Origin of the sequence: Enterococcus sp. C65, from assembly GCF_040887165.1 — a bacterium.
Classification (GTDB): domain Bacteria; phylum Bacillota; class Bacilli; order Lactobacillales; family Enterococcaceae; genus Enterococcus_B; species Enterococcus_B hirae.
This window is the reverse complement of record NZ_JBFOFG010000009.1, coordinates 1-57,184: the sequence shown is the minus strand read 5'-3', so window position 1 is coordinate 57,184 and position 57,184 is coordinate 1. Positions and strand designations below refer to the sequence as shown.

At 34.3% G+C, this 57,184-nt stretch carries 63 protein-coding genes, 1 other RNA gene and 6 pseudogenes (1 of these 70 cut by a window edge); 16 read left to right on the top strand and 54 right to left on the bottom strand.

From position 1 onward, the window contains the following. The 20 genes and pseudogenes from AB3I12_RS10870 to AB3I12_RS10775 all read right to left on the bottom strand — a co-directional run. Positions 1–162 (bottom strand): annotated as a pseudogene (locus AB3I12_RS10870) (phage baseplate upper protein) (its annotated part extends 741 nt beyond the left edge of the window); the annotation flags it as partial. Positions 163–174: 12 nt separating this feature from the next. Further along, entirely contained in the window at positions 175–2,886 is a 2,712-nt protein-coding gene (locus AB3I12_RS10865; RefSeq protein ID WP_063627279.1) for a phage tail spike protein, read from the bottom strand. Further along, positions 2,883–3,623, bottom strand: coding sequence for a tail protein (locus tag AB3I12_RS10860; RefSeq protein ID WP_034867692.1), 741 nt, complete (start codon positions 3,621–3,623; stop codon positions 2,883–2,885). Before AB3I12_RS10860 ends, AB3I12_RS10865 begins: the two co-directional genes overlap by 4 nt. Further along, positions 3,613–6,402: a tape measure protein gene (locus AB3I12_RS10855; RefSeq protein WP_063627714.1), complete on the bottom strand. Its 2,790-nt coding sequence runs from the start codon at positions 6,400–6,402 to the stop codon at positions 3,613–3,615. Before AB3I12_RS10855 ends, AB3I12_RS10860 begins: the two co-directional genes overlap by 11 nt. A gap of 241 nt (positions 6,403–6,643) precedes the next feature. Next, positions 6,644–6,985, bottom strand: coding sequence for a hypothetical protein (locus AB3I12_RS10850; RefSeq protein ID WP_063627280.1), 342 nt, complete (start codon positions 6,983–6,985; stop codon positions 6,644–6,646). Further along, a complete protein-coding gene (locus AB3I12_RS10845; RefSeq protein ID WP_063627281.1) occupies positions 6,985–7,602 on the bottom strand; it encodes a major tail protein in 618 nt (205 codons plus the stop codon). Before AB3I12_RS10845 ends, AB3I12_RS10850 begins: the two co-directional genes overlap by 1 nt. Next, on the bottom strand, positions 7,603–7,980 hold the full coding sequence (locus AB3I12_RS10840; RefSeq protein WP_010752291.1) for a DUF6838 family protein: 378 nt from the start codon (positions 7,978–7,980) through the stop codon (positions 7,603–7,605). It abuts the gene before it with no gap. Position 7,981: 1 nt separating this feature from the next. Next, a complete protein-coding gene (locus tag AB3I12_RS10835; RefSeq protein ID WP_034698433.1) occupies positions 7,982–8,377 on the bottom strand; it encodes an HK97 gp10 family phage protein in 396 nt (131 codons plus the stop codon). Beyond that, positions 8,370–8,741 carry a hypothetical protein gene (locus tag AB3I12_RS10830; RefSeq protein ID WP_063627282.1) on the bottom strand — a complete coding sequence of 124 codons (372 nt, stop codon included), beginning with the start codon at positions 8,739–8,741 and terminating at the stop codon, positions 8,370–8,372. Before AB3I12_RS10830 ends, AB3I12_RS10835 begins: the two co-directional genes overlap by 8 nt. Beyond that, complete coding sequence (locus AB3I12_RS10825; protein WP_002304501.1) at positions 8,741–9,082, bottom strand: hypothetical protein; 342 nt, start codon at positions 9,080–9,082, stop codon at positions 8,741–8,743. Before AB3I12_RS10825 ends, AB3I12_RS10830 begins: the two co-directional genes overlap by 1 nt. Positions 9,083–9,093: 11 nt before the next feature. Beyond that, complete coding sequence (locus AB3I12_RS10820) at positions 9,094–9,309, bottom strand: hypothetical protein (protein WP_002311614.1); 216 nt, start codon at positions 9,307–9,309, stop codon at positions 9,094–9,096. Between the two features lie 22 nt (positions 9,310–9,331). Further along, on the bottom strand, positions 9,332–10,222 hold the full coding sequence (locus tag AB3I12_RS10815) for a DUF5309 family protein (protein WP_063627283.1): 891 nt from the start codon (positions 10,220–10,222) through the stop codon (positions 9,332–9,334). A gap of 14 nt (positions 10,223–10,236) precedes the next feature. Further along, positions 10,237–10,851 carry a DUF4355 domain-containing protein gene (locus AB3I12_RS10810; RefSeq protein WP_063627284.1) on the bottom strand — a complete coding sequence of 205 codons (615 nt, stop codon included), beginning with the start codon at positions 10,849–10,851 and terminating at the stop codon, positions 10,237–10,239. A gap of 132 nt (positions 10,852–10,983) precedes the next feature. Further along, positions 10,984–11,301: a hypothetical protein gene (locus AB3I12_RS10805; RefSeq protein WP_063627285.1), complete on the bottom strand. Its 318-nt coding sequence runs from the start codon at positions 11,299–11,301 to the stop codon at positions 10,984–10,986. 1 nt (position 11,302) lies between these two features. Continuing rightward, the gene (locus AB3I12_RS10800) at positions 11,303–12,355 is read right to left on the bottom strand and encodes a minor capsid protein (RefSeq protein ID WP_231105504.1); all 1,053 of its coding nucleotides are present in this window, start codon (positions 12,353–12,355) and stop codon (positions 11,303–11,305) included. Further along, a complete protein-coding gene (locus AB3I12_RS10795) occupies positions 12,273–13,802 on the bottom strand; it encodes a phage portal protein (RefSeq protein WP_368015658.1) in 1,530 nt (509 codons plus the stop codon). The genes AB3I12_RS10800 and AB3I12_RS10795 overlap by 83 nt, the downstream gene beginning before the upstream one ends. A gap of 11 nt (positions 13,803–13,813) precedes the next feature. Then, positions 13,814–15,229: a DEAD/DEAH box helicase family protein gene (locus tag AB3I12_RS10790; protein ID WP_368015657.1), complete on the bottom strand. Its 1,416-nt coding sequence runs from the start codon at positions 15,227–15,229 to the stop codon at positions 13,814–13,816. After that, positions 15,222–16,055, bottom strand: a complete 834-nt coding sequence (gene terS, locus AB3I12_RS10785; protein ID WP_063627286.1) for a phage terminase small subunit — start codon at positions 16,053–16,055, stop codon at positions 15,222–15,224. The genes AB3I12_RS10790 and terS overlap by 8 nt, the downstream gene beginning before the upstream one ends. Positions 16,056–16,169: 114 nt before the next feature. Beyond that, positions 16,170–16,412 (bottom strand): hypothetical protein, encoded by a 243-nt coding sequence (locus AB3I12_RS10780; RefSeq protein WP_063627287.1) that lies wholly within the window; start codon positions 16,410–16,412, stop codon positions 16,170–16,172. A gap of 242 nt (positions 16,413–16,654) precedes the next feature. Beyond that, on the bottom strand, positions 16,655–16,888 hold the full coding sequence (locus tag AB3I12_RS10775; protein ID WP_155727573.1) for a hypothetical protein: 234 nt from the start codon (positions 16,886–16,888) through the stop codon (positions 16,655–16,657). Between the two features lie 422 nt (positions 16,889–17,310). Between AB3I12_RS10775 and AB3I12_RS10770 the strand changes: the two genes are divergently transcribed. Beyond that, the gene (locus tag AB3I12_RS10770) at positions 17,311–17,805 is read left to right on the top strand and encodes a hypothetical protein (protein ID WP_063627289.1); all 495 of its coding nucleotides are present in this window, start codon (positions 17,311–17,313) and stop codon (positions 17,803–17,805) included. A 300-nt stretch (positions 17,806–18,105) separates the two neighbouring features. Here the strand turns inward: AB3I12_RS10770 and AB3I12_RS10765 are convergent, their stop codons facing one another. Next, positions 18,106–18,573, bottom strand: coding sequence for an ArpU family phage packaging/lysis transcriptional regulator (locus AB3I12_RS10765; RefSeq protein WP_063627290.1), 468 nt, complete (start codon positions 18,571–18,573; stop codon positions 18,106–18,108). Between the two features lie 269 nt (positions 18,574–18,842). Here AB3I12_RS10765 and AB3I12_RS10760 point away from each other — a divergent pair, with 269 nt between their 5' ends. Then, the gene (locus AB3I12_RS10760) at positions 18,843–19,532 is read left to right on the top strand and encodes a hypothetical protein (RefSeq protein ID WP_063627291.1); all 690 of its coding nucleotides are present in this window, start codon (positions 18,843–18,845) and stop codon (positions 19,530–19,532) included. 99 nt (positions 19,533–19,631) lie between these two features. On the opposite strand, the gene AB3I12_RS10755 is transcribed toward AB3I12_RS10760, so the two are convergent. Beyond that, positions 19,632–20,114 (bottom strand): DUF1642 domain-containing protein, encoded by a 483-nt coding sequence (locus AB3I12_RS10755; protein WP_231105507.1) that lies wholly within the window; start codon positions 20,112–20,114, stop codon positions 19,632–19,634. 182 nt (positions 20,115–20,296) lie between these two features. Here AB3I12_RS10755 and AB3I12_RS10750 point away from each other — a divergent pair, with 182 nt between their 5' ends. Continuing rightward, positions 20,297–20,512 carry a DUF3955 domain-containing protein gene (locus tag AB3I12_RS10750; RefSeq protein ID WP_063627293.1) on the top strand — a complete coding sequence of 72 codons (216 nt, stop codon included), beginning with the start codon at positions 20,297–20,299 and terminating at the stop codon, positions 20,510–20,512. Between the two features lie 37 nt (positions 20,513–20,549). On the opposite strand, the pseudogene AB3I12_RS10745 reads toward AB3I12_RS10750, so the two are convergent. The 11 genes and pseudogenes from AB3I12_RS10745 to AB3I12_RS10695 all read right to left on the bottom strand — a co-directional run. Next, positions 20,550–20,750: pseudogene (locus AB3I12_RS10745) on the bottom strand (hypothetical protein); the annotation flags it as partial. Positions 20,751–20,842: 92 nt separating this feature from the next. Next, a complete protein-coding gene (locus AB3I12_RS10740) occupies positions 20,843–21,130 on the bottom strand; it encodes a hypothetical protein (RefSeq protein WP_053813067.1) in 288 nt (95 codons plus the stop codon). Positions 21,131–21,147: 17 nt separating this feature from the next. Continuing rightward, entirely contained in the window at positions 21,148–21,342 is a 195-nt protein-coding gene (locus AB3I12_RS10735) for a hypothetical protein (protein WP_053766647.1), read from the bottom strand. After that, a complete protein-coding gene (locus tag AB3I12_RS10730) occupies positions 21,343–21,672 on the bottom strand; it encodes a hypothetical protein (protein WP_063627294.1) in 330 nt (109 codons plus the stop codon). Between the two features lie 15 nt (positions 21,673–21,687). Continuing rightward, positions 21,688–22,599 (bottom strand): Lin1244/Lin1753 domain-containing protein, encoded by a 912-nt coding sequence (locus AB3I12_RS10725; protein ID WP_081248825.1) that lies wholly within the window; start codon positions 22,597–22,599, stop codon positions 21,688–21,690. A 39-nt stretch (positions 22,600–22,638) separates the two neighbouring features. Next, a complete protein-coding gene (locus AB3I12_RS10720) occupies positions 22,639–23,514 on the bottom strand; it encodes a recombinase RecT (protein WP_063627296.1) in 876 nt (291 codons plus the stop codon). A 1-nt stretch (position 23,515) separates the two neighbouring features. After that, positions 23,516–24,463, bottom strand: coding sequence for a YqaJ viral recombinase family protein (locus tag AB3I12_RS10715; RefSeq protein ID WP_196763499.1), 948 nt, complete (start codon positions 24,461–24,463; stop codon positions 23,516–23,518). A gap of 65 nt (positions 24,464–24,528) precedes the next feature. Beyond that, complete coding sequence (locus AB3I12_RS10710) at positions 24,529–24,774, bottom strand: hypothetical protein (protein WP_063627299.1); 246 nt, start codon at positions 24,772–24,774, stop codon at positions 24,529–24,531. A 40-nt stretch (positions 24,775–24,814) separates the two neighbouring features. Then, positions 24,815–25,000 carry a hypothetical protein gene (locus tag AB3I12_RS10705; RefSeq protein ID WP_010718398.1) on the bottom strand — a complete coding sequence of 62 codons (186 nt, stop codon included), beginning with the start codon at positions 24,998–25,000 and terminating at the stop codon, positions 24,815–24,817. A gap of 16 nt (positions 25,001–25,016) precedes the next feature. Further along, entirely contained in the window at positions 25,017–25,247 is a 231-nt protein-coding gene (locus AB3I12_RS10700) for a DNA-binding protein (protein ID WP_010718399.1), read from the bottom strand. Continuing rightward, complete coding sequence (locus AB3I12_RS10695) at positions 25,244–25,798, bottom strand: hypothetical protein (protein ID WP_063627301.1); 555 nt, start codon at positions 25,796–25,798, stop codon at positions 25,244–25,246. Before AB3I12_RS10695 ends, AB3I12_RS10700 begins: the two co-directional genes overlap by 4 nt. Positions 25,799–26,085: 287 nt before the next feature. On the opposite strand from AB3I12_RS10695, the gene AB3I12_RS10690 reads away from it, so the two are divergent. Continuing rightward, positions 26,086–26,913: a TIGR02391 family protein gene (locus tag AB3I12_RS10690; protein ID WP_063627304.1), complete on the top strand. Its 828-nt coding sequence runs from the start codon at positions 26,086–26,088 to the stop codon at positions 26,911–26,913. On the opposite strand, the gene AB3I12_RS10685 is transcribed toward AB3I12_RS10690, so the two are convergent. Both AB3I12_RS10685 and AB3I12_RS10680 read right to left on the bottom strand, forming a co-directional pair. Beyond that, a complete protein-coding gene (locus AB3I12_RS10685) occupies positions 26,854–27,105 on the bottom strand; it encodes a hypothetical protein (RefSeq protein ID WP_010737836.1) in 252 nt (83 codons plus the stop codon). The two genes, AB3I12_RS10690 and AB3I12_RS10685, sit on opposite strands and share 60 nt — an antisense overlap. Before the next feature lie 11 nt (positions 27,106–27,116). Beyond that, positions 27,117–27,356 carry a helix-turn-helix transcriptional regulator gene (locus AB3I12_RS10680; RefSeq protein ID WP_063627306.1) on the bottom strand — a complete coding sequence of 80 codons (240 nt, stop codon included), beginning with the start codon at positions 27,354–27,356 and terminating at the stop codon, positions 27,117–27,119. Between the two features lie 138 nt (positions 27,357–27,494). On the opposite strand from AB3I12_RS10680, the gene AB3I12_RS10675 reads away from it, so the two are divergent. The 4 genes from AB3I12_RS10675 (at position 27,495) to AB3I12_RS10660 (ending at position 30,395) form a co-directional block, all read left to right on the top strand. Then, on the top strand, positions 27,495–27,887 hold the full coding sequence (locus AB3I12_RS10675; RefSeq protein WP_063627308.1) for a helix-turn-helix domain-containing protein: 393 nt from the start codon (positions 27,495–27,497) through the stop codon (positions 27,885–27,887). Between the two features lie 6 nt (positions 27,888–27,893). Further along, complete coding sequence (locus AB3I12_RS10670) at positions 27,894–28,322, top strand: ImmA/IrrE family metallo-endopeptidase (protein WP_063627310.1); 429 nt, start codon at positions 27,894–27,896, stop codon at positions 28,320–28,322. Between the two features lie 61 nt (positions 28,323–28,383). Beyond that, complete coding sequence (locus AB3I12_RS10665; RefSeq protein WP_034866873.1) at positions 28,384–29,013, top strand: hypothetical protein; 630 nt, start codon at positions 28,384–28,386, stop codon at positions 29,011–29,013. A gap of 158 nt (positions 29,014–29,171) precedes the next feature. Further along, positions 29,172–30,395 carry a site-specific integrase gene (locus AB3I12_RS10660; RefSeq protein ID WP_063627312.1) on the top strand — a complete coding sequence of 408 codons (1,224 nt, stop codon included), beginning with the start codon at positions 29,172–29,174 and terminating at the stop codon, positions 30,393–30,395. 103 nt (positions 30,396–30,498) lie between these two features. Here AB3I12_RS10660 and AB3I12_RS10655 read toward each other — a convergent pair whose 3' ends face one another. Then, complete coding sequence (locus tag AB3I12_RS10655) at positions 30,499–31,845, bottom strand: glucose-6-phosphate isomerase (RefSeq protein ID WP_010718407.1); 1,347 nt, start codon at positions 31,843–31,845, stop codon at positions 30,499–30,501. A gap of 113 nt (positions 31,846–31,958) precedes the next feature. After that, positions 31,959–33,308: an NADP-specific glutamate dehydrogenase gene (gene gdhA / locus AB3I12_RS10650; RefSeq protein WP_010718408.1), complete on the bottom strand. Its 1,350-nt coding sequence runs from the start codon at positions 33,306–33,308 to the stop codon at positions 31,959–31,961. 113 nt (positions 33,309–33,421) lie between these two features. On the opposite strand from gdhA, the gene AB3I12_RS10645 reads away from it, so the two are divergent. After that, the gene (locus tag AB3I12_RS10645) at positions 33,422–34,675 is read left to right on the top strand and encodes an NAD(P)/FAD-dependent oxidoreductase (RefSeq protein WP_034698501.1); all 1,254 of its coding nucleotides are present in this window, start codon (positions 33,422–33,424) and stop codon (positions 34,673–34,675) included. A gap of 99 nt (positions 34,676–34,774) precedes the next feature. Here the strand turns inward: AB3I12_RS10645 and ybaK are convergent, their stop codons facing one another. Genes ybaK through AB3I12_RS10630 form a run of 3 tightly spaced genes read right to left on the bottom strand, consistent with a single transcriptional unit; the run spans position 34,775 to position 37,222 of the window. Next, complete coding sequence (ybaK, locus tag AB3I12_RS10640; protein ID WP_063627716.1) at positions 34,775–35,260, bottom strand: Cys-tRNA(Pro) deacylase; 486 nt, start codon at positions 35,258–35,260, stop codon at positions 34,775–34,777. Positions 35,261–35,286: 26 nt separating this feature from the next. Then, positions 35,287–36,036: a type I 3-dehydroquinate dehydratase gene (gene aroD, locus AB3I12_RS10635; RefSeq protein ID WP_063627315.1), complete on the bottom strand. Its 750-nt coding sequence runs from the start codon at positions 36,034–36,036 to the stop codon at positions 35,287–35,289. A 13-nt stretch (positions 36,037–36,049) separates the two neighbouring features. Then, positions 36,050–37,222: a class I SAM-dependent rRNA methyltransferase gene (locus AB3I12_RS10630; protein WP_063627317.1), complete on the bottom strand. Its 1,173-nt coding sequence runs from the start codon at positions 37,220–37,222 to the stop codon at positions 36,050–36,052. A 229-nt stretch (positions 37,223–37,451) separates the two neighbouring features. On the opposite strand from AB3I12_RS10630, the gene AB3I12_RS10625 reads away from it, so the two are divergent. The 3 genes from AB3I12_RS10625 to AB3I12_RS10615 all read left to right on the top strand — a co-directional run bounded on the left by AB3I12_RS10625 (position 37,452) and on the right by AB3I12_RS10615 (position 41,143). Then, positions 37,452–39,593, top strand: a complete 2,142-nt coding sequence (locus AB3I12_RS10625; RefSeq protein ID WP_010718413.1) for an LTA synthase family protein — start codon at positions 37,452–37,454, stop codon at positions 39,591–39,593. A 328-nt stretch (positions 39,594–39,921) separates the two neighbouring features. Beyond that, on the top strand, positions 39,922–40,650 hold the full coding sequence (locus AB3I12_RS10620; protein ID WP_010737848.1) for a hypothetical protein: 729 nt from the start codon (positions 39,922–39,924) through the stop codon (positions 40,648–40,650). Next, positions 40,637–41,143 carry a hypothetical protein gene (locus AB3I12_RS10615; RefSeq protein WP_063627320.1) on the top strand — a complete coding sequence of 169 codons (507 nt, stop codon included), beginning with the start codon at positions 40,637–40,639 and terminating at the stop codon, positions 41,141–41,143. The genes AB3I12_RS10620 and AB3I12_RS10615 overlap by 14 nt, the downstream gene beginning before the upstream one ends. Before the next feature lie 216 nt (positions 41,144–41,359). Here AB3I12_RS10615 and AB3I12_RS10610 read toward each other — a convergent pair whose 3' ends face one another. The 3 genes and pseudogenes from AB3I12_RS10610 to AB3I12_RS10600 all read right to left on the bottom strand — a co-directional run bounded on the left by AB3I12_RS10610 (position 41,360) and on the right by AB3I12_RS10600 (position 43,850). Continuing rightward, complete coding sequence (locus AB3I12_RS10610; protein ID WP_063627322.1) at positions 41,360–42,802, bottom strand: HAMP domain-containing sensor histidine kinase; 1,443 nt, start codon at positions 42,800–42,802, stop codon at positions 41,360–41,362. Then, positions 42,802–43,518 carry a response regulator transcription factor gene (locus tag AB3I12_RS10605; RefSeq protein WP_010718417.1) on the bottom strand — a complete coding sequence of 239 codons (717 nt, stop codon included), beginning with the start codon at positions 43,516–43,518 and terminating at the stop codon, positions 42,802–42,804. The genes AB3I12_RS10610 and AB3I12_RS10605 overlap by 1 nt, the downstream gene beginning before the upstream one ends. After that, positions 43,493–43,850, bottom strand: a pseudogene (locus tag AB3I12_RS10600) (SdpI family protein). The gene AB3I12_RS10605 and the pseudogene AB3I12_RS10600 overlap by 26 nt, the downstream one beginning before the upstream one ends. A 143-nt stretch (positions 43,851–43,993) precedes the next feature. Here AB3I12_RS10600 and AB3I12_RS10595 point away from each other — a divergent pair. Next, a complete protein-coding gene (locus AB3I12_RS10595) occupies positions 43,994–44,767 on the top strand; it encodes a Cof-type HAD-IIB family hydrolase (protein WP_010737850.1) in 774 nt (257 codons plus the stop codon). A gap of 281 nt (positions 44,768–45,048) precedes the next feature. After that, positions 45,049–45,416, top strand: a transfer-messenger RNA (tmRNA) gene (gene ssrA, locus AB3I12_RS10590). Between the two features lie 259 nt (positions 45,417–45,675). On the opposite strand, the gene AB3I12_RS10585 is transcribed toward ssrA, so the two are convergent. Continuing rightward, the gene (locus AB3I12_RS10585) at positions 45,676–47,025 is read right to left on the bottom strand and encodes a DUF6056 family protein (protein WP_063627324.1); all 1,350 of its coding nucleotides are present in this window, start codon (positions 47,023–47,025) and stop codon (positions 45,676–45,678) included. 847 nt (positions 47,026–47,872) lie between these two features. Continuing rightward, on the bottom strand, positions 47,873–48,094 hold the full coding sequence (locus AB3I12_RS10580) for a hypothetical protein (RefSeq protein ID WP_053766632.1): 222 nt from the start codon (positions 48,092–48,094) through the stop codon (positions 47,873–47,875). Between the two features lie 615 nt (positions 48,095–48,709). Between AB3I12_RS10580 and AB3I12_RS10575 the strand changes: the two genes are divergently transcribed. Next, positions 48,710–49,189 carry a hypothetical protein gene (locus AB3I12_RS10575; RefSeq protein ID WP_063627326.1) on the top strand — a complete coding sequence of 160 codons (480 nt, stop codon included), beginning with the start codon at positions 48,710–48,712 and terminating at the stop codon, positions 49,187–49,189. Positions 49,190–49,546: 357 nt separating this feature from the next. Here AB3I12_RS10575 and AB3I12_RS10570 read toward each other — a convergent pair whose 3' ends face one another. The 4 genes from AB3I12_RS10570 to AB3I12_RS10555 form a co-directional block, all read right to left on the bottom strand. Further along, on the bottom strand, positions 49,547–51,466 hold the full coding sequence (locus AB3I12_RS10570) for a MucBP domain-containing protein (protein ID WP_063627328.1): 1,920 nt from the start codon (positions 51,464–51,466) through the stop codon (positions 49,547–49,549). A 455-nt stretch (positions 51,467–51,921) separates the two neighbouring features. Further along, a complete protein-coding gene (locus tag AB3I12_RS10565; RefSeq protein WP_063627329.1) occupies positions 51,922–52,209 on the bottom strand; it encodes a putative quinol monooxygenase in 288 nt (95 codons plus the stop codon). A 15-nt stretch (positions 52,210–52,224) separates the two neighbouring features. Next, entirely contained in the window at positions 52,225–52,863 is a 639-nt protein-coding gene (locus AB3I12_RS10560) for a nitroreductase family protein (protein ID WP_010718426.1), read from the bottom strand. A gap of 27 nt (positions 52,864–52,890) precedes the next feature. Beyond that, complete coding sequence (locus tag AB3I12_RS10555; RefSeq protein WP_010737892.1) at positions 52,891–53,295, bottom strand: MarR family winged helix-turn-helix transcriptional regulator; 405 nt, start codon at positions 53,293–53,295, stop codon at positions 52,891–52,893. A 250-nt stretch (positions 53,296–53,545) separates the two neighbouring features. On the opposite strand from AB3I12_RS10555, the pseudogene AB3I12_RS10550 reads away from it, so the two are divergent. Beyond that, positions 53,546–54,264: pseudogene (locus AB3I12_RS10550) on the top strand (transposase). Between the two features lie 185 nt (positions 54,265–54,449). Here AB3I12_RS10550 and AB3I12_RS10545 read toward each other — a convergent pair. The 5 genes and pseudogenes from AB3I12_RS10545 to AB3I12_RS10525 all read right to left on the bottom strand — a co-directional run. After that, entirely contained in the window at positions 54,450–54,785 is a 336-nt protein-coding gene (locus AB3I12_RS10545; protein WP_063627333.1) for a DUF4176 domain-containing protein, read from the bottom strand. After that, on the bottom strand, positions 54,775–55,641 hold the full coding sequence (locus AB3I12_RS10540; protein ID WP_063627334.1) for a hypothetical protein: 867 nt from the start codon (positions 55,639–55,641) through the stop codon (positions 54,775–54,777). Before AB3I12_RS10540 ends, AB3I12_RS10545 begins: the two co-directional genes overlap by 11 nt. A gap of 5 nt (positions 55,642–55,646) precedes the next feature. Next, positions 55,647–56,558: pseudogene (locus AB3I12_RS10535) on the bottom strand (hypothetical protein); the annotation flags it as partial. Next, complete coding sequence (locus tag AB3I12_RS10530) at positions 56,492–56,707, bottom strand: hypothetical protein (RefSeq protein ID WP_063627336.1); 216 nt, start codon at positions 56,705–56,707, stop codon at positions 56,492–56,494. The pseudogene AB3I12_RS10535 and the gene AB3I12_RS10530, both read right to left, overlap by 67 nt. Before the next feature lie 205 nt (positions 56,708–56,912). Continuing rightward, a pseudogene (locus tag AB3I12_RS10525) lies at positions 56,913–57,056 on the bottom strand (WXG100 family type VII secretion target); the annotation flags it as partial. Between the last annotated feature and the right edge of the window lie 128 nt (positions 57,057–57,184).

The following is a 57,184-nucleotide window of genomic DNA, read 5'->3' as shown; positions in this document are numbered from 1 at the left end:
TGATTCAAAATATACCTTACATTCTGATAAATCGTAGGGAAGACCATTTTCAACTATAATCGCTTCCATAACCTCTGTATTCTTATTGCCTTGTCGAACTTGAATCATCCCCACATAATTATATGGTTCTGTTGTACTTAAAACGACATTCCATTTACTCATAGAATCACCACCTTAAAATTGGATATAATTTCTTGGATTCTCAAAATCAACAACTGGCTGTGGCCAATAATTTTTCATAATTTGAAAATGTAGATGTTCTCCTGTAGATGGACCAGTTGTTCCCATCAAGCCTATTTGAGCACCTTTCTGGACTTTTTGTCCAACAGAAACATCAATACGAGACAAATGAGCATAACCTGTCCACTTCCCATTATTATGTTTAATAACCACGTAATTACCATACCAGTCATAATAATTAGCACCAGCCTGAACAACTTCCCCATCTAATGCTGCAAAAACAGGTGTATTAGGATTTCCATTTACAAGATCAATTCCATTATGAAATTCTTGGCCGCCATTTATTGGACTAGTTCTCCATCCACATTCTGAAGTAACTGTCACTGGTTTTTGAATTGGACAAATGAAATTCCCTCCAGGTTCTGGACTAGTTAATCCATGTAATTTGTTATACCAAGATTGGGCATAATTTTGGCGTTCTGGATGTGCAGAAGCTGGGCGTTCGAAGTTCATTTCAAAAGCATACGCTGCACTTTTGGCATCATTGATCGATTTAAATCCTGATACTGTGGTTGGATTTACTTTTCCGAGCCATTGACCGTTGAACATACACCAATCTAATAATTTTACTTGGGCTTCAATACTTCGATAATCTTCTTGAATCCCTGCGGTGTTCATCAAAAGCTGAACATACTCTCGTCCGTTCCAAGTTGGTGATCCGACTAACGGATAAGCAGAACCATCCCATTGAACAATCCCATAAGCTGGACCACCAAGTTGTTCTGTATCAGGGTTCATACTTGCTCCAACCTCCCCCTGAATATTTCCTAGAATACCTGCAGCTGCATATTCAGAATAACCACGAGCTTTCAACATTGTCCAAATTTTCCATGCTCTTTTTTCAGCTTCCGTCGTCAATTGAGGAGGAATAGTTCCAGGATCACTTCCTCCACTGTTGTTCCCTGTGATTTCTTTTCCGTTGACTGTGAGTTTGCCTTGTACATCTAAGTCTCCAAAATAAATTGCTTTACCATTTCCTAATAAAACTAATCCTTTACCAACTTTAGGAGAAATCAAAATATATTTGCCGTCTCCATTTGTACGAATAACTAAAGAATTATCTTCAATAGGTGTGGGAGTAGAAGCTCCAGGAAAAGGATTACCAGCAGAATCAGTTGTTCCAATCGTTCCAATTGAACTATTAGAATTCCAAAACTCCATTCCTTTTTTGGTTAACTCCATTGTTTTCTTTTTGTTATTCCAAATTTGAAGTAGTCCATTAACTAATTTCAATACATCTCCAGTTTTATTAAAAGAGTTTTGAAAGATATCTGCCTTTATTAATCCTGTTTGAATAAAATTAGCATTGAATATACTATCCAATGTCCAAGCGGAATTAAAAGGACCATTCCAACCATTTTTAGAAAAGGCAATTCCATTTTTGTTCATTCTTAATACTTCTTTTGCCTTGTTTAAATCAGGACTATCCATTATAAAAATATTTGAAGGTTTTTCTTTTGGCCATAAAACTACATAACCGCCTGCATTTCCTTGACCTGCAATCATAGAGGACACATAATCATTAAAACTACTCATATAATTATTCGTAGCATAATCTTTTAATTTATCTTGAATAGTTACAGCTTGTTGTTGATAAAAAGCAACTTGAGTATCCCCAGCTTCCAATTTCAAAACCTTTTCAGATAATGAATCATATTGAACACCGCTAACTTTCGATTCAAAATATAGTTTATATTTTCGATGATATATTTTAAACGTATCAAATAACCCATAATTTCTTATCTTAGCGAATTCTTTTCCTTCTTCTGTGTCCGTTAATTTATCGAACTCAACGGTAATAGAAATCTTCGGTTTATCACAGCCTGGATTAATTGTTTTGAAATAATTCTTAGCTATTTTATTTAAACTATTAACATCTTTAACTCCCTGTTCTTCTGTGAATTGAACGTGTTCTGTATATACATCAGGATAATTATTAATATATTCGCTATCTACTGGCAATCCATAAATTCGGCTAGTTGTACCTGTATCACTTTGAGGATCAGCATAAGGAATAATTCTTGTTTTCACGCCTGTCCAATCTAACTTAACTTTTAATCCAGATAAATCTTTTCCATATCGGATTGTTCCAATATTGTCACGGCCTCTTCGTTTTAATAAGGATAGCTTAAATGGCTCACGTTTAATTTCTCCGCCCCAATACTGAAGTAAAGAACCTTGTTCGCCAGCAATACAATTTAAAACATTTCTTGCTTCAAAAGTTGTACTTGATACAGTTGTAATATCAGAATATAAGCGTATATCTGATTTTTTATCCATATTGTTTTCAATAATTGCCATTGCTTCTCGACCAGTTTTAGAGTCGACTTCAGCAAAAGTAACTGCTCGTCTTCCAAGCCGATTTGTACGACTCTGGGCATAAATAGTTACGGTATCTAAAAAGGTATCGATATCTTTATCATCAATAAAAAAGATATGATACTCTTCTTGGTCATTTGGTTTTGCTTTTATTTGATAGTCATTTTCAAAATATTCATCAAATCGAGTGCCTAATGGATACTCCAACTCTAATTCATATTTTCCATTTGCTACTTCATATATCTCACATTTAGTGGTGTCCTTCAAAATCCCTAAACCATTCGTAGAAAAATCTGTCTCGGTAGGACTATATATTCTTGGTATCATACTTTTCTCCACCACCTAGGTATTATTTCAAACGAATGTATATTATTCGTCCATTTGATTTCATTTTTTCCAGGATATAGAAATGGAAAATCTAAAAATAAAGTGACATGATCTTGATGTTCTAAATTACCATCTAGTTTTCGATAAGACTCTTCTAATTTAGAATCTATAAATAATTCTCTATCTAATAGTTTCAAATCATATTTGTCATTATTAATATAAAAAGAAGCATCTCCAGAACCACTCAATTTAATAAGCGGTTTTGAAGCATACTTCTCTGGATTAAATAACTCGAAAGCTTTTATCTGTTGAATAGCAAAACGACCACTATAATTTTCTTTGAATGGTCGAAGACTAACTGTAAATTCAAATGGAACTATGTTCCCTGTTTTTCTTGTTCCTTTAAATTCTGGCGCTTCGGTTACTATAGCTTGATAGATATATTGTTGATCGTAATAAAGAATAAAATCACTGTAAGAGTTCATATCTAACCATTCAGTAATTCGATCTTCCCATTCCTGCACTAAATCAATCGATGGTGCTTTGTAATAACATTCAATTTTTCTAGTAACGTTTTTGTAATAGGCTTTATCGATAATAATTGAGTCATTGCCTTCACGTTCTCTCAATTCAATTACACGACTAGCTGAAACAGAGGCAGGCCTATTTTGAATATATACGTTAAACTCAGAAGAATAATGTTGATTGATAAAAAATTGTCCTCTTTTAAGTTGCATATAATGTCCCTCCTACTGCATCAGCATCTCGTTTCATTTGTCTCGTCAATTCTGTTTTCATCTTCTTGGCGATTTGTTTAATCATCGAATCAGGTAGATCTCCATAAACATTTAAATGCAAGTGAATTTCATTCACTGCATTTGAAGATGTATTTTGTTTAGCTTGAACCACTGGTTGACTATTAGACCCTGTAACAACTGGTTGAACCGACGGAGTTTTCACTAAATCAGTCATTGTCTGATCCAATTTACTTTTTTCTTTATCAATACCAACGATAATACCTTGAACAATATTTTTACCTACCATATCCCTCATCCATCTAGATGGAGAATGAATACCTAATGCACCCTTAATAGAATCTTTGATACTTCCAGCTATTCCTTTAATAGTCTTTTTCAATGCATTCCATTTTTCTACTACACCATTGATAAGTCCATCAATGATATTCTTACCGATTTCGAATAAATTGATTTCCCTTAATGAATCAAAGATTTCTTTCACCCGATTAATTGCTTTTGAAACACCCTTTTTTAGATTAGTCCATGCATTTTCAGCGGAGTTAACAATTCCAGTAACAATATTCCAGAAAGATTCCTTGATGTTATTCCAAGTATTGATCATGGAATTCTTTATAGAAATCCAGGTATTGTATGCTATATCTTTAATGTTCTGCCAAGTATCTTTGAAGAACTGTTTAATATTGTTCCAAGTAGTAATAGCATTATATTTTAAATCAATCCAAGTTTGAATAATCCCGAATTTTAATTCAATCCATTTTTGAATAGCAAAATACTTAATGTCAATCCAAAGATTAATAAAAAAGTATTTTACATTAATCCAAATTGATTTAGCTTGACTTACTACTTCATTCCAAATATTTATCAAAGTAAGTTTGAAACCTGTCCAAATATTAAGCGCAGCAAAATAAATATTTGTAACGTAACTAACAAAAATATTTTTTATAGACTCCCAAATATTTAGAGCACTTTCTTTAATATTATTCCATACACCAATCATGTTGTTTTTTGTTTCTTCCCATCCACCAGAAATCATGGAGGTAATAAACAAAACTGGCGCAAGTATAACATTTTTTAAAATCTCAAAAACATTTTTACCAATCTTAACTAAATTATTCCATAAGGTCTCTAAATAAAAAGTGACATGTAAGAATGCGTTCTTTAAACCTATAATCAATGGACCAGCAACTTCCATAATAGAACCTTTAATTTCATTCCATTTTTCAGTTGCCAATTCTTTTATACTCTGCCAAATATCAGAAAACCATTGCTTTGTATTTGACCATGCGTTTTTTACACTATCAACTGCATTAATAGATGTTTCTACTGTTTTATCAAATAAACCTGTTGCTCCATTTTTAATGTCTTGCCAAGTATTTGAAAACCATTCCTTTATTCCAGACCAAGTATTCTTGACACTCTCAACGGCATTTGATGCCAATTCTTTAGCAGAACTCCAAGTATCAATTCCCCAATCTTTTATATTCTTTAATACACCAAGTACGGAATCTTTTACATCATTCCAAACGGATATAACTTTGTTTCTAAACTCTTCGTTGGTTGCCATAAAATAGCCAAATACAGCAATCGCTCCAACAACGGCTCCAACAATCAAAACAAACGGATTTGCGGCGGCTATAGCCCCCATAATCTTTAGTGAATTTCCAACACCGATTATGGCATTCTTAAAATTATTGAAGCTTTTTATAATTGTTGGTATTCCTTTAAGTTGAAACATTAATGCGCCAAAAGCAGTAGTTGCAGGAACCAGAAATGGCATCATGAATTTCAATGCAGAGCCAAATTTTTGAACTGCATCAAAAAGATTACTTAAAAAAGACACTGCTCTAGGAATATTCGCAGCCATCACTTTCAAAAAAGATTCCATGGAACTACCTACTTTATCAATAATTCCTTTAAATCCACCTAAATCTTCATCCACAAGGGCTTTATTTAATCCTTCTATTACTTCGCCAACACCACGAGTAACAGCTGTTTTGGCATTCTGGATAGAGGTTTTAATCCCTTTAGTTGAATCTTTTGCAATTCGATTTAATGATTTAAGTCCTCCGCCACCTTTAGTATCCATTTCTATTAATTGATTTTGGAACTCTTCAACAGAAATCTTACCTTGAGACAAACCTTCTTTAAGCTCTCCCATTGTAATTCCCATCTTTTTAGCGATAGCAGATAGAGTAGGACCAAGTTGAGCATTAATCATTGAATTCCAAGTTTGTGCATCTACTTTTCCGTTTGAGAAACTTTGAGATAGCTGAATAACAGCTTCATTTACTTGATCAGTTGAACCACCAAACCCAAGAATCCCATCATTTAATGCTTTAAATATTTGAGTCGAACGAGTCAAATCCCCAGTAGAAGAAGCAAGAAGTTGTACATGACTTATCGCATCATTCAAAGCGGTAGGAAGTCCTTGAATACCTTGAGATAAAAGCCCATTCTTTCCGATATTTTTCATAATTTCTGAATTGCTGAATCCCATATTTTGGAAATTTCGTAGAGCATTATTCATCGTATCTACTCGATCAATTGCTCCACTAATGGAACCTTTAATTAGATCAAAACCAGCTCCTAAAATTCTAGTCACTCCACTGGCTAGAAAGCTACCAGCAAATATTTTCCAAATACTACCTAATGAACTGCCACTTTTTCTACTCGTTCTTTCGATAGTTCCATCAAAAGAACCTAGCTTTTTGACAGCATTATTCATGCCAGCAGTAAAACCTGATTCATCTAATATCATCTTCAGAATTAGGTCATCGTTATTCAAAGTATCACCTCCTAAAATTGGGTGAAGTTATCGTAGTACTCAACATCCTCATGCTCTTTTACTGCATCTCGAAAAGCAAAAAGACGCATTAACTCATCAAAGTCAGTACGTTCAATTTCTGGTAACGTCCAACCTGCTTCGAGTAATTGCGTCTTTAAATCTAATTCTCGATAAGTAATCGAATGTTTAAAATAAGGATACTTGAGAGCTTCGCTTACTTTTTTTTCGTCTCCGTATAAGTTTCATCAAAGCCTGCGGTAACAGATTTTAATAACTTGCCTGTCAATGGAGCAATTTCTCGAGCATCAATCCCTTGACGATAATCTTCACCAGTAAATTGCCCTTCAAACAAAGTATCCGCAATAAATGAATAAGCTCGACTTAATGCTTCTGATACTGTTTTTCCATCTACAGCATTTTGCATTCCTTCCATCACTTCTGCCGCTTCTTCTACAACTGGACCTGGTAGAAATTCAGCAGATTTGAATTGCACTTGTTTATATTTCCCATCCTCATTTTTTTTCATTAATTTAATTGTAGTTTGATATTTAGACATTATTTTTTACCTCCTGCAAGTTCTTCTTGTTCTGCTTCTTCAATTGGAATTGCTACTTTTGTAAACCAGTTTTCGATCATTGTTTGATCAACGCCTTCATCATCTTCATCAACTGAGTACATATATCCAAGTCCTGGTACATCTACAAATGAACCCTTCCAAGTTGGATGAGTAAAACTTACTTTACTTCCTTCAATAGTTGAAGTTTCATCTGAATCTAAAGCAAACTGCCCTTTATAAAAGACTGTATAACGATATTTTCCATTCGACTTTTTACGCCGATATGCAAAAGCCCCATCTTGGGCAATATCTTCTCCAGAGCGCAACGCACCACCTTTGACAAGTTTTCCTCCAGTGATCGCTGTTAAAACTTTATGACTATACCCATTTGCTTCTAATTCAACTTCTGCACCACCAAACGCAGTGAATTGATCTTGAACAACTGAATCACCATAGTCTTGTGTTGTTTCGTAATTAGCTGTAGGTTTGATACTAACTGCTGTTCCCATCGTCATTGCAGTATCATATACTGGAAGTTCTCCTGTCTCATCTTTCAAAGGAAACCAAGTAGGTTTTTCAACAGAAATAATTCCAGTTTTACTTCTTTTTTCTCCCATTTATTTTTCACTCCATTCAATATATTGTGGAAATCCTAATGTAAAGCGAATGTGTTGAACACCATCTGTTTCATCAGGTAAATAGTTTTCTGGAAATAGTGTTTGACTATCAATTGTAATCGTATTAAAAAAAGCCCCACAGCGTGAGACTAATTCATTCACTAATTTTTTATCAGATTTATTATCAATCAATGCAATATCAATTAAGAAAGAAACATTTTGAACATCAATCCCTACATTTTCAGTCCCAGATTCCATTACGGATAATACAAAGTAAAAATCTTTAGTTGACTGCATAACTGAATCAAGATATATTGTCCCATCTGGATATATTTCTTTTAATTTACTACTGATTTCAGCAATGATTTTATCTTTCATGTTACTTTCCTTTCTTAACGATTTTTATTGCCATTTGTTTAAATCTTCGAGGAATATAAGACATATTTGCAAGATTCGTTGCACGGGTCAACATAAACCGTCCTTTTACAAATCCACCATTTTTAGTCCTGTGTCCTTCTTCCACATACTTAAAGTAATGTTCATTATTTATAACTGCTCCAACAATACGACCAGTTGAAAGCTTCCTAGCTTTTACTACTCGATAACCACGTCTTAAATCACCTGATTTTACAGGAGTTAAAGGTTTAGCTAGGCTAACAACTTTATTCATCGAATCATTTACAAAAGATATTCCTTCTTTTTGAGCAATTACAGTCATATTTTTAAAATTTTCAATGATCTTTTCTGCATTAGATTCATATTTGAGATCACCCATTTTTTTCACTTCCTATCAAATTTACTTCACAATGACTAGGATAGTAAAAAGGCTTAGTAGCAAATAGAGAAAAAATTAAGCCACTGGCCTTTTGAGTTATTGTTATTCGATCTCCTTTTTTGAGTTTAATCTTAGGATGAATAAATAATTTATATGTGTCAGTCGAAACATTTACCATTTCTCCATCTTCTATGACTGCTAGTCCATCGATTTGACCTTGTGAAAGAGCGCAAGGGATAGGATTATCACATACTTTTTTATAATCTTGAATAGTAATATTTGTATTAGAATCTTCAATGTCCATTAGTCTTTCGATAATACAACTATCTTCGTAAGTAGTTTCTAAAATATCTGCTTCATTCATTAAAAAAACTCCAATCCTCCACAACCAATAACCCTTCGTATCAAATCGCCATATCCTAGAAGTAACTCACTAACAGCATTCGCTGTTGACGCATAACTAATCGTCGTATCGCCACGTCTAACTGAAGATACTTTTTTTTCTGATTCATTTTTTATTATTTGATACAACACTTCACTAATCACGCTTTTTAACTTTTCCCATGAAACATCATTTTTACAACTATTGTATGATTCAATTTCTAGCAAAATTATTTCTAATAAATTAGTTATGCGTTCTTCACTCAAATCTGGAAAATCTTCTTTTATAGACTCAATGATTTCCGTTTTTAGCGATTCATCCATCAGATCACTTCCTAAATTTCATTAACATCAATTGCATCTTCCAAAATTGCAATTGCTTCTTTATCATCTATAGAAATGATAAATTCGTTATTTGAATCTGCTGTGATAAATCTACGAGTTTTAGGATGAACAAACCCAACAAAATTTTTAGTTTTACCTACTCTATATTTCACGACTTCATCTTTTTTAGTTTCATCTTTTTTTACCACTGTAATTCCTCCTATCAAAAAAGGGAGTACTAACTCCCATTTATTCAGACTTTAAATTTAAAATTGCCCCAGAGTTTGAAGCGTTGTATTCAAGAGAATATTCACCTACAAGACCGATACGTCTTGAATCAGTTGTTTTTGCAAGTTCTTCTGCTCTCCATTCACGTAATGGACGTAGTTTCACATAATTAGTATCGATTGCGGCAATTGTTCCTTTTGGCAATGATGGTTCTAGTAAAGCAATACCTGTGCCGTAATTAGACACGATATTTCCAATTTGCAATCCAAAAGTTACTCTTTCCCCGAACTGAACAATTTTTGTTGAATTTCCATCTAACTCATCAGTCATTAACTCCTGCATATCTGGAGAAATTAAGCATAGTTTTTCTCCCATATAACCTTTTTCATACATCAATTTAAATAAACTATCGATATCTTTTCTTGTTACCGCACCCGCAGTAGCTGTTTCTGCCTTATTTGCTGAATTGATCAAATTCAAAATTCCATTCATTCGACGACCTTTAGAACTATTTTCATCAGCTTTTACACCAGTAATCAATTTTCTGTTCAAATCAATTTTCATTTCCATACCACGTAGTGCTACTTGATTAGTTAATTCGTTTCCGACACCATTCACATTAATAGCATCTAACGTACCAGATACAGAGGTTGATTTTCTAAAAATTTCTGTATAGTTGTTAAACCAAGTTCGACCAGATTCAACATCTGGATAATCTCCGCCCTCAAGCTTTTCAGAAGAATCATCATTATTAATATCATATTCACGCCATTTAATTTCCGATGATTCAGCTCGTTCGGTCTTTCCGACGCCAAGTAAATAGCTTAAAAAAGGTGTATTTGGTATTTGCATAGCATTAATCGCTGGTGAAATATCCAAATACTCTAAATTATTTAAAGATGTTTTTTTCATAATTTGTCACTCTCCTAATTAAATTGTTGTAACATTTCGCCTAACTTACCCATTGGATCACCAATATTTTCTTGTTTATTATTAGTTGTTTGTTTCTGTTTTTTCGTACCAAACGCTGTCTGCATTTCAAGACTTTTAATTTCTTCGGAGTGTTTTTCTTTAATAGATTCCAAAACGTTAGTAAAACCTTCAACAGCTTTTTTAGTGAATTCTGTATCAGAACTAACAAGATTATTTAACATAAATTGAGAAATAGAATCTTTTAATTCTCCATCTAGTTCTAGCCCAGCAATTTGTTCTGCAACAAAAGCTTTATTATCACTTGTCACACGCAAAGCCTTCTCAGCTTCGAATTCAGCTTGTAATTTTTCTAGTTGAATTTGTTCAGGTGACTTATGTTTCTTAGATTCCTCATATTCCTTGATAGTTTCCTGTTTAATTTTATCTAGGTTATTTTGTTTCCAAGCTTCCAATTGTTTATCAGCAACACTTTGAGATTGTGACTGAAGAAATTTTTGAGCTTCTTCATTGGATTCCACAAAAGTTTTGAAATCCTCAAAAGAAAACTGTGGATCGTCACCTTCGGCAAAGTATTGCAAGTTCATCGGTATTAATGATATGTGTTTCATGCTTATTCTCCTTTCGCCCCACGATTCGTTTTCACGCCCCGCATTTCTTTGAGTTTTAATAGTTGCGCCCCACCATTCAACCAAGCCCAGTATTGCGCTAGTTTAACGTCATTTTGGACAAAATAAAAAAGCCTAATTACTAGACTTTCCTTCTTTGTAGTCAGTTCTAACAACAATACAACCCATCTTTTCATACCAATTAACTGTTTCTTTTAAATTTGGTAATGTATGAGATAATAATTGAATCGTTAAATTAATGGTATTCTTATGAGCTGGAGTATTATCTCGATAATTAACAATTTGATTGCCAATAACCACGTAGGCATAATTACCATTCCAATGATCTCTCAAGCCATTAGGATGGTTCTCAGACTCAATAGCTGTTTTGTAGGCTTCTGCAATATCAGCATTTACATTAATTGTTAGTAGCGCTTCATAAAAATCTTTCATTCTACTTCCTCCGTTTCAAATTGATTCCAAAAGAATCATGTGCAAACTCATCTAATAAATCGCCAAATAAACGGTCATATTCTTCATCAATATCCTTTCCTAATTTTGGTAAATTAGGAACATCCGTACATCTGCAACGACTATGGAAAGGCGCTCGATTCTCACCTATGACAGCATTTTTCAATTTATAGGGATTCTTACTTGCCTTTCCTCCACAAATTCGGCAAACTCTCTCATCCTTTGCAGTTAAAACATTGTATTCCTCAATGCCTGTTTCTAAATATGATTTTTCAATACCGTCTTGAGCAAATTTTGCATACTCCGTTCGAACGAGATTTTCTATCGCTTTGTTATACTTTGATTCTTCTAACTTAAACATGTCACAAATTTCTGAGTCTAATCGCATGGTATTTAAAGCTTCTATAACGCCTTCTCCACTAGCTACACTTTTTACAATAGCGTTAGAGAGTTTCTGTTCAAGCGATGAAATATTTCCCCACAGCCTCCTAGAAAATGTTTTACCCGACCAAGGATAGTTTAGATAACTCTCTAATTCCTCTTGGGATAAATAATTCGGCAAATCAACGCTTAGTAATTGAGCTAACACATTTGCATTTGAAGCATATGAACGTTGCAATATCTCTTCCAATCGATCTGAAAAATACTCGTTCAGATCTGCATTTATTGCATGGTATGCAAGGATTTTAAAGATATCAGAACGTATCTGTAGCAAACGATTAACCTTTGCATAATCAAAAGATGGAAAAAATTCATCGATAAACTCTTTGTATTTTGAATCATACATTTTGAGAGATTTATAATTTTTTTCCACATATTCACGATATTTTTTTTGGTCACTTTTGCTGTAAAACTCCATCATTTCAGCATAAGTAATATCATGTAAGTCTGCTTGAGATAATAGTTTTGCTTGTATCTCTTTCAGTGCTTCAGGAAATACACTAGTTAATTTTTTAAGTGTCTGATTTTCTTGTTTGAGCCTTGCTTGATCCTCCAGTTCTCGACGTTTGGTCCAATACTTCGTTTCTATGGTCATTATTGCCACCTCCACCAAAATTGTATTCACTATCTGGATAAGCATTTCCACTTTCCAACTCCATTATTTCATTTTCATAATCAACGTCTGTCACAAATGGAATTTGTCTTTGAATGGTTCGTTTGGATACATAAGGTGCAAGCTTAGGTAAAGCTTCAGCTAGATAACTCAAATCAGTAGGTAAAGATCTGGAGAAAGTAAAAATAATTTTTTCAGGCTCAATCTCTACTTTGTCATTGAATTTTAGAAAAGCTGCAATTGTTTCTGCGCATTCTTTCAGTCCTTCTCTAAAATATTGCTCTTTAGTATTTGTTTTTGCTTCTAGGCTAATGATTTGCCACTTACGAGCTTCTCCAGAACTGTTTGATTTAAACACCTCATCGTTAAAATCGATTGCTTTACAAATGGTGTAAAATTGTTTTTTCAATAGATCCATATGATATTCATTGAAATCTTTCGCTAAATCTTTGGTGACATATTCTGCTTTTGCTGTAGGGTCTTTTAAGTTAATAATCCCTAGCTGATTCATCATTTCTTTAGCAGTGTCTTTGCTCATTGTCGTACCAGTAACAAGCATGTACGCAAGCTTAAATTGTTCGATTTCGTTTTGCTGATCAGACAAAGCACGATCAATTGCATCTCCAATTTCCTCGGCTACTTCAAAATCACAATAACGATTCGTATTATTTTTAAATTCGGATAAATTAATCACTTCTAAAGGATTTTTTGTTTCATCGATTTTTTTGAACGTTCCGTTAGTAATAAAATTTAAATCGCCATAACAAGCATATGTCGTAATTTCATTTCTAGTTATAACTTTCATTTCTTGGAAAAACTTTTTCTGATAAGAGTCATACTTTTCTTTAATATAGATTCCAGCATTTCCATATCTTTCAGCTCTCCAAGGCTCAATATTGCTTGCTCTTAACTCCCAACCATCATCTCCTTCCACAGGCTCTAATAATCGGAAAGCTACTCCACATGCACCTTGGAAAGTGGCTGTCTCAGGGTCAAGCATTGCAAATCTCATGGAATCAAGATTGGTTGTTAATTTGTTAAAAGCTTCTGGAACTGTTGGAAGCTCTGTATCATTTTTTAAGAATTTATCTTTTAATTTTTGAATGAGTGTTCTTTTTTGTTCCGATACATCGTAATCCCATTTAATAGGTATACCAGTAAAATGATTGACTGCTTGATCTACGACAATCGAATACATACCAGCATGAAGTTTATTATTAACCTTTACAATATCAGTGTTAGGCTTTGGTCTTTTGTCTATTTCATTCTTTTCGCTAGTATACGCTAGATATTTTCTTTCACGATCAGCAAAAAATGGTTTCATATCTTCTATAAAACCATTCGGATCAAACATTCCATCTTCAATTTGTGTTGCATATTTAATACGTAGCTTCTTATATCTCTCTAAAGATAATACTGTACTAATCAAAAGCTCACCTCCTAAAATTGAATAAATTGATAGTGACTTGGTGGCTCATAAAATGCTAAAGCCAACGCATCAGCAATATCTGGACTACCAATGTTTCGCTTTTTCATATCATCTTTACTTTCTAAACGAATACGACTTCTACTCGTCATTTTGAATTTACGTGTACTCAGTTCTTTAATCAACGATCCATCATCAGGCAATTCAATAATCGGTTGTTCACCGTTAAGATTTGCTGTCATATTTTCTTCTAACATTTCCTTGATGTTTCCCCATAGTTGAGTACCTAAATTATCGTAAAAATCGTCTTCTGATGTTGAACCATTATTCACTCCAAGCACCTCAAAAGGATACTGATTGTCTTCTATTAATTCTTCTAGGCGGTCAGTTACACCACCTCCGACACCAGTGTCATCAACTTTAATCATCACTTTATCAATACTTGGATATTGACTCATTAGATTCTTGGCCATATTGATGACATATCCTGTTGTTTCCATGGTGCTACGTTTTGAATATTTCTCATATTCTAATGCCCTAGTAGCAATTCTAGGGAAAAGAATCGTAGAATCATCACCATACCGAGCTACGTCGACACCAATATGAGCAACCGTTGTTTTATTGACTAAAGAATCACTAATTTGTTTTTCTGTAGCCAATTCAACCGTTTCAAGACTGATAAATGAATCCAACGCTCCTTTCGGAAATTCTCCAAAAATACGCACACGAGCAACGTCGCTTTCTTTTCCATACTTTTTAAGGATCATCTCTATGTTATCTTTGTTTGTGCGTTTACTATCATAACTAGATACTTTATGGACTCTGTATTTATCACGGTCTGAATTGTGGGAATCGTAAAAAACACCTTCAATATTATTTGGGTTTCCACACATCAATAGCTTATTATCAAAACCTGATAGCGTACCAAGAATAGCTTCCATAATTGGATCAGATACACCAGAAGCTTCATCTACAACAATCAACATATGGTCCTCATGAAAACCTTGCATATTTTCTGGCTTCGTTGCTGTTCTAGCTGTAGCAAACCAACGCTCTGAATCACCAACCATATAAATTTTGGTCTTTGTCCACTTCAGTAAGTTTTTGATCAAGCTATCATTTAGCCATTTAGCTACTTCTGCCCAAAGCACATCGTAAAGTTGTTTCATGGTTGGCGCTGTAGCAATCACTTTTGCGTATGGTCGACAAGTTAAAAACCAAAGTATTGCTCCTGCTTCCAATGCTGTTTTTCCAACACCTTGTCCAGAACGAACTGAAACCTTTGGAAATTCAGCCAAATCATTCAAAACACTTTCCTGCCATTCATCAGGATCCAAGCCCAATATATCTTGGCAAAAAGCTACTGGCTTATCATAGTAATAATCAATCGCAGCACCTATATCAGCAAAAGGAATAAAATCATTACTCATTCTCTCTCACCGCCCGTTTATTTACTGCATTCAAAACTGCTTGCTTCCATTCTTCCACTTCTTCGCCAGAATTATTACCGCCAATATCTGCTATTTCAGCTTGAATTTTCTCGGTTTGTGCTTTCATTAAATCAGTCTTGTAATCTGTTATATATAGTTCATTCATTTGCTTAATGGCTTTAGTTAACTGATTGCTAATCCGAGTTAATGAATCTTCAATTGAAAGAATGTCATCAATTTTGCGATGTATTTTTCTGCTAACTTGAACATCTTGCATAACCTCTCGCTTAATTTCTAGCTTTCTACCGTCTTTTTCAATCGGCGTTTTGATTTTCCTTAACTGTTGCAGACGTTCAATTTCTTCATCATTTAAACCAGCCTCGGCTTGCTGTATTCTTTTCATCATTCGCAGCTGTCTTATCTTCAGCAACCGAATTTCCTCAGACAAAACAAAAGAAGGATTATTATTCAAATTAGAATAGATGTCCTTCTCTTCATCGCTTAATGTTTCGTAAAATATAGTTTCATACTCGCCAGTTTTCAAAGCGTTCTTGTTCCCTACTGGCGGTGATGCTCGGCTATTGCCTTTATTCCCCTTTGCATTCTGATTACCAAAAGGAGCGCCACCTTGATTGGTAACGTTACTTTTGCCAATGGTAACATTACCTTTCAATTCAGCGCTCCACTTGTCTTGAGATTTCCATTTTCTAATTTGAGAATCTGAAACATTTAATTCAGATGCAATTTCTTTTAGTTGCTTTTCTCCGTTAGATTCTAACCAAATTTTCTTGGCTTCGTCACGCCTTGAATCACGCTTTCTTGCCATTCAATATACACCACCTCACATTCTTTTTGGTTGAGTTTTGTTTTTCTATTTTTCAATATCTTTTAGCATCAAATCGGCTTCAATTAATATCTTTAAATCAGAAAATTAATTAATTCAATTGGCATTTGTATCCCTCAAATTCTTGTTTATGTTTTCTTGAATATTCTGCTCACTAAAATACCCACGTCCACAGTAACGAAGGTTGTATTTGTCAATTTCTTTCGGAGTCGCTTCTCGTGTCATTTCAATAATCGAATACTTCTTTTTGATTTGTACTGATCTAACCATTCTCACCGGATCGGATTTGTTTTGTTTAGGGTATCTATTTGAAAATGATATGTACCAATAATTCCTCATATATAATTCTTCCTTTCAGCCAAATAAATCAACTCAAATATTTACCTATATAAACTACAAGCTTATCTATATGAAACGTCTTACCAATTTTAATTTTGAATTCATTCCAAGCTATTACAAGATCGTCTAATGTTTCACTGAAGCTACTACTTTGTTTCATATTTATTCCTTCTTCTTTCAAAATAAAAAGACCACTCAATGAGTGATCTTACAGTGTACAATTATTCTTCTAGATCTTTCCCTTACAGTCCGCATGTTAGTTTTACCTCAGGGTCCGATTCTAAATATTTTTTGTAAAAAATTTTTAATTGATTCAAATCCATAGCTTTCTCTTCTCTTTTACCTTTTGGAGCTACCTCAAGACGGATTTCTTTAAATTCATTATCCTTGACGAAACAACGTAATTTATTTAAGTAATATCCTGCTATGCCTCTGCATCTCCATTCGGATTCAGTCTGGATTAACTGCAGCTTCATATAGTCTACTTCTTTCTTAAAAGCACGGTTAATGTTCTCGCTATTTGGAAAAAATTCCATTCTAAAGATTACGTCTTTATTACTGTTTTTCAAGAAGGATGTTATACCCACAATCCTTCTTACTGTTTTTGCTGAAACAAAACTCTATGCCTCGTTCCTTTAAATTATCAGGCAGTCTCCAAGATTGTATTTCTTCGTTTTTCATCATTTTATTCACCTCATGATAATATTACCATAAATCGCTGGTAAGGATTTGAACCTTACATAACCATGCCGAAGCATGATAATAGGACTCATCTATAGCATCTACCTTATTCCGCCACAGCGATCAAAAAACAACTTGCGAAAACGTTTTCTTAGTGTATACTTTAGTTATCAACGTAAGGGAGCGTTGAAATTATAATACAAGGTAGTGGATAAATATGGAACAAGTAAAGATCTTTGCGCTAGAGTATGCAGTTAGTGTTTTTAATGAGATTATTTCACAAGATTCTGATAGCGGAAAATTTAAAATTGTTTGGAACACTGATAAAGGTTTTGCAACATGTGAAACCCTTTTATGGACAGACTACGATTATGTAGTACTTTCCGAAGAACTAGGTTATGAACGATTTATACAAAGAACCTTAGATCCTTCCTCTGATAGCGAAAACGCACTCAAAGTTGTGCGGTTTAAATTATTTGACTACTTCAGAAATAGAAGTGCTTCGACTTTTACAAAAAGACCAGATCAGCTTTTATTGTTTTTACTAGACATTATTGATAATTCCGGAATAGAAGATTTAGAATATCCGAATTATTCTACTATACGGAATTTTAAAACATTGGACGGACTAATAGATTTACCATTTATATTAAATATAGATTTAAATCTTTCGCCTGTCAGTCTAATTAAAGAACAGACAACAACCCCATAAGTAGAAAATAAACCATTTTGATTTGATTTATTTGTAGCTGTTGTCTGCTTATTAACAATTTTTAGAATAGACAGCGATTGTATAGAGAAAACACATGTGAGTAGTTTTTTTAGATTGCTGTCTATTCAAAAGAAGAAGTTTTTAAACGATGAAAGGAGACTACCTCCCTTCATATTTTTTTGCCGATTTCTGTTTCCTAATTTTTCGACACTATCATAATAAAACATTTGCTAGGTAGTTGATTGGTACAAAAAAGAAAGTATTTGGGTAGTAAATGGGTATAAAAAGTGTAAAAACTGGCTACTTAAAAGCAACCAGTTTTAAGGAAGAAGCAAATTGAATGATGATTTTGTTTGATTCTGCTTTAACAGATTCCTCGCTCGTATTATTTCTTTGGGCAGTTACATAAATCGACATACCGTTGATATAGCGATCATAGAATATCTTTTTTCGTCTTTCTGTTACATCAGGTTTATGCGGATGCTGAATTGCTGAATAGCCACGAATGAACAGTTTATGCAAATACTCAAATTCTTCTTGTGCTTCCTCTTTCTCGATCATCATTCGTTCTGCTTCAAATGTATTATTTGCTGTAGAAGGCGGAACCAAGGAGTAAGTTGCTGTTACTTTAGGTTCACGAGGCTGACCTACCCTACACCTAGCTGACAGATATGCGGAAAGGAATACAGCGACATTGTGTTTCGTGCGTTCCATATCCACATCTTTTGCCTCTGGTGTCTCATACTTCTTTACATCGAAAAGTACCATCCATTGATTCCTCCAATTATGATATAATAATTGTGTCAGAATTATTATTCATAGTCGGAGGAATCCGGCTTTTTTTACTTCCCAAATAATTATGGATTCTAGAACCATAATTTATTAGCTTTTTACTTATGCATCTAAGTCTTAATCCCTAATACCATCAATTCATGTAATGATTCACGTTAAATACATAAAAAATATTCTTTAATTTTTAAATATTATCATTACTATTATTTGATATAATCTAATAAAAAACGAAATGAGGTTATTTTATGAAAAAATGTTTTTTTGTCACTCCTATAGGAACTGATGATTCTCCTGAAAGAAAAAATTCCGACACAGTTCTCAATCACATCATAAAGCCAGTATGTGAAAGTATAGGTTTTGAAGTAGTTCGTGTAGATCAACTACATACTGTTGACAGAATTGATCATACTATTACAGAGTATTTATCTACATCTGACCTTGTGATTGTCGATTTAACTTATCATAATGCCAATGTTTTTTATGAATTTGGTTACAGACAAGCATTAGGCTTGCCTCTTATACCACTGATAACTGAAGGAGAAAGTATCCCATTTGACGTAAATACACTTAGAACTATCTACTATGTTACAAATGATTTAGATAAAGTAGAAAATGTGAAAAATAAATTATTGGAAACAATAAAACATATGACATTCGAAACTCCTCAAAAGCCAACAACTAATGAAACAAATATTGATAACACTTTGCTTTTAAATATTATTGATAAACTTGAAGATATAGAAACTGCTGTTCAAGTTAGAAACGATAAAGAAACAGAAAGAATTGCTGAACTTATGTCCAAGTATTCTCATCCTCAAAAATCTGCAGAAGCAGAAATATTTAGCAGTATATTTGGTCCTATGATGCAAATGGCAGCACAGGATCCAAATTCACTAAAAAATATTAGCGATGCTTTCGGAAACACCGATTCTTAAGTTTTTCGCCTTCGTACAGTCCTTTATAATAAGCTATAAGGGACTGTTGTTTTTTGATTTCTTGTGATAATTTTTCTATTATTGATAATAATATTCTAGTCACTTCAATACCTCCTCACTAGGCTCATAAAGCACCGCAAACTTCCAATAATCAGGATTCACTGACTTAATCTGTTCTTCAGTCAGCAACTCATGCCAGTCGTCCTCATTCTCATAATCCCAAATGATGTCGTACTCTCCTCTACGCTCGACAAGTATCTTTTTGTTACCTTCTTTGTCTGTTAGCAATGGGACCATGTACAGTGGCTCTTTCTCGACCTCGTAGCCGTCCTTCATGTGAATGAGAGTTTCGATTGGTTTGTTTTCAGCAACATCTAACCAATTCTCAAAATCTGTCTTGTGTGGCCATTCTTCATCATCTAATTCTCTGATTGCCATAAAAATCGCTAAATCCAATGTATCTTTATTATCTTCAAACCACTCCGCCACGAACGAATCAACAACTGGCTTCTGCGGTTCGTCTAGTTGTTTCATTACCGTAATACCAGCATTTAAACCGTTATTGAAACAATCAGCTCTCATGTCTTCACTTTTCATTTTAATGCTTTCTAATACCTTCTTTTATGTTCATTGCTGTACCTCCTTATGTGTTTACTTCCTACATTGAAAAAACTGGAATTTATATCCAACTAACAATTTTGTCATCTTTATTTTTTTCTTAATATTTTTAGTTTATATTCAGCATATCAAAGGAGGAGATGTGGATGAAATCATATACAATTCCCATTATATTTTTTACTGTCGGTTTACTTTTGTTTGCAACTCATTCATTTGTCGGTTCTTATGTTGATTCAAACGGTTTTTTGATTGAACCAACATTCTTTTGTGTTCCTTTAGGTTATTTATCTTTTATGCTCTCCATTTTTACCGCAATATATAGTTTCACCAGAAATAAGTTCTACAAAAAATCAGCAAATTAAACGACCAATTGGTCGTTTTTTTTAGAGAGATATCTTCCTACTTCTTCCCCGTTACCGTAAATAGCACAATACTTTCTGGCATGTAATTTACTTCATATTTGTATTCATTTACTTTAACGCCTTCTAAATATTCAACCACATTCACATTCCAATTAGTCATATTCACAAGATGTCTTTTGTACTGTTTCTTTCCTGTTTCAACTAGAATAACGAGTTTATTTTTATCTTCCGTATCAACATCTGTCGTAGACTGTCTTTACATATCATACAAATAGATAAATCCATGGTGTCTCATGTTCTGAGTCACACCAAAAGCATTCAACCTCTTAGTTAACTTCTGGAATGAATTTCTTTTTTCTGCTCATGCTTACTCATTTCTTGTTTCAACCAAGCCTGATTTGATTTTGACTGTTTTTCTTTTCTCAAATTTTTCCTTTTAAGTGGATTGATTTTATTAGTTTTTTGAGAATAATCTTTTACCTCCACTACTTCGCCATTACTCACATAGGCAGCTAATTCTGCCATTTCCTTTGATTCATAACGTTTAGCTCCTTTTAAGTTAGGAACTCCATATCCTTCTGAATCGACATAACACATTGCTTTTACAACGTATGCCACACTTAACCCTCCAATAGCTAATTTCTAAATGCTCTGCGTACTGTATACGCTTCGTTAATGATTTTCTTTAACGTATCCGATGGATAGATTCGATGACTTGTATTCTTGGTATCTTGTTCATATAACCAAGCAAGCTGTGCTAGAGTATCATCATCAAGAGAAAATCTCGGTCTTTTCTTAGGTGTCCCACCTGTTTGCTTTGGCTGTCCCACCTACACGACTACTCCTTTTGGTTGATTTTCTAAATATTTCTGTAACCCTTGATAACACTCTTCGAATGACAAAAGAGAACATTTCATCTTTCGTACATGAAGCTCTTCCTTTTTCTTTTTTTCCTTTACCAAAATATGTTCCAGCTTTGTTCGGTCTACGTATAGCGCATAATAAACACGCAACTTACTCCAGCTTGAACGATCTTTTTTTATTTGGTCTTCGGTCAAATCTTTTAGCTGGCTATAAACTGCTTGCAAACATTGACGTTCATCACCTTGTTTGTATTCCCCCAGTTTTTTTACCAGTTTGAGATAGTTATATTCTTTCAAAATATCACCTCACGTTTAGAAAGGGACATCATCGTATCGATGCGCTTCTCTTTCTTTTCTGAGCCTTTCTTGTTCTTCATAGTCTGCCAACCATTTCGGGATAGGTTCTTTTCGTGTTACGTTACGACTTGGCTGAGAGTTAGAGAAAGTCCTTTGGCTCTTCTTCGCTTCCCAATCTTCTTTTGCTTGGACTGCCTCCTGTAACGTAGAAACATTGTTTGACTTCCACGTAGCAAGAATTTTATCCACGTATTTTTTTAACCCTTGCATTTCTACGCTATTCTCATAAGCAGATTGAAATGCAAATAAAATCATTTCTGATCCCCATTCACGAATCCACGGACCTAATGCGCCTTGCAAAATGCCAGTAGGTGGTTTTCCCCAAGATTTTTGAATGAACTCGTACACGCCCATATCTTCTTCATAATCTTTTATTTCATTTACTTTACTTTCTTTTTCTATTTCTCTTTCTATTTGTGTATTACGAACACCGTTAACTACAGTTGAAGTAGAGTTATTACCTCCATTAACTAAGTTATTGTCGTCATTAACTAGGTACTCTTTTTTTATGGATACTTCTTTTCGTTTTCTTGTTATTAATTTATATCTTTTTTGAATGCCATTTGATGTTAAAATTTGGTATTTTTCATACTTTTCCCGATTAAAAAATCCTACTTGAATCGCTTTAGATACAACTTCTTCTACTAGACCCTCTTTCGCCCCGACATCGTCAGCAACTAAGAACGCCGAATCTTCGTCCCACCGCAAGAAATACCCCATGTCTCCATAGATATAGCCGAGCAGGCAAAGTAGTATTTCACAAGTTTGTGATCCACACGACCTACGAATTTTTCGGTACTTAATATCTTTCAAAAAATCAACATCTAGTGAGTAGTAGTCAACGCCTTGTTTATATGGCCTTGCCACTTTATCACCTCCTTAGATAAGCGAGGGGAAACTCCCTCGCTATAGTGGTGGATTCATATCATCGAACAATGAATCCTGTTGTTCGTCTGTATTTGCTGTTTCTTCGTATTCATCAAACGCTGATGATACGTCTTCCACTTTTTCTGCTTCTTTACGTTCTGGTGTATCTTCTTCAACATTTGTATCGGATAAAATATCACCGTTCTCATTGATATCTTTTACGACATTTTCATCAGTTACCGTTGCTTTTTGCATTTCCACTGATAGAATTCCCCATTTACTCAACATATTTCTTAAAACAGTTTTTTTGGCCATTGCATCAAAATCCTTCTTCCAACCAAAGTCAGATTTACTAAACTTTCGTTTATGCAATTCAATTTCTTGCTTTGTCCAATAAACAGTTTTTTTGAACCCATTCAATAATTCAAAATATCCAACATACCCGATGACTTTGTCAGATAAACGACCTTCTGGATCAAATTCAAACTGTTCCGTCAATCGATTCCAACCTCTTAATTCGCCTTCATATACTTCGATAACATTCAAAGACTGATATTGACCCGAACGTTGTGCTAACTGTATATATCCTTTGTATCCTAACTGAAATTGGGCTTTTCCTTTATATGGAATAATCCATGCGTATCCTAAATTTTTGTCCACTGGTAAATCTAAGGAAGCGGCAACCATTGCACTAGTAACAATGCTCATTGAATCGACAGAAGATAAATAAGAATCGTTATTTACCAAATTTAATACACTTGCCATGAAACCATCAGATTTCTCTTTCAATACTTCTTTAAATTTATTTTTCATTGTCGGTGTATTCATTAGAGCTTTAAGCCCTAATTTAGAAGGATCCACTGCTTGATTGTTTTTTTCTGTTAGTTGATTCTTTAAATCTTTACTTGTTGCCATATCACTGAATCTCCTTTATCACTAATCTATTTGAAGTTGATAAGCTGTAAATTTCCTCATCTTTCATCACATTTGGATATTTCTCTGCTATTTTCTTCAAGTCTTTTCGTTTAGAAACGACTGATTTTAAACAAATAATCCGACTAGGTGTGATACCTGTAGAGGCATTCTTTATTCCAAGTTCCTGAATAATTTGATTGTCGATTTGTCGAATACTCTTCTCTAGTTCCTTCTTATTTTTGAGTAGCTCTTCTTTTTGATCGAGTAGAACATCATAATCGGCATGAAGCATAATTTCAGTTGAATCTAATTCCGAATAACGCTCTTTTAGAAAATCTGACGTTGCTTTACTTCCATCGATCAGTGGTTCTTCTCCGCCTATAATGTTCGTTTCCCAAAAATCAACTAGCCGTTCTGTGATGATGTCAATCAGTTCTTGATCTCGTTCAACTCGTTTCCATATAAATCTTTGACCACCAATCAACACAGCGATATAACAATAATCCTTGTTCAAAACATTCATATAATGTTGCACTTGACACAAATAACTAAGTGGCACTTCTTCCCCTTCCCACTCTTTGCTAAGAAATTGATTCGCTGTTTTACATTCAAGAATGGCATTTTCTCCTACTACATCACGGTCGATATTTGCTCTTAAGAATGGATGTAACGGATGTTCAAACACTTGGTTTCTTCTACGGACCTTTTTGCCTGTTCGTTCTTGAAATTCTTTGGCAACAACTTCTTCTAAAACATTTCCCCAATAAGCTGGTTCGCTCTCTGAATCTTTCAATTCAATTTGACCCGTTTTCTCAAGCCATAATTGATAAGGGGATCTGTATTTATTCAATCCAAGTACGGTTGCAACATCTGAACCACCAATACCTCTTTTGCGGTCTTCGAGCCATTCTTGATGGCTCATGTCTAAAGTTGATTTACTCATCTTCATCCTCCTCAATTTGTGGTCTTCCCCAATCAGGAGTGTTTAGGTATTGATCTAACGATGATTCAAAGTCATTCATTAAACATCATCTCCTTAGTAGCCTTGCATGCAGGACAATCACAATCATTAGTTCGCATACATTCTTTAAACTTATCGTTCATTAGTGTTAGTACAATTGTTTGCAAAGCAAATGTTCCACCAAATACAACAGTTGCTTCATCTGCACTTGGATCAATCGCCCCAAGAGTAATGGCTACATCACTTTCGTTACACTCATGCATTAGTTCTTCAATTAAATTTTTAATTTTTGGATTCATATGGTAAAATCTCCTTAGTTATGTTTTTTTATGTTACCGATTAGCGACGGCCATCGCTGGTCGGTCTTTTTTGTGTTGGCATTTTGAAACTTTCTCTTACAGCAGTAACAACTACTAAAGTTCCCCAATAAATTAGCGCATATGCCGGGTTGATACTTGTCAGTATGATTGCTACAAGACACATAAGCAAAGCGCTTTTGACAGTCATTTTAAAAACCGTTCTCATTGCTTCACATTCCTTTCTAATTAGTATTGCGTTCTTCCCATTCCTTCACTAACTCGAAGTCATACTGCAAAACACCTCGAACCCTTCGAGAAGGTAACGGATCATTTTTTGAATTCGTCCATTTAGAAATAGTAGCTAATGAGACACCGAAATATTCAGCAATATCTTTAGCTTTCTTCCAAACTCTTTCTTTCGGTTGCTTTTTTTGAACTAAAGGGACCACTCTTTCCATTTGTGAAATCTTCATTTTAATTCTCCTTTCATGTATCCTTGACTGATCCAATAAGTTAAACGCTGCTCGCTTAGTTGACGAATATCAATTCCAAGAATTTCGCATAGTACACTGATCAGAGTCACTTCAATCATGATCTCGTCTAAAAACTCATACGCATATGAAATGATTTGCTGACGATCCTCAGCGGTTAAATAATCCTCATTTTTGAGAAGAATTTTCTCAACTTCTTGTTTCTTTTGTTTTCGCTCATCGGATTCTATCATTTGAAGCTTATCTAGTGACGAGGGGTCTCTTCTATAAACATCTCCATCAATTGATTTAAATAATCCAAAAAATTTATGGATTACATGGAGAGTAAAATCTGAATCTCGAAAATGATCAGTTAAAGCTTGAGCATTTTCTAACGTCACAGGCTTAGTATTATGTGGTGTTGTCCAATCACTCAATGACTGTTGAGATACATTAACTTGCTTTGCTATTTCTTTCTTCGTTTTGCCACTCTTATTTATCACCTTGATTAATGATTCTCGAATGACAGCTGATTGTTTTAACAGTTTAAACACCTCAATTTCTTATTCGCCCATATATCAATACGAGCAATTTTTTTATATTATTACTTTAAAGAATCAAACAAAAGCTGTTTCATCTAATTCACGTTCAAGCTCTTTTTGAACTTCTTCAACTAAACGATTAAGTTGATCATCTGTAGCACACTTGATGACGTGAACTAGTCTAGGTCTTGCATCAAGTACGATGTTTATTTTTTCTTGGTGTGTTATAAAAATACCTCCTTGTTCTCTTTTTGTTCGCTCGCTTCTTTTGCTATTATTTTTTTAAAGGAGTGATTTTATTGTCTAAACCAATTGATAATGCACTGATTGAGGAAATTTCTATAATTTTAGCCGATGTACTCACAGGATCAAAAATTACTACAATGTTTCAATATTTGAATTTTAAAGATTTTGATCAAATTAATAACTTGCCTACTACTTCTACAAAATGGCGGAGATTAAACGAAACTATCTCCTATCATTGTTCAGTTTCAAAAAACGCTAAACCTTTGTTTAAAGTTACTCAATACGTCATGCAGCCACAAAAATTTATAGATAAGCCAGAATTATGGAAGTCTACTCTTAAAGCAATAAATTCAAAATTAATTTTCTATGGATTTGAATTAAATGATTCTGGAAAAATAATTCCCTCAGTAAGAGTTGATTCATTTTCAGAAGCTCAGAAACGTCTACTTTCGTTTCAAGACAAACTATCTGATTATGATATACATGAGCAAACCATGTTCTATTGCAAAGAAGAATTTCTAAAAGAAAATTATTTTCATGCAATATTTGAAGCTAGTAAAGGTTTATTAAATAGAGTACGTTCTATCTCAGAACTCACAGAAGATGGATCATTATTGATTGATAAAGCGTTTATTCTTAAAAGGCCAGTAATTCTGATTAAAAATAATATGCTGTCTACACTTACGGAAAAGAGCGAATACAACGGATTAAAAAGCTTATTAAATACAATTGTTTATTTATATAGAAATCCTCAAGCCCATGAACCAAAACTTTACAATCCAAAATCAGAAACAGATGCAATTACTGCTTTCACACTTATTTCACTTGCCCATCGTATTTTGGATAATTGCATCAATGTCCGTGATATATCTAGTAGTTAAATCTGTGAACTTAGCTGTTACCTCAGCTAATCTGATAACTCTGTTGGTAATATTGCTATTTTTATTTTCCTCTAATTTACCTAGTTCGACGGTCAACTTAGAATTTAGTTGCATTGTTGTATAAATTAAATCTGTTCTTAAATAATCAGCTCTACTCTTAGCTATAATTTCATTTTTTTCTTGTCGTGTCATTTGGCAATCTCCTATCTATTGTTTTTTGGCAATACTTCACTAAAAATAAAAAGCTTATCGAAATCTTTTTCAGATAAATCAAAAGCTTTAAGCAATTTCGGAATGAGTTCCCCACCGATTCCGCGATCTCCGTTTAGAATTCTATAAACTGTTGACGGAGCAACATTCATTCTTTTAGCAAGTGAATACGGATCATCTCCTTTTGATTGCATCAAGGAGCAGAGCTTTTCTTGCTTAAGCAAAGTTTTCATTTAATACACCTCCATTGCCTTATGACAATAATATAATACTAAATTTGTCTTTTGGCAACACTTTTTATTGACATAATGCAATTTTTTTTGATTTTATTGCCTATGGGCTATATCATTGATAAAGAAAGGGGTTTTATCATGGAGTTTGGAGAAAAACTAAAAAAATTGAGAACCTCTAGAGGATTAGGTGTTAACCAGTTGGCTTTAAAGTCAGGAGTGAGCGCTTCTCAAATATCAAGATTTGAAAAAGGCGAACGAAAAGATCCAACGCTTGAAACCTTAAAAAAATTATCTACTGCTCTCGGCGTTTCAATATCATATTTTGAAGAGAATTCACCAGTTAATGTAAATACGATTCCGGAATGGGCAGATGAAAATGATTTAATTGAGTTAGATAAAATGCTCGATTCCAACGTTAACATGGCTTATGGTGGTGAAACATTAACAGATGAAGAGAAACAACGGGTAAAAGATGTTTTAACTGGTCTATTTTGGGAATTTAGAAAAGAAGACAAAAGTAAAGAGAAGTGATTTTCTATGGAGATGGACGTAATTAGTCTAGTCGGTAGACTAAAACAAAAATATAATTCTGCTAATCCCTTTACTATTTGTGAAAAAATGGATATTCAAATTAGATACGTTCCCTTTTTGAATAACCCAAAGGGGCAATTTCAAGAATTATTAGGACGCTCAATTATTCTTCTAAATCACGAACTGAAATATTCTGAAGAACGGTTCTATATTTGCGCTCACGAACTTGGTCACGCTATATTTCATCGTGGGTTATCTAGCTATTACGTATCAACAAGAACATCCAGAAGTAAATCAGAAAGCGAAGCGAATTGCTTTGCCGCTAATCTCATTGTTTCTCTTTATAAAGAAGACAACGATAAATATCCTAGAAAAATTGAGGAATTAACAAATTTGTATGGGCTTCCTGAAAGTGTGTATAGATTTTTAATTTAATTGGCGACTATCACTGCTTGCCATTAAGTGGGAGTAAATTATTTTATTTTTGGAGGAAAAAATGAAAAAAAGTATTATGTTAGGTTTTGTTTTATCATCAGTAATTTTATTAGCAGCTTGTGAGGGAAAAAAAGAAGATACCGTTAGTTTAAGTACAAGCTCAATAGAACTTTCCACTAATTCTTCAACGAGGGAAACTGCTTCATCTGAAAAAATTGAAACAGCAATTGGAAAACGCAGTAACCCTGTACCGGTGGGTACAACTGCAACTTTTGATACTCAATATTATACTGAAGATGGAAGTAAAATTGAAACAAATGTATCGATGACTGTATCAAACGTTATCCGAGGGCAAGAAGCAATGAACTATCTAACGAGTGCAAATCAATTCAATGAAACTCCTCCTGCGGGGAAAGAATGGGTAATATTTGACGTAGTTATGAAATTGAATAAGGGGAGTCAAGACGATCCTTATTATGTAATGCCTAACTTTACACCTGTAAGTTCCAATGGTGAAGAAGTATCACAAGAAGCTTATGCTACTTTAAATGATGGTGAAGAATTCGGCTACAAGGATTTATATGAGGGAGGAACTCAAACTGGAAAAGTAGGAATATTAGTTCCAACTGGTGATGATACATTAATAGAATTTAATGATTTTAATACTAAATTATTCTTCAAACTTCAATAAAAAGAATAGCCTTCGGGCTTTTCTTTTTAGATATAAAAGAACATAAGTTCGTATTTTATTTTTGTTAGTACGAATCTTATCTAAATACACATTTTAATAAATATACCCAACTTGAAATATCTTACTATTGGGCATGAATTACGAAAGGATTGATTTTAATGGCCTCCATTAAAAAGTACTATTTAAAAAAATCAAAAGATTACCGTTATGAAGTCTATGTATCAAATGGGATTGATCCCGGGACAAAGTTACAAAAAAAAATTCATAAAAAAGGATTTAAAAGTTTTGAAGAAGCTGAAAAATTCGCAAAAATCATTGAGGGACAAATAGCTTCTGAAGAATATATACAAAATAATCCTAAGAAATTAACTATAGAAAAATTCATGGACGATTGGATTAATAACTATAAAATGAATGTTAAAGAAGGAACAAGAATAGTTCATAGGGCAAATATAAAAATGTACATCAATCCTTATATTGGAAAATATAAACTAGAGAAATATACTAGAGCTGATCATCAAAGATTCATCAATCAGTTACTTACTAAAAAGGGTTTAGGTAGAACTAAGGAAGGTCTCTCAGTAACAACAGCCAAAAGTATCAATGCCACTCTTAGCAATGCTTTCAAAAAAGCTATTCAGTTAGGATATATAAAGAATAACCCTACTAGTTTTGTTGAGTTTCCAAGAAATCTATCTGATAAAAAGAAAGTTAAATATTATACTTTTGATCAATCTGAACTATTTCTCGAATTTGCCAAAAAAGAGAAATCATTTATATGGTATCCCTTTTTTCTTATTATATTTGATCAAGGATTGCGAAAATCAGAAGCTTTAGGGCTACAATGGGCTGATATTGATTTTTCTCAGAATACACTTAATATCAATCGTGAACGACTTGGGGCTGCTGAAAAAGGACCTAACAAAGGTTTAATTATTACAGATGACACAAAAACCCCATCTGGTACACGATCATTGCCTATGACAAAACGAGTAAAGAAAGCCTTATTGACTTTAAGAAATCAAGTAATAAAAGAATTTGGTTTTTTACCTGAAACAGATGACCACGAAGCATTTATTTTTATAAATACTTACGGTAAAAATAAAGGTATTCCAATAAGAGATCGAACCGTTAACGGTGCTTCTCATAGAATTGAAAAACGTGCCAATCTCCCCCACATAACTGTGCATGATGGTAGACATACTTTTGCAGCTAGAACGAGACAAGCAGGAATACCTTTAGAAGATATCAAAGATTTTTTAGGACATAAAGATGTTTCTACTACACAAGTCTATGCCCATATTTCTCCCGAAGTAAAAAAAAGATCCATGAATCAACTAGAAAACTATATAGAAGAGCAAATAAAAAAGCACTCAAATTGAGTGCTTTTTTTAAGTTCACTATCACTAAAACTATCACTAATTTTATTCAGAAGCGAACATGTTTCTATCACTGATTTTTTAAATCTAGCGAGAAGTCCTTATCTTACAGGCGTTCGTTCAATTCTTTGGCAAGGTCTTCAAAGCCTGGTTTGCCTAGGAGTGCGAACATGTTTTTCTTATATGCTTCAACACCAGGTTGGTCAAATGGGTTAATTCCATTTAAGTAACCTGAAATACCTACAGCAATTTCAAAGAAGTACATTGTATAACCTAATGTGTAAGCATCCATTTCTGGAATTTTAACTAATAAGTTTGGTACGTCGCCATCTGTATGAGCCAATAAAGTTCCTTCAAAAGCTTTTGTATTGACGAAATCTACTTCTTTTCCTTCCAAGTATCCTAAACCATCTAGGTCTTCAGCTTGTTCTGGAATTGTAATTGATTTACGTGGTTTTTCAACTTTAACGATCGTTTCAAAGATGTTACGGCGTCCTTCTTGAATATATTGACCTAGTGAATGTAAGTCAGTTGAGAAGTTCGCACTTGAAGGGTAGATTCCTTTTTGGTCTTTACCTTCTGATTCACCGTATAATTGTTTCCACCATTCAGAGAAGTATTGCATTCCTGGTTCATAGTTGATCAATAATTCAGTTACTTTCCCTTTACGGTAAAGGATGTTACGCATTGCTGCATATTGATAAGCTTCGTTTTCTTCTAGTTTATCACTTGAATAAGCTTTGCTTGCATCTGCAGCTCCTTGCATCAACGCATCGATATCTGCTCCACTAACAGCGATTGGTAGTAATCCTACTGCTGTTAAAACAGAGAAACGTCCACCAATGTCATCAGGAATCACGAATGTTTCCCAACCTTCTGCGTCGGCTTCTACTTTAACTGCACCTTTTGCTTTATCAGTTGTTGCATAGATACGTTTATTCGCTTCTTCTTGACCATATTTTTTAACAAGTAATTCTTTGAAGACACGGAATGCGATAGCTGGTTCAGTCGTTGTACCTGATTTTGAAATCACGTTTACTGAGAAGTCACGATCTCCGATTACTTCAATCAAATCAGCGATATAAGTTGAGCTGATTGAGTTTCCTGCAAAGAAAATTTGTGGTGCTTTACGTTGTTCACCATCTAATAAATTGAAGAAAGTGTGGTTTAAGAAATCGATTGCTGCACGAGCGCCTAGGTAAGAACCACCGATTCCGATAACTACTAAAACTTCAGAATCAGATTGGATTTTTTTCGCTGCTTCTTTGATACGAGCAAATTCTTCTTTGTCGTAATTAGTAGGTAGATCGATCCAACCACGGAAATCACTTCCTGCGCCTGTACCTTCACGTAATACTTTATCTGCCATTGATACTTGGCTTTGCATGTAACCTAACTCATGTTCATTAACAAATGGTGCTACTTTTGAATAATCAAAATGAATATGTGCCATTTTTTATTCCTCCTTTAAAAGATCAATATACAGCTTATACTTTACGTTTTTTTTTACAATTTTTCAAGCAAATAAATGAATTGAAGCTAATATTTACAAGAAAATTTCAAACACTAAACTAATCCTTGTGCATACATCACTTTCGCTACTTTTTCAAAACCTGCAACATTTGCTCCTAGCAATAGATTTTTTTCATTGCCATAAGCTGCTGCCGTTTGGCGACACGTTTGATAAATATTTTTCATGATTTCATCTAATTGGCGATCCACTTGTTCACTTTCCCAAGACAATCGTTGAGCATTTTGACTCATTTCTAATGCTGAGACAGCGACACCGCCGGCATTAGCTGCTTTCCCAGGACAATACCACACATTGGCTTTTTCAAAAACATTGACAGCTTCAAGAGTACATGGCATGTTTGCGCCTTCTGCGATGATTTTCACGCCACATTCAACCAAGTTGTTAGCAAGCGTTTCGTCTATCTCGTTTTGAGTAGCGCAAGGAAGCGCGATATCTGCAGTTTCTTTCAAAGTCCAGACAGATTGACCAGCATGATAGACAGCAGAATCACGTTTTTCTGCATAAGCGGTCAACCGTTCCCTTTTTTCTTCTTTGACTTCTTTTAATAGTGCCAGGTCGATTCCTTCTGGATCATAGATAAACCCACTGGAATCAGAACATGTGATGACTTTCCCACCTAATTCTTGAACTTTTTCAATGGCATAGATGGCAACGTTTCCGCTACCAGATACCAGAACTGTTTTTCCTTCAAAAGAGTCTTTTTCTGCTTGTAAAAGATGTTTGACATAATAAACCAATCCGTATCCAGTTGCTTCCGTACGAATCTTACTTCCCCAAAAATCTAATGGTTTTCCAGTAAGGACACCGGCATCATATTGTTTTAATCGTTTATATTCTCCAAACAAATAACCGATTTCTCTGGCACCGACTCCAATATCTCCAGCAGGTACATCGATGGAAGGACCGATATGCTTGGATAGCTCCAGCATGAAACTTTGACAAAAACGCATGATTTCATCGTCTGATTTTCCTTTTGGATCAAAGTCACTTCCGCCTTTTCCTCCACCGATTGGTAGACCAGTTAGACTATTTTTGAAAATTTGTTCAAAAGCTAGGAATTTAAGAATACTTAAATTCACACTCGGGTGGAATCTCAACCCGCCTTTATAAGGGCCGATTGCTGAATTGTACTGAATGCGGTATCCACGATTGACTTGCCAGTTTCCTTCGTCATCTTGCCACGGCACGCGAAATTGAATGATTCTTTCTGGTTCTGACAACAATCCTAAAATATTGCGTTTGATGTATTCAGGATGTTTTTCTAAAAATTGAGTAGCTGAAGGCATAAATTCATCAATGGCTTGTAAAAATTCGACTTGTCCTGTGTCTTTTTGATGAATATTATTTTGAATTCGTTGGACGTATTCTGTTGCGTTTGTCATTGTTTCACACTCCTTTTATAATCTTCTTTTATTTTAGCCTATTTTTATTAGATGCTCAAAACATTTCCTGCTTTCTTTTCATAAATATGCTACACTTTCTCTGAGGTGAGGAAATGGAAACAACCTATGATGTGATTGTAGTCGGTGCTGGAACTAGTGGTATGATGGCTGCAATTAGTGCGGCTGAATATGGCGCAAAGGTTCTCTTAATTGAAAAAAATAAAAAAGCTGGAAAAAAATTATTAATGACAGGTGGCGGAAGATGTAATGTCACGAATAACCGTCCAGTTGATGATTTGATTGCTCATATTCCTGGAAATGGCAAATTTTTATACAGTACATTTTCCCAATGGAATAATTTTGATATCATGGAATTTTTCGAATCTCAAGGTGTTCATTTAAAAGAAGAAGATCATGGTCGGATGTTTCCTGTGACGAATAAGTCAAAAACGATTATCGAAGCCTTGATCCATCGTTTAAATGAATTAAATGTTACGATGCTCTTTGGCACCCGAGTCGAAAAATTAGTGCATAGCGACGGAAAAATCTATGGTGTACGAACGGAATTTGAAGAATTTCAATCCTCTTGTGTCGTATTAACTACTGGGGGGCGAACCTATCCGTCGACTGGTTCTACAGGTGATGGCTATAAAATCGTTAAAAAAGTCGGTCACACTGTCACACCCTTGTATGCAACAGAATCTCCACTGGTTTCTGAAGAAACTTTTATCAAGGATAAAACCTTGCAAGGATTATCTTTACAAGATATTTCTTTAAGCGTATTAAACAAGAAAGGTAAAGTCATCACCGAACATGTTATGGACTTGCTTTTCACTCATTTTGGGATTTCTGGACCTGCGGCATTGAGATGTTCAAGTTTCATCAATCAAGAGTTGCAAACGACTGGAGAACCTGTCACGGTCGTCTTAGACTGTTTTCCGAATCGTTCGCTTCAAGAATTGATCAACGAATTGACTGCTAAAAGCCAACAATCGAAGAAAACATTGAGTAATGCTTGGCATGGCTTTTTACCTGAACGCTTGCTTCTCTTTTTCCTTGAAAAAAGTGGATTAACGGAACAAACTGGTAGTCAAACGACAGAAAAAGAGATCCAACAATTTGCGGAGCTTTGCAAAAGTTTTTCTTTCAAAATAACCAAAACTTTTGCCATCGAAAAGTCTTTTGTGACTGGTGGTGGCGTTTCACTAAAAGAGATCAATCCAAAAACATTAGAAAGCAAATTGGTCAATGGATTATTTTTTGCTGGTGAATTGCTAGATGTTAATGGATATACTGGTGGGTTCAATATTACTGCGGCTTTTGCAACTGGACATGTAGCAGGAATGAATGCCGCTTTTCTTAGCTGATTAAACGAAAACAGTAACGAAGGGAGTAGAAGATGTCTGACTCTTTTCGTTACTGTTTTTTCTTTTTTTAGTTGATAAACTGATGAATTGCCGACTGCATCACAGTACAAGATCAGCAAAAGTCCCTTTAGTTAAATCACAAATGGCTTGAGGTGCTAGCTCCATTTGGTGTCCTCTTTTTCCTGCTGATACAATGATCGTTTCTTGTGATTGTGCTGTTTGTTCTAAATAAGTAGGAAATAATTTCTTCATCCCAATTGGCGAGCAGCCGCCACGAATATAACCAGTGGTAGCTTCTAAGTCTTTCAGATGTAACATTTCTACTTTTTTGTTTCCAGATACTCTTGCTAATTTTTTTAGATCTAACTCTCGATTACCAGGAATGACCGCTACGATCGTTCCTGTTTTGTTTCCAACCGCTACGAGTGTTTTATAAATGCGGTGTTCACTTTCAGAAAGTTGCTCAGCGACAGAAGATGCACTTAAATGTGCTTCATCCCAAGCATACTCATGTTCAGTATACTTGATTTTCTTTTGCTCCACTAAGCGGATCGCATTTGTTTTCACTTGTTTCTTCTTTCCCAACATTTTCACCTTCAAATTAGATTGTTTCAATTTAATAATTTGATTATTGATTTTAGTTCCTTTACAGTGATTTGTCCAGATGCTGATGCTTTTTCAGAGGTTAACGCACCAAAGGTCATGACCGAACCAGTCAAATTTCCCGATAAGCGCGAAATCATTCCGAGCTGTCCCATTGACATTGTAATCAGAGGCATGGACACAAACGCTCCCGCCCGTCTCGTTAGCTCCATCAAACGTAACACATCTCGTTCGTTATGGGGCATTACCGCTATTTTACCGATATCTGCACCAAGATGTTCCATCATATTCAATTGATACAATAAGACTGGATCAGCTGGGGTCTCTTTAAAATTATGACTGCTGATAATCAACGGGATGTTGCGCTGTTTGATTTCTGCTAACAACTCTTTTTCAAGGCTTTCAATTTTGTCTAATTCTAAATCAACCATATCGACTAAACCAGAGCGGATCATCTGTAGGTACAACTCGTGATATGCTCGGATCGTTATATCTCGTTTGCCACCTTCTGCTATTGTTCTAAAAGTGAAAAGCACCGGTAACCCGTCGAGCATCTCATGGATCAGTACCAACGTTTCTGTGACTTTTTCATATTGAAAGACATCTTCATAATAATCAATTCGCCACTCCACTAAATCAGCACCAGCTTCTTTGGCTAAAATCGCTTCTCGCAAAAGTTCTTCACGAGTGTCTCCGATCATTGGCGCACAAATTTTAGGATGTCCTTTTCCTAAGTTTAGTCCTTTCACTTGCACCATCTGTCCTCCCCCCTTATTTCCTAATTTGATAGATAAATACTTTTAAATAATCCCCTTCTGGAAAGGCTTCAATGGTTTGGAAATCTTGTGGTAATCGAAAACGAGTGATTTCTTCATATTCAACATTGGCTAGCATTAGTTCATTTTCGATCATTTTTTTGAACTGATCGGTACTCACGTTAGCTGCGTTCGTTGAAGCGATAAGCGTTCCCTCGTCCGATAAAATAGCCAAGCTATCTTTAACCAATTCGCCATAATCTTTGGCTACTCGGAACACTTTCTTTTTGTTTCTCGCAAAACTTGGAGGATCAAGCACAATGAGATCATAAGTCAGCTGCTTTCTTTTAGCATATTTAAAATAGGCAAAAACATCCATCACAATGATTTTTTGTGTCTGAAGATCCAAACCGTTGATTTTAAATTGTTCCTGTGTTTTTTTCAAACTTCGCTTTGCTAAGTCAACACTCGTGGTCTCCAAAGCACCACCCATTGCTGCCGCAACTGAAAAAGCCCCAGTATAGCTAAACATATTCAAAACAGACTTTCCTAGACCAAGTCCATCGATCAAAGCTCCTCTGACTTCTTTTTGATCTAAAAAGATGCCTGTCATCAGCCCTTCATTCAAATAAGTGGCGTAAGAGACGCCATTTTCTTTGATGATTAAAGGTTCAGGAGCTGTTTCTCCATAAACATACTGACTTTCAGGAAATTCATTTGTTTCAAAACGGATTTTTTCGTAAGCACCCTTTATCTCAGGATAAACTTGTTGAAACGCTGAGAAGAGCAAATGGCGGTAAGTATAAAGAGTTTCATTATACCAAGAAAATACTGCATAGTGTTCATAATAATCAATGATCAGACCACCGATGCCATCCCCTTCTCCGTTAAATAAACGAAATGCTGTTGTTTGTTCATCTATGAAAAAAGCTTGTCTTTTTGCTTTAGCTTCAGAAAACTTTTTCTCAAAAAATGCCTGGTCAAACGTTTCATTTTGTTGACTCAAAACCCAACCGATTCCTTTGTTTTGTTTACCTAAATAGCCCTTAGCTAAGAAATTATCTTGTTGATCAACCAATTCGATCCACTGCGTGGTTTCATTGTACGACTGGACCAAATCTTCCTTTTGAATCAATGGATAACCGTTCTTTATACGATTTCCTGCTTTTTTCTTAATTTGTACTTTCATTGACTCACCTACTTTACCTTTATCATTAATCAGTATACCAAATATTAAGCAGGCTGTCTTAGTGCTAGCGTTCACAAAAGAATAAGAAATCCTTAATCACCGGTGTAAGCGTTTGGTTTCGATTGACACTGGATTTGCGTACTAGTAAAATAGGATGGAATATGTAGTTTGAGCAATCATAACTTCATAACACTCTGTAAATGAGAAGAGTGGGGAAAGGGAGATTACATTGAGACGAATAAAAACACCCGCCTTTTTGAATAAAAGGCTCGGATTTTTTTCTTTATTAGCTGTTTTACTTTGGCTAAAAACAATTTTTGCCTATTTGTTTGATTTCAATTTAGGCATCGAAAGTGGCATACAATACTTTATACTGTTTATCAATCCGATCGCTACCACGTTGTTGTTAATGGGGATTGCGTTATATGTGAGACGGACGAAAGCATCTTATATTACAATGATGGTCATTTATTTCCTATTGACTTTACTGGTGTTCTCTAACGTAACTTATTATCGTGAGTTTACGGATTTTATTACGATCAATACCATCTTGGGGGCAGGAAAAGTAGCTAGCGGACTTGGCGAAAGTGCTATTCGCTTATTTAGACCATATGACGTCCTTTATTGGATCGACTTTATCATTGTCGCTGCATTATTGATAACCAAAAAAATCAAAATGGATCCACAACCGATTCGTGCACGAATGGCTTTTGCGATCTCGACTTTGTCAGTCATGATTTTTTCTGGAAATTTATTTTTAGCAGAAGCCGATCGCCCAGAGTTATTGACTCGTACTTTTTCTAGAGATTATTTAGTCAAATATTTAGGTATCAATGCGTTTACCGTCTATGATGGTATCCAGACTTACCAAACGAACCAAGTACGAGCAGAAGCAAGTCCTAATGATCTGAAAGAAGTAGAAAGTTATATCAAAGATCACTATGCTGAACCAAATGATGAAACATTTGGTATTGCTAAAGGAAAAAATGTGATTTATATCCATTTAGAAAGTTTCCAACAATTCTTGATCGACTATAAACTAAAAGATGCCAATGGTGTAGAACATGAAGTAACGCCATTTCTGAATAGTTTATATCATAGTAACAGTACATTTAGCTTTGACAATTTCTTCCATCAAGTTAAAGCAGGTAAAACCAGTGATGCTGAAACCTTATTTGAAAATTCACTATTTGGTTTAAATCAAGGATCGTTATTCACTCAATTAGGTGGAAAGAATACCTTCCAAGCTGCTCCTGATATTTTGAGTCAGACACAAGGTTATACGAGTGCTGCCTTCCATGGTAACGCTGGTACATTCTGGAATCGTAATGAGACCTATAAAAAATTAGGTTACAACTATTTCTTTGATGCTTCTTATTATGATGTCAATGACGACAATTCATTCCAATATGGATTGCATGATAAACCGTTCTTCCAACAATCAGTACAATATTTAGAACATTTACAACAACCTTTTTATTCTAAATTTATTGCGGTATCTAATCATTATCCTTATTCTAAGTTCACAAACGAAGAAGCAGGCTTCCCGCTAGCTACGACAAATGATGAAACGATCAACGGATACTTTGCAACAGCGAATTATCTCGATACAGCAGTTGAAGAATTTTTCAACTATTTGAAAGCTAGTGGTCTTTATGATAATTCTGTCATCGTCCTTTATGGTGATCACTACGGAATTTCTAACTCTAGAAATAAATCGTTAGCGGAACTAGTGGGTAAAACAAGTGATACATGGACAAACTTTGACAATGCACAAATGCAACGAGTTCCCTACATGATCCATCTGCCTGGACAAACAAACGGTGGAATCAATCATACCTATGGCGGACAAGTGGATGCATTACCTACTCTACTCCATCTGTTAGGAGTAGATACCAAAAACTACAATCAGCTAGGACAAGATCTCTTTTCTAAGCAACATGATCAACTTGTTACTTTCCGTGATGGTGATTTTATTACTCCTAAATACACTTATTATGGCGGAACGATTTACGATAACAAAACCGGACAAGCCATTACAGAACCGACTCAAGAAGTTCAAAATGAAATTGATGCATTGAAAGAAAAAGCGAATAAACAGTTAGCTGTTTCAGATCAAATCAACAATGGTGACTTACTCCGCTTTTCTACAGATACTGGGTTAGACCCAATTGAAGCAAGTCAATTTGATTACAAAAACGGCATGAAACAGTTGCTTGAAAAAGAAAAAGAACTAGGTGACAAATCAACAAGTGTCTTTAGTCAAAACAATAACCAATCAACAAAAGATCTATATGAAACCAAAACTTACCAACAAATAAATGGGACACAGACGAGTGATTCAGTTCCTTCTTCTGAATCTGATAAATAGCTAGCCTTTCTTTCAAAAGGATTACGTGCCCATAGAAGTAATGATTATAAAAGCTAAGATTGACGAAAACCAATTCTTGTTTTTCGTTAATTCTTAGCTTTTTTCATGCACTTTAATTTGAGTTACTCTGGCGTTTTTCTAGAAAATAGAGCTTAAACTCACGTATTAGAACCATCCATGAACATTGGATTTTATTCACAAAATATAGCGGAACAGTTGATTTATCGTCATTTTCGTTTATTAAAAAATAGGGATTTCCTGATTTTACTATATGAATTTCATACTTTATTCATATTCATTTTCTATAATTTAAAATGAGGTGAAAGTGATGAGAATACTCCGCTATTCAGTTGCAAGAATGCGTTATTATAAAAAACAGACACTCTTTAGTTGCTTATTTACAAGTGTCACTGCTTTTTTATTGATGCTTGTGTGTAACTTATATCATTTACAATCAACACTTTATGCACAAATTGAAGATCGTCTTAGTTTCTTGGACACGACGTCCTTAAAAGTACACTTTCCGTCTTTTCTATCAGTGAAACAATTTTATGTCGAGCTGATCTTGTTATTACTGTTCTTGTTTGTTGGCGCATTTATCTTTTTCTTTCAGCGAACATTAAAACAAGACCAACGTGAATTGATCAACTGGCGTTTAGCTGGTTTATCGAAAACTAGAATTTTTCTTTTGATTATCTGGCAAATGATCTTACCATTACTGATCTGTTGCACACTCTTATTTATCGGGATTGTGCTTTTTCAAAACATTTATCAAGCACTGTTGCAACATCTTAATTTTTGGAGTCTAAGATTATTTGAATTGCCTGACACCCATTCACTTATATCGACTACTCGACCATTAGCCATACCGATGGATCAACAAACTTTTTTTAAAATTGATTTTGTAAACGATGCTTTTTTCTTCGATACGTTTAAGAGTTTCCTACAAACGGTTGGCCTTCTTATCTCCATCAGTCTATGCATTAGTCTCTTACAATTTACGATTTTCTATCAACGTTTAAAAAAAGGTAAGGTGATCTTTCATGAATACATGTAAGCCAATAATGTCTTTAGGAGAATTAGCTGTTATTCTTTGCCCAAAAGCAAAACAAGAAGAACTATTAACAGCGCTAAAAGAACAAGCGATTGTATCGAGTCCCAAACAATTACTTATCGTCCAAAAAGATTGGCCTCTCTTCCCTTATTTAAAAACCAAAGATCAAGTACTACTGAATTTATCTGAAAATAAAAAAGAACGTTTATCTTTTCAAGAAATGCTCAAGATTGATCCAGCACTTCTTAACAGAGAACCTGATCAACTCTCTCTTTTTGATAAAATCAAACTTCAATTGTTGCATGCGTTACTTGCTAAAAAAGACAAACTCATCATTGAAGAAGTGCTGGACGAACTTAAAGTAATTGAAGCACAAGAAATTCTTGATCTATTTGATTATCTAGTCAAAAACAAAAAAATCGCCATTCTTTTACTGACTCATGATGAAACCATTGCTCATAGTCAGTATATCGACCAAATCTATGATGAACGATAAAAAGAGGTCGTGGAAAGAGCAACTTGACCTATGTAATAAGGATGAAATTCACAGCTTCCTATGTTTTGAGAGTTTCACCCTTATTGCCGAAGATCAGTTCTTTGAACACTATTTAGCTCCTCTCTTAATTGTTGAGGAATTGCTTCTTGAACGCCGTTTATTCGTTTTTAGAGATACTAAAAGAGACTGAACCAATTTTTGGATCAGTCTCTTTGTTTATTTTATTTCTACATCTGGTAATTTAACTGTAAATGTTGTTCCTGTCCCCAATTCGCTTTCTACTTCCAGTTTTCCTTTATGAAGCCGAACTAGCTGTTGAACGATTGGAAGTCCTAGACCTGATTCCCCGTATTTTGTATTCTTTCTTGAGGGATCAACTTTATAATAACGATCCCAAATACTCTTCATTTGTTGTTCAGTCATTCCGATACCTGTATCCTTAATTCGGATAATCGTTTCTAGATAACCTTTTTCTAAAGAGATCGTGATCGTTCCATTTTCTGTAAATTGAATCGCATTTTGGATGATATTCACCATGATTTGCACAAATCGGTCATAGTCTGCATACACTTCCACATCATCTTCTGCTTGTAAAACTAAAACATTCCCTGCAACTTCTGCTTTTGTTTCAAGCTGTGCCACAATATTTTTCAATGTTTCTGTACCATTGAATCTTTTAATAACCATACTGATTTGATTGGTTCTGATTTTTTCATAGTCTAGATTTTCGTTAACTAAGCGTATCAGTCGTTCTGTTTCATTTTTCATCAAGTTGATCGCATTTTCTCTTTGGTCTTCAGGAATTGCATTATATTTTAGACCTTCAAGTAACCCGTTGATTGTGGTTAGCGGCGTACGCATTTCATGAGAAGCATCTGCCATAAATTGTCTTCGGCGGTTTTCTTGCTCTTCGATTTCAGCCTGAGATTCTTTTAAAGAATTCGTCATTTTGTTGAAGTCATCCGCTAATTCATCAAATTCATCTTTATCATGAACTGGCAATTGGACATCAAAATTTCCATTCGTGACTTCTTTCGTTGCATTACGTAAACGATTGATCCTTTTAACCTGAAAAGCAGCAAACGCATAACTCGCTAGTATAGCAACAATACTTGAAAAAATAAAACCTTTAAACAGATTCAATGTGACCGATCGAACACTATTATCGATATTTTTAGCCGGTTGACTAACAACCAAGCCACCATAAAATTCATGATTTAAATTAAAAGGTACTAAGGCATAAGACGTCGCTTGATTTTGTCCTAGTATATTTTTGTTGGAGGTAAATTTTACTTGTCTTCCATGACGCAGATTATCCCATTGTTCCGCTTTAATCGTAAAGTTCAATACCACATTATCAGTAGGATAAATGACCCGTTCGTTCTTATCGATAAAAATAAAATTGACATTTTGTTCTGATAAGACTTGTTCCGTTAATAATAATGCATTTTGAAACGCTTGATCTTGGCTTAATTGAGGAAACGTGTCTGTGTATGTCTGTGTTGTCTTCTCGACAGATTCTGCATAGCCAAAAAGTTGTTGGTAATTATTTTCTTCAATGGTTTGCTTAGTCAGTTGCGTAAAAGAAACACCTACGATCAAAATGATCATCGCGATCATTCCGCAAAAGGCTAATAACTGCTGGTAAAGATAGCGCATTAGGCCACACCAGAATCATCAAATTTATAACCTACGCCCCAAACCGTTTGAATGACTTGTGGTCCAACCTTTTCGATTTTTTGTCGAAGCTTTTTGATATGCGCATCAACCGTTCGTTCATCACCAAAGTATTGATAATCCCACACTAATTCCAGTAATTGTTCCCGAGAAAATACTTGGCGTGGTTTTTTAGCTAGTGTAAATAATAGATCAAACTCTTTCGGTGTCAAACCTTCGATTGGTGCTTTATTTAAATAAGCTTCACGTGTTTTTGTATTCATCTTAAAGTGATCTGTTTCGATATCGAAGTGATCGTCCGAGTTATTTGTTTCTTCTTTTACCTCTACCAATTCACTACGACGGTGTAAAGCTTTCATTCGGGCAATCAAAGTTAGTGGGCTAAAAGGTTTGGTCACGTAGTCATCTGCGCCCATCTCTAATCCAATAACCTGGTCACTTTCAGAATCACGAGCTGTTAACATAATGATCGGAACTGTACTAGAGACTTTCCGAATTTCTCTTCCAACAAGCATACCATCCATCGTTGGCAAGTTCAGGTCTAAAGTGATCATGTCCCAGTAATTCGGTCTTTCTAAAAAAGCATCTAGACCTTCTTTTCCGTCATATTTAAAAGTTGCTTCCCATCCTTCATTCAAAAAAAACATCTGCATCATTTCAGATACGGATTGATTATCTTCTATCATTAAAATATTCATTTTTTATTTCCTCCAATACTATCATCGAGTTCTTGTAATTTTTTTTCAGTTAAGATAAAAATCGGCATAATTGGAAAAACTAAAACCAACATCTCGATTATAAAATAGTTTGTCTGTCCAGTTAATTTTAGTAAATAGCCGATCAAGGCCATCAATAAACCGAAAATAAAAAAATATTTTCCACTTGTTTTTTGTGCTAACCGCCAGTGAACATCGGATTTTGTGGCTCGCGATGAGTGGTAACCATAAAAAGGCAGATTCCCTTTAGAAGGGATAAAAAGAAACAAGCAACCTAGGATAGTCAAAAATACTCCGACAACTAAAAAAATCATATGATCCCTCCTAAATCTCTCTTTCTAGTATACTCTAAAAATTAACTTGAACCAATATATTCGGTAATTCTTCACGAAAGGTTTGTCTTTTGTTCATTCTTTGTTAAGATAGGGGTAATCGAATAAAAAAGGGGTTTTTTTTTGTGTCAAATTATCGTGCAATTACTTTTTTTGATCTTGATGGAACACTGTTAGATGCTCAATCAAAAATCACACCAGAAGTGGCCGAAGCAATGCAAGCACTACAGGCAAATAACGTCCTGCCAGTCATAGCAACTGGACGAACTGAAGCTGAAATCAAACATATCATGTCAGATGCTGGTATTTCCTCTGCTGTTACGATGAATGGTTCTTACATCAGCGTGGATGGTCAAGAAGTTCATTCTGAAATAATCGCAACTGAAGACTGTCAAAAGATGCTCGAACATGTCCAAATACAAGGGCACCAGCTCTCATTTTATAACCATCAACATATTTGGTGTACTGCACACACACAAACGATGATTGATGCCTATAACTTTATCCATTCAAATGTACCAGAAATCAATCCGCAAGCTTATTTGGATCATCCAATCAATATGTTACTTATCCTCTCTCAATCTGGGGATGAATATTATCATGAACAATTTCCTGATCTGACTTTTTATCGAAATGGTCCTTACTCGATTGACACGGTCAAAAAAGGAATCTCGAAAGGTGCAGGAGTGAAACGTTTAAAACAAGAATTAAACCTTGTTGATGTGCCTACATTTGGATTTGGTGATGGACCAAATGACTTTGCACTGTTAGAAGCATGCGACAACAAGATCGCGATGGGCAATGCTTATAATGATCTCAAAGAACTATCCACTTTTATTACAAAGAAAAACACTGAGGGCGGAATCGTTCATGCGCTCAAACATTTTGACTTGATTTGATTTTTAATCGAAAAACGATGAAATTCTGCTGATAAGGATGCTAGCTAGTAGAAAGGTGATTCATCTAGCCAATATCAGGTGAATGTTGAAAGCTTTTTAACTAGATACGATGTATATTTCCGAGTAACTGAGAGATGATTTTTTACAGTATTAGCTATTGAGAATCATCTCTTGATACTTCGGACGATTTGCTTTTTCCGTGATCGTTTCTCATTGAAAAAATTCAATTTTGTGCTATAATATAAATTGTATGAAAAATACACGTAACCCTTGTTTATAACGGGGACGTTACGGATTCGACAGGCACAGTTTGAGCTTGAATTGCGTTTCGTAGGTTACGTCTACGTTAAAACGTTACAGTTAAATATAACTGCTAAAAACGAAAACAACTCTTACGCTTTAGCTGCCTAAAAACAGTTAGCGTAGATCCTCTCGGCATCGCCCATGTGCTCGAGTAAGGGTCTCAAATTTAGTGGGATACGTGACAACTTTCCGTCTGTAAGTTGTTAAAGAGATCATCAGACTAGCGATACAGAATGCCTGTCACTCGGCAAGCTGTAAAGCGAAACCACAAATGAGTTGACTATGAACGTAGATTTTTAAGTGGCGATGTGTTTGGACGCGGGTTCGACTCCCGCCGTCTCCATTGTGAGATTTCGGTAGATTTCACTAAATGCTTAAATCCTTATTTTAAAAGGATTTAGGCATTTTTTATTTTCGGTAGTTTTCGTTAAATGAAATTTATTCAAGCTCATTTTCAAGTCCGAAAGATTCATCTCTCACGCTGATTTTTCATTGGGTCCCACTCAACTATTTTTTGATTCATACTAAAATTATATGGAAACAAAAAGACACGACCTAAATCGTGTCCGAACATTCATATATGAAATGAAAAATATTTGAATCCACTATTCTGTTTTTTCTTCTAGTCGAATACTGTTTACTCCCCAATATGCAGCAACGCTTCTATTTCTTTCGTTATTCTTATCCATAGTAATATCACCATCATTGTGAACTGGATAAATTGTTTGTGTCTTATAATTTAATGGTGGAACAACTATATCCATTTCGCCACTCTTCATTTGCTTTTTAATGGATTCAGTTTGGCGATTATAACTTACATAATTTTTATAGATGTCTGCAGTTCCATTGAAAAACAATAATAAAAAACTAACTAGTAAATAACTGAAAATCATAGAAAAAACAACTTTATTGCTTCTATCGAAATTTGTTAATAATTCAAAAAGACTAATTACTATAGATATGAAAAGAAAAATAACTCCTCCGAAATAAGATCTAGACCAAGATAACGCAGTTGGAGAAATTGCAAGCACGCCTATTGTCAATAGACCTCCCACGAAAAATAACGAACTTAGAATATTACTAAGTGTAAAACTACTATTTAAGTATGATAAAACAAGCAAAGCTAATCCTATCGTTAGAGGGAACATGGCATTATCCTGTAACGCATGACTGATTGCAGGGATTGCATCAAGAATTTTCCAAGCAGTTGAAAGCGTACTTCTATGAAAATAAGTCGCTCTGATATCGTTCCCAGGTGCCATAACCATAAAAAGAAAACCTACAATATTTCCAACAATACCTGCGATCATCCATTTTTCAATTTTTTTCTTCTTATAAAAATAGGAAAGAACAGTATATGCTATAACAATGAACAACGTTCCTCCGGAGGTATTTTCGTTACACCAACCAGCTACTATACCTAAAAGAAGCATGCCTATTGTTTTAAAAAGACTATTATTTTGTTCTTCAGATTCTGCTATATATCGATGATAAACCAGAATAAAAGATAACATAATCACCATTGCAGTGAGATAATTTACAGAACCAGCCAACCATAAGTAAACATTATTGAAAGCTGGGGTAAATGTCCACATTAATGCAAAGATGATAAACGCTTTTAGATAAACATTCTTAGTAGTTCGCTCTTTTACTATGGAAGAAAACATAATAATTTGATAAACCAATAGGGAAAACATGCAAGAATTATACACATTAAAATATATTTTTGGAAGTTTAGTAAAAAAACGAAAAATAATATGGACTACCGATCTCCCAGTCCAAGTCATATATTGTTGATACTCATCAAACAAAATTGTTTTTATGCTTGAGGTCTTTACAAAATAGTAATAATCGTCGTGTACCAAAGGAGACATACTATTTAAAAGAAGCATAAAACCAAAAATACAAAATAAAACAATAAATAAATGTCTGTTGCTCTTAATTTTTTTAATCATACCACCCAATTAACTCCTCTTTATCTCGAAATATAACTTAGTATAACACAGATTTAATAGTGGTTGTGCCAAATTAAGAGATACAGAATTAATATCCTAACCAATCATTTATCCTACTGCTCAAATCAAGTAGCGCTATCCTTCAAATGACTTTCAACAGCTAAATGTTCTGTTTCCCCGACTCTCTTCTCATTTTTACTACAGTGCATTTGATTGTCTCTACGTCGCTCATAACATTTATTGATTTGTCGATAATACCTTGATGCTTCTCCTGTACATTGTTCTGACTCATTACAAATCATCAGTCCGATGAACAGAACTACAAAATGATTTGTTTAGAATTTGCAAATACAACATCCAATATATTTTCATTGCATACAATCCTTCATCGTTTTAAATAACACAATTCCTTAAATGGATATAGTAAAAACTATATCTGCTACAAAAATTTTACTAGTCGTTTGATAAAGTAATAAACGACATGCTGCGAATGTAAATGCACTATCTCTTGTACCCTCTCAATAAAAAAACTTACTTCATCGATTAATGATTTAGCAAGTTTTTTTATTGTTCTAGAAAGTTGACCAGAATTCGAACTGTTGATAAAAGTTGACTCTATACTTTTGATGTTAGTAAGATTCACCGCTATCAAAACATATACACAACAATTTTTTATTCAATTACTTGAAAAATCTAGTCCTATTTTTTCCATAGCACAGAAAAAGATTACGTTACTGCTAGTCGTATAAAGATTGCTCTGGTGATTCACCTACACTTTTGAGAAATAGCTACTAATAGTATATCGTTGGTAATGCTAAAAATTTCACTGCATTTTATGATTATCTCATCAATCGTCAATTTCAAAAATATCATCATCTAATTGATTGAAAGACGTTTTGCTTCCCAAATCCAGTTCGTCTAGTACATCTTTAGCCACGTTGAAGAAACAATAAGTTCCCAAAAAAAGTAGCAGAAAAAATGGAACAGTGACTTTGCGACTTTTAATTACGCCATACATCAAGAGTAAGAATGCGGAAATAAAAAAGATAAACATAAATATTAGAAACATACATACCCCTCCTCATTTAATAATTGATTATAAAAGATAGGAACTGGCCTACTACCAAAGAAAATCAGCGATATTAAAAATCAACTCCTCAATGCTAACCCACGACTTTCTAACTAAAAGATATTTTGAAACTTGTTTACGTCATTTCAGCGCTCACTACATCATTTAATACCTTTTTATTTTCCAATAGTTTAACCAAAAATATACAAATTTTTTTCCTTTTTTTATAATTATTTCTTTGAATGAATCATTTTTTTGTTTTCAGAAATTGAAATACGCTTTACATTATCTTCTCAAGTTTGGTTTGGATTGGTCACTGAGCAAGATCAATTCTCTTTCTTCAATTTCTGATTGTCATGAAATCAGATAAGCTTTAAACTTAACTTAGAGATATTCACAACGAGAAACATGTTTCATCATTGAATGGTTGCGTTATTTCTGATAAGAGAAGAATAATTTGATCCTGAACGAAAGGAGCCCACGTTTTCAATTTTTATAAATTATCTAAAAAGCGGGAGATTATTTATCTAATTTAAGCACTCGCAACTCTTTATTTGCTTAGAGGGCAAGTCTTCTTCTCTTGAACACTAAAGAAAATAGAAAGGAGGAAAGCAAGTGAAAAAAAAGAGCGTTCGTTTATTGGTTTTATTCACATTGTTGTTACTTAGCGCATGTGGGTGTCAAAGGAAAAAAGACGAGCAAGCAAATCGTTTAGTTAAGGATCTAAAAGCAAATGTGTGGGTAATTGAAGGGACGGACTCTACTGATGATCCCAAAATGACCCTTACCTTTTCTAACCGTAAAGCTAGTTTTAACTTAGATTTTTCAAGTATCGATTACTCTGTAGACGATGAATCCAATAGTGTACATATGAAGAAATTTATCAAACAATTCAGTAAGCATATAAAAGAAGAGTTTCGTTATACGATTAAAGGAGATATAATGACTTGGAAGGAACTTTGGTCTACAAGTGACATCATGTCTTACAAAGTCAGTAAGAAGAATGAAACGATTATTCTCACTCCTTTAAGCGAGGAAGAAACTACGGAGACAAAAAATCTCGTGCTTATCCCTTACAAAAAAAATACCAAGTAATGAAAGATAAAATTTTATTATCTAGTCTCATTATAAAATTGAATGATTCTGAACATTTTCCTATACTAACGATTGAATCTAAGCATTCCCTGCTGACTGATACATATAAATCGCATAATTTGAACAATAAGCAACCTTGAACTAGTTAGATTTTGGTTATTTCTCAGTCATTATGACAAAGTTTACTCACATAGATCAATAAAGAATTAACAGTTTTATCCGATCCCGAAAAAATAAGTATCCTGTCCGCTATCACTGCCAGTAAATAGGAAGCGAGAACAAAAACACAGGCCCCCGGAAGTATCTAGATACTTCTGGAGGTCTGTGTTTTTTTAGTTATTTTTCATTGAATGATTTTTAATCTTGTTTTATTCTATTTTTTCTCTTTAATATGTAACTGATCCCCATTACCGTTACTAAAAGTGCCATTCCTAAACTGCGCAATAAGCGATTTTGTTGCTCTCCTGTTTTTGGTAAAGTAGCTTTTCCAGATACGGTGGTTTTGGTCGTACCTGTAGAATTATTTTTTGTGGTGCTACCATTTTTTGAAGTTGACGTTTGATTTGATTCTTTCTTTTCGGTACTTTCTTTATTTTTATTCGTTTCAGTTGTGGTATCCACTTTACTTTGATCTTGTTTGTTGTCGTCATTCTCAGTTGGTTTATTTGTTTGATCCGTCTTTTCTTGGCGTGTAATTTCTGAGATGACTGATTTTTCTCCGGCTTCATTTTCTGTATAGTATTGAACTGTTTCCCCATTTGCTACAGCTTTAGATAAATAAATCGTCGTCGGTTCTTCTACTTTTACATCTACTAAACGAGAAGAATTGACCTTTTCTTGTTTGGCTTTTCCGATGATTTCCCCGTTCAAAACAACATACATCGTTGTTCCTCCTGGAATAACCGCCGTCATTTGTTTTCCTTCTGTACCATAAATGAAAGCAACGTTTTCTGCTAACGCTACTGTTGTTTTGATTTTCTTATAGATAAACGTGATCGTGTTTGTTCCCTTTTCAATCATGACTTCTTGTATCGCTAACTTCGGATTAACTAGTTCATATCCTTTGATTAGCAACGCTTCTTCTTTGTGAATCTTCCCAATCTCTAAATCAGTTATTACTTTTTTCTCCGCAATTGATTGACCTTGCTCATCGATATATTTGACAGTCAGATCGGCTTTTTCATTTTCTGACGGTGATGTTTCTTTGGCTTTATATATAAATGTAATGGTGTTGCCATCACTTTGTACTTCTATCGTTTGGACTTTGGCACTCAGCAATTCGTATCCTTCGATAAGTAACGCTTCTTCCGTATATGTAGAGCCAACCTCTAAGTCTTGGATTATTTTATCATTAGCAATCGATTGACCATGCTCATCAATATATTTCACAGTCAAATCGGCTTTTTCATTTTCTGGCGGCGTTGTTTCCTTAGTTTCATATATAAATGTAATGATATTGCCTTCGCTTTGTATTTCTATCGTTTGGACTTTGGTACTCAGCAATTCGTATCCTTCGATAAGTAACGCTTCTTCTGTATGTGTAGAGCCGACTTCCAGGTCACTTATTATTTTATCTTCAGCAATCGATTCCCCCTTCTCATTAATATACTTAACAGTTACAGCTGCTTTTTCTTTAGTCACTGGATTTTCATCATAACGGAAAGTAATGATATTGCTATTTGGATCCTCGGAAACATTGATTGTATAAGTTTCAGGCCCTACGATCGTGTAGCCATCAATCACCAGTGCATTTCCTATGTATTCTGTTCCAATCTCTAAATCATTAATTACCGTAGGTTCGGCAATCGGTTGACCAGTTTCATTATGTAAATACTGCACAGTGACTGATGAGAAGCTTTCTTCAGGACTATCTTCAATTTTTTTATAATAAAAATTGTGATACATCTCTGGCGTTTCCATATAAATAGTCACTCTATCTGGAGAGATCAATTCATACCCTTCTACAATTTCAGCGAATAAGGATACATCATTTCCGACAAAACTGACTTCCTCTGAAAACCAAAGTACTTTTTGTGTATCTACATCTATCCCATTGACATATACCCGTCCTACTTCCGGTTCAGGCATGGATAGGTCCAATGTTCCTGAATCATGTGATGGTTGTTGCATCTCATCAATCATTTCGATTTCGCTTATGACATTGGTTGCTGCTAATACATTCGGTGCTAACAAACCCACTACAGTAGTCATCAACAATGCTGAGTTCATAATTGTTTTCATTTTTTTTATTTTTTTATTTTGCTTTCTTTTCGTCATTTAATTTATCTGCTCCCCCAGTTATATTTGAAATTTGGCTAACCTAGCTTTTTCTTACTTTATTCTAAGGTTGGTTACTTTTATTTATGTACTTGAATCCGATTATCCGCCTCCTTAAAAAACGTTATTTAAAATAAACAGTAGTAGTTTAACCTACATATTAATGTTACCTGTAACATATAAGATTCGCAAGATTATTTTATTATTAAACCAAGGTTTTCTGTGTGTTAAAATAAAAAAATATCTAGTTAAGAAATTAAAATTATGATTTTTACATTCTTAAAAAAATTCACAAACGTTATTTAAAATCCGATTCTGTTTATTTAGTAAAAATGATTGATTAACAAAAAAAGCCCGTCACGGTAAATGATTAATCATTTTACCATGACGAACTGGAAATTATTTAGTTACATTTTATAAAATAGATTTAACACATAACTTCTTTAATCAAAAAATTAGTTTACTGTTTGAGAAACATTTATTTCTGTCTTCTTACTACTATACTGACTCATATTTTTAAATAATTGTTGAAGTAACGGACTTTGATTGTGTCCTTCAATCGCTGCTTGATCACGCCAATTTTCAACCATGACAAATTCATTTTCAATATCGATTGATTCGTACAATTGATAGCTTAAGCACCCGTCTTCTTTTCTTGTACTTGCAACAAGTTCACTGACTTCCGCAAGAAATTCATTTCTTTTTTCTGGTTTGATTGAAAATTTTGCATTGATAACGATCATTTTTCCACACTCGCTTTATTTAAAAGTTGTAATTTTTTCTGGAGCCAATCGAACAGATTCATACCCTTCTTCTACTGCTTTCCCAACAGATAAGATCATCACTGGAACATAACGTTCTTTGTCGAGATCAAAAGCTTCAGCCAATTGGTCTGCTTCGAATCCCCCGATTGGATTTGTTTCATAGCCGTGACTACGAGCAACTAGCATGAATTGCATTGCAGCTAAACTAGCATCAATTTTCACAACGTCATTCATTTGTTCACGTGTAAAGTTTTGGTAATAAGGAAGGATTGCAGCAAGTTGTTGGTCTCGAACTTCTGCCGGCATCTTACCTTCTGCTACTGCTTGATCATAGATTTCTTCCCCATATTCGTAGCAGTTCATATCTCCAAAGATCATGACCATAGCTGATGAAGTATCATTTTGTCTCGTATTAAAACGGATCAATGGTTTCAATTTTGCTTTTGCTTCTTCACTTTCTGCCACCACAAAACGCCATGGTTGCATATTAACTGAAGATGGTGCTGTTGTTGTTTCTTGTATCATTTCTAACATTTCTTCATGAGAAATCTTAACCGTTTCATCATATACACGAACGGATTTTCTTCCAAATACAACACTTGAAAAATCATTGTTTACTAATTCTTTGCTCATTTCTCTCTCTTCTTTCTCCTAATGTAGTTAATAAAGTTTATTCAATAATTTTGTTAGTTCGGTGATTTCTTCATCAGTCAACGAAATGCACAAAGAGTCAGCGGACTGTTGATGATTATTTTCACACTTAGCCAGTTCTCGTTTGGCTGTATCCGTCAGTAGAACAAATACTTCACGATTATTCGCTGGATTGCGTTTTCGTGAAACATAGCCTTTTTCTTCCAATATCTTCAAATGTCTAGAGATAGCTGCATTGTCTATTTTTAGATCCGTTTGAATTTGATTTTGTAAGCATTTGCCTTTTTCCCATAAAAACATCAGCATTTCATATCTCGTCAAACTGAATCCAGTTTCTTTCTCGAACAAAGCTGATCCTTCTTGACTGATAATTTTGATTTTATAGAGTAACTGACTGAGTTTTCTTAAATCCATCTCCATCCTCCTTCCGTTGACTTGTCAATTATTGACTTATCAATAATATAAATGTTTTAGTGAGACTTGTAAAGCATAAAAGTTTGAATAACAAAAAAAAGAGAAAGCTATTCCTCTTTCTCTTTTGGCTCTATACTTTTTGATGTTGGTGAAATTCACCAACGTCTTTTTTATGATGTAAAAATATAGAAAAGACACCCTGAAATCCTTTAGAATTAATTTGACGAACCAATTCATAGGAGGATTCAAGATGTCTTATACTCAGCTTATCAAAGATACCCTAAATATTCTAGACCTAACTATCTATATCGAGGAAAATTGTTTAACCAAAGAAAGATATAAAGGGCAAATTTGCTTGATTTACAAAGGTACTCTTCAATACACGCCCGAAGAGTATCCACATTGTCTCAAACCGACGATTGCCTTATTTAGAACGCTATTTTTCTCGATTGTCCTTAGCGACTCGAAAAGCTGTTGAATTCATTGTTATTGATAGGTATGTGCCTTATGTTTCATTGGTTAAAAAGCTTTTCCCAAATGCTCAGTAAAAAAGAAGAAGCAAAGTTGAACGATGAAAAACGGGTTTGGCGTGCCAGTTTCAAAGATTACTTAACTGAAAGTGAGATTGTCGACCGATTGTTAGCTACTTGTCCCAACTTGCGACAAGGCTATCAGTTATATCAAGATGTTCTTTATGCAGTAAAGAAAAGAGATCATTTACTATTTGAGGACTGTTTATCCAGAGAAGTCAGCCAGCTACCTGAAACTTATGCGACAACTTTGCGAACATTTAAAAAGTTTCTGCCACAGATCCGAAATGCCCTCCGCTACAGTTATTCAAACGGACCACTAGAATGTTTAAACAACCCTATTAAAGTATTAAAACGCAATGCTTATGGGTTTCGAAATTTTTATCATTTCAAACGACGGATCATGATTCGACACGGTAAAACTATTTTAACCAAATAAAAAGAACAGAAAGAAGTTTTTCTTCTTTCTGCCCAAATTATTCTAAGATTTCTCTTTACCAACATCATTTGACAAAGAGCTATTTTAAGCCACTCATAAGTCCATATTGACAAAAAGCCATTTTTTCTGACTATTGTCCCACTCTCATTTAGAAAATTTGTTGATATACTTTCGCTTATAAATAGCTAAAAACCGAATGTTTCCGTTGATTGTTGCTCTTTTTTTGAAGAATTCTCTAAGTTCTTTTTCCATTCTTCATAGACTTCTAAAAAGCGTAACTCTTCTTCATCTGAATATCCTCTGAAAACTACTTGATCGATGTTTTCATGATTAAAGAAAATGGTTGTTTCTGGATTCAATCCCGTTGGATATAATACAGCCATATAATCTGCAAACGTATCTTTACTAGTCTCTTGATCTGTATAAATGGTTCCACGTCCTACAATCATCAATTTTTGCAACCCCTCTTTCAGTAAGACAATGCTACCGATGAGTAATAATTCTTCTGTTTTATTGCTCATCTTTTTTCTCCTTCTCTGTTCCCTTGATATGTTTGTTGTAGTACCTTTCTCCATACCACTCTAATTGTGTTTTATCTTCCCATTCACGATATTCCTCTGAATATTTATATTTATAATACCCATGTAAAAGATATGGAAAGAATAAATAGGCTTCTGCCACAATAAATCCTATATCTGTAACTACCCACATACTTACTAAACCTATAAATCCAACAACGTCTGTTCGTACCTCATTACTGCTTGGGAAAATTAATTTCCATACCATAACTATAACTACAACTATCCATCCATATCTCATCACCAGTTTTAGTACTTTTTCTACCAATTTATCTATTTTGTCTTTCTTAGTCTTTGTTTCGTATAAGACATTTTCTAATGATCGTTTTTTAGTTCTAAATACTACATAACCTATCATTACTAATATACTCAGTAACAAGCTCATGCCTATTATCGTCAATGGTTTTAAGAAGAATGTTATAAAGAATAAATTTAAACTTATTATCATTATTAGTAATAAGTTATTTGAATTTAAAAGAAAAACAACTTGCTTATTCTCTCTATAAACAAATTTTCTAACATAAAAAATACATAATAACCATAAGAAAAAAAATATATATATTGTCCACGAAGGAAATAAATTTATCTTTGCCACCCCAACAGGACTATTGAAATCTTGGTGATAATATAATCTAGAAATTAAATAACAAAAAACAAATATTAATACTGAAAAAAAAGTATTTATCCATGGTTTATTTCGAAGTAATTTAGGGTCGCCTTTATTTATCATATACACAACTAGCTGATCATCTAATAGATCCAAACTTTGTTCAAATGTTGCACTGAATAGCTTTTTCATATAATTCACCAACTACAGCTGATCTTCGGTACTTGTACTGAAGATAGCGACTTTCCAATTATTTTACCTATCTGTTGAACAGACTCATACACACCTTTAACCGTACCAACACTCTGTTCAACAGCTTTACCTACTTTTTTAGATGTATCTTTTAATACCTCTGATGTTTTATCATCTAATTTATATGCACCATCTTTAATATGGTCATACAAATCAGGATTAGCAAATTGAATTCCTTTATTTATTAAACCAAAAACTAATCCAGCTCCTACACCAACCGGACCAAATCCAGATAACAAGGTCATCCCTTCAAATGGCCCAATACTTTTTATCGTATCTATCACTCCACCAATAGCACCTTTTCCAATACTACCAGTTTTCCCATATTCATTGACTCCACTAGATACAAACGTCACGCCTAATTGGGCATACGTCGCTACTTGTGCAGCTGTTCCTAACCCTTTGACCACTCCCCAATTCTTAGCACCTTGTATAAATTGAGAATTTTTCAAACTTTCACTGACATAAGTTTTTATCGGATTCGTCATTTTGTTGAACCACTGATAGCCTCTACCAATAGTGTCTATTTTAGGAATCCATTTCCCTTGAGCTACAGCTTGCCCAAATGATTCATACTTGGCTAAGCCATTGATTAATTTTGTTTGTGCTTTTGAAGGCAACTTATCTGCAAGCATCCAAAATTCGTCATTTTTCATTAATTTATCTACAAGTGCTTTTGGATATAGTGCCAACAGTTGATCTAGTCGTTTCATATTGTCTGTTTTTCCACTTGTTAAAGGATCCATTAATACTTTTACTTGTTGATATAGTTCCAAAAAAACATTACTACTCATTCCAATTTGTTCTTTGGCATTTGGTTTGATTTTACTGAACCAACTTTTATCAACTCCTTTTGGCGTGGCGCAACTTTATAGCGAGAAAAAATTTCTCCCTTGTCATTTTTTGAAATTGCTCGAGCAACGATAAAATAATATAATGAGTCGTTTTCTGTTTCTTTTAATTTTAATACACTTCCCAATGGTAAAAATGGTGTTGTCAATTCCATACTCATTTAGTCACCTCTGTTGGCACTACAAATTTATCCAATGTTTCCTCTTTCAAACTATGCAAACCATTTTTAGGTACAGAAACAGACTTGCCACTTCTAAAAAATAAATGGAGTGATATTCACAATTTTCACTTTCATCCAACTTTTCTCCTAAAAAAGATCGTTAGCACAATTCCTGCACTAACGATCTCTTATTTACTAATTAGAATCCGAAAGAGCCCGCATCTTGACGGTCACGTTCTGCTACAGTCTCTGCATATTTGTTCAACTGTTGGTTAATACTTTCCAATAATTGTTCCAGCTGTTTGACATTACCTTCTAATTGATTATATTGTTCTAGATAAGCTTAACTTTACTATAAATAACGAATGTATTTGATTCAGTTTTCGTGTTTTATTCTAATCTTTTTTGAGTTTTCAAAAAAATGAGCATAAAACAGTTCTAGCCTTACATGAATTTATTTTTCCTTAGTTT

Excerpts from the sequence above, each read along its gene's own strand:
- AB3I12_RS10865 (WP_063627279.1), bottom strand. The coding sequence starts at position 2,886 with ATGATACCAAGAATATATAGTCCTACCGAGACAGATTTTTCTACGAAT.
- AB3I12_RS10860 (WP_034867692.1), bottom strand. The coding sequence starts at position 3,623 with ATGCAACTTAAAAGAGGACAATTTTTTATCAATCAACATTATTCTTCT.
- AB3I12_RS10855 (WP_063627714.1), bottom strand. The coding sequence starts at position 6,402 with ATGATATTAGATGAATCAGGTTTTACTGCTGGCATGAATAATGCTGTC.
- AB3I12_RS10850 (WP_063627280.1), bottom strand. The coding sequence starts at position 6,985 with ATGTCTAAATATCAAACTACAATTAAATTAATGAAAAAAAATGAGGAT.
- AB3I12_RS10845 (WP_063627281.1), bottom strand. The coding sequence starts at position 7,602 with ATGGGAGAAAAAAGAAGTAAAACTGGAATTATTTCTGTTGAAAAACCT.
- AB3I12_RS10840 (WP_010752291.1), bottom strand. The coding sequence starts at position 7,980 with ATGAAAGATAAAATCATTGCTGAAATCAGTAGTAAATTAAAAGAAATA.
- AB3I12_RS10835 (WP_034698433.1), bottom strand. The coding sequence starts at position 8,377 with ATGGGTGATCTCAAATATGAATCTAATGCAGAAAAGATCATTGAAAAT.
- AB3I12_RS10830 (WP_063627282.1), bottom strand. The coding sequence starts at position 8,741 with ATGAATGAAGCAGATATTTTAGAAACTACTTACGAAGATAGTTGTATT.
- AB3I12_RS10825 (WP_002304501.1), bottom strand. The coding sequence starts at position 9,082 with ATGGATGAATCGCTAAAAACGGAAATCATTGAGTCTATAAAAGAAGAT.
- AB3I12_RS10815 (WP_063627283.1), bottom strand. The coding sequence starts at position 10,222 with ATGAAAAAAACATCTTTAAATAATTTAGAGTATTTGGATATTTCACCA.
- AB3I12_RS10810 (WP_063627284.1), bottom strand. The coding sequence starts at position 10,851 with ATGAAACACATATCATTAATACCGATGAACTTGCAATACTTTGCCGAA.
- AB3I12_RS10805 (WP_063627285.1), bottom strand. The coding sequence starts at position 11,301 with ATGAAAGATTTTTATGAAGCGCTACTAACAATTAATGTAAATGCTGAT.
- AB3I12_RS10800 (WP_231105504.1), bottom strand. The coding sequence starts at position 12,355 with ATGACCATAGAAACGAAGTATTGGACCAAACGTCGAGAACTGGAGGAT.
- AB3I12_RS10790 (WP_368015657.1), bottom strand. The coding sequence starts at position 15,229 with ATGAGTAATGATTTTATTCCTTTTGCTGATATAGGTGCTGCGATTGAT.
- terS (WP_063627286.1), bottom strand. The coding sequence starts at position 16,055 with ATGGCAAGAAAGCGTGATTCAAGGCGTGACGAAGCCAAGAAAATTTGG.
- AB3I12_RS10780 (WP_063627287.1), bottom strand. The coding sequence starts at position 16,412 with ATGAGGAATTATTGGTACATATCATTTTCAAATAGATACCCTAAACAA.
- AB3I12_RS10775 (WP_155727573.1), bottom strand. The coding sequence starts at position 16,888 with ATGAAGCTGCAGTTAATCCAGACTGAATCCGAATGGAGATGCAGAGGC.
- AB3I12_RS10770 (WP_063627289.1), top strand. The coding sequence starts at position 17,311 with ATGGAACAAGTAAAGATCTTTGCGCTAGAGTATGCAGTTAGTGTTTTT.
- AB3I12_RS10765 (WP_063627290.1), bottom strand. The coding sequence starts at position 18,573 with ATGGTACTTTTCGATGTAAAGAAGTATGAGACACCAGAGGCAAAAGAT.
- AB3I12_RS10760 (WP_063627291.1), top strand. The coding sequence starts at position 18,843 with ATGAAAAAATGTTTTTTTGTCACTCCTATAGGAACTGATGATTCTCCT.
- AB3I12_RS10755 (WP_231105507.1), bottom strand. The coding sequence starts at position 20,114 with ATGAGAGCTGATTGTTTCAATAACGGTTTAAATGCTGGTATTACGGTA.
- AB3I12_RS10750 (WP_063627293.1), top strand. The coding sequence starts at position 20,297 with ATGAAATCATATACAATTCCCATTATATTTTTTACTGTCGGTTTACTT.
- AB3I12_RS10720 (WP_063627296.1), bottom strand. The coding sequence starts at position 23,514 with ATGGCAACAAGTAAAGATTTAAAGAATCAACTAACAGAAAAAAACAAT.
- AB3I12_RS10715 (WP_196763499.1), bottom strand. The coding sequence starts at position 24,463 with ATGAAGATGAGTAAATCAACTTTAGACATGAGCCATCAAGAATGGCTC.
- AB3I12_RS10710 (WP_063627299.1), bottom strand. The coding sequence starts at position 24,774 with ATGAATCCAAAAATTAAAAATTTAATTGAAGAACTAATGCATGAGTGT.
- AB3I12_RS10705 (WP_010718398.1), bottom strand. The coding sequence starts at position 25,000 with ATGAGAACGGTTTTTAAAATGACTGTCAAAAGCGCTTTGCTTATGTGT.
- AB3I12_RS10700 (WP_010718399.1), bottom strand. The coding sequence starts at position 25,247 with ATGAAGATTTCACAAATGGAAAGAGTGGTCCCTTTAGTTCAAAAAAAG.
- AB3I12_RS10685 (WP_010737836.1), bottom strand. The coding sequence starts at position 27,105 with ATGACACGACAAGAAAAAAATGAAATTATAGCTAAGAGTAGAGCTGAT.
- AB3I12_RS10680 (WP_063627306.1), bottom strand. The coding sequence starts at position 27,356 with ATGAAAACTTTGCTTAAGCAAGAAAAGCTCTGCTCCTTGATGCAATCA.
- AB3I12_RS10675 (WP_063627308.1), top strand. The coding sequence starts at position 27,495 with ATGGAGTTTGGAGAAAAACTAAAAAAATTGAGAACCTCTAGAGGATTA.
- AB3I12_RS10670 (WP_063627310.1), top strand. The coding sequence starts at position 27,894 with ATGGAGATGGACGTAATTAGTCTAGTCGGTAGACTAAAACAAAAATAT.
- AB3I12_RS10665 (WP_034866873.1), top strand. The coding sequence starts at position 28,384 with ATGAAAAAAAGTATTATGTTAGGTTTTGTTTTATCATCAGTAATTTTA.
- AB3I12_RS10660 (WP_063627312.1), top strand. The coding sequence starts at position 29,172 with ATGGCCTCCATTAAAAAGTACTATTTAAAAAAATCAAAAGATTACCGT.
- AB3I12_RS10655 (WP_010718407.1), bottom strand. The coding sequence starts at position 31,845 with ATGGCACATATTCATTTTGATTATTCAAAAGTAGCACCATTTGTTAAT.
- gdhA (WP_010718408.1), bottom strand. The coding sequence starts at position 33,308 with ATGACAAACGCAACAGAATACGTCCAACGAATTCAAAATAATATTCAT.
- AB3I12_RS10645 (WP_034698501.1), top strand. The coding sequence starts at position 33,422 with ATGGAAACAACCTATGATGTGATTGTAGTCGGTGCTGGAACTAGTGGT.
- aroD (WP_063627315.1), bottom strand. The coding sequence starts at position 36,036 with ATGGTGCAAGTGAAAGGACTAAACTTAGGAAAAGGACATCCTAAAATT.
- AB3I12_RS10630 (WP_063627317.1), bottom strand. The coding sequence starts at position 37,222 with ATGAAAGTACAAATTAAGAAAAAAGCAGGAAATCGTATAAAGAACGGT.
- AB3I12_RS10620 (WP_010737848.1), top strand. The coding sequence starts at position 39,922 with ATGAGAATACTCCGCTATTCAGTTGCAAGAATGCGTTATTATAAAAAA.
- AB3I12_RS10615 (WP_063627320.1), top strand. The coding sequence starts at position 40,637 with ATGAATACATGTAAGCCAATAATGTCTTTAGGAGAATTAGCTGTTATT.
- AB3I12_RS10610 (WP_063627322.1), bottom strand. The coding sequence starts at position 42,802 with ATGCGCTATCTTTACCAGCAGTTATTAGCCTTTTGCGGAATGATCGCG.
- AB3I12_RS10605 (WP_010718417.1), bottom strand. The coding sequence starts at position 43,518 with ATGAATATTTTAATGATAGAAGATAATCAATCCGTATCTGAAATGATG.
- AB3I12_RS10585 (WP_063627324.1), bottom strand. The coding sequence starts at position 47,025 with ATGATTAAAAAAATTAAGAGCAACAGACATTTATTTATTGTTTTATTT.
- AB3I12_RS10580 (WP_053766632.1), bottom strand. The coding sequence starts at position 48,094 with ATGTTTCTAATATTTATGTTTATCTTTTTTATTTCCGCATTCTTACTC.
- AB3I12_RS10570 (WP_063627328.1), bottom strand. The coding sequence starts at position 51,466 with ATGACGAAAAGAAAGCAAAATAAAAAAATAAAAAAAATGAAAACAATT.
- AB3I12_RS10565 (WP_063627329.1), bottom strand. The coding sequence starts at position 52,209 with ATGATCGTTATCAATGCAAAATTTTCAATCAAACCAGAAAAAAGAAAT.
- AB3I12_RS10560 (WP_010718426.1), bottom strand. The coding sequence starts at position 52,863 with ATGAGCAAAGAATTAGTAAACAATGATTTTTCAAGTGTTGTATTTGGA.
- AB3I12_RS10555 (WP_010737892.1), bottom strand. The coding sequence starts at position 53,295 with ATGGATTTAAGAAAACTCAGTCAGTTACTCTATAAAATCAAAATTATC.
- AB3I12_RS10545 (WP_063627333.1), bottom strand. The coding sequence starts at position 54,785 with ATGAGCAATAAAACAGAAGAATTATTACTCATCGGTAGCATTGTCTTA.
- AB3I12_RS10540 (WP_063627334.1), bottom strand. The coding sequence starts at position 55,641 with ATGAAAAAGCTATTCAGTGCAACATTTGAACAAAGTTTGGATCTATTA.
- AB3I12_RS10530 (WP_063627336.1), bottom strand. The coding sequence starts at position 56,707 with ATGGAATTGACAACACCATTTTTACCATTGGGAAGTGTATTAAAATTA.